This is a genomic window from Actinomadura oligospora ATCC 43269 (genome assembly GCF_000518265.1).
Classification (GTDB): Bacteria; Actinomycetota; Actinomycetes; order Streptosporangiales; family Streptosporangiaceae; genus Spirillospora; species Spirillospora oligospora.
In genome coordinates, this window is sequence record NZ_JADG01000003.1 from 914,946 (window position 1) to 971,789 (window position 56,844).

Sequence of the window (56,844 nt, forward strand, 5' to 3'; positions counted from 1 at the left end):
GGCGCAGGGCGACGACGACGGTGAACAGGTCGCGTCCGGCCGGGGTGAGCGTGTAGAGCTGCCGCTTGCCCGAGGGGGCGGCCTGCCGGTCGAGGACGCCGCGTTCGACCAGGCGGCGTAGCCGGTCGGTGAGGATGTTGCGCGCGATGCCGGTGCGCTGCTGGAAGTCGGTGAACGCGCGCGCACCGTCCATGGCGTCCCGGACGATGAGCAGGCTCCAGCGGTCGCCGACCAGATCGAGGGTCCGCGCCACCGGGCAGGACGGGTCGGTCCAGGGCACGTCCTCGGCGCCGATCGCCGCGCGGCTCTCGACGCCGGTCCCGGTCCGGGTCATCACGCCTCCCGAAGAGTTGCTGATTGAAACCATTCTGCCGTACGGTCGAAACGGTTGCAATTTGCTACTAATTTGAGGAGGGCGGATGGGGACCACCCCTGCCCGAAGGATGTTGTTCGCCGCCGTCTGCGCGGTAGCCGTCGCGAGCCTCTACGCCTCGCAGCCCGTCCTCGCCCAGATCCGCGAGGACCTGGGGGTGCCGGACGCCCGCCTGGGATGGATCGTCGCGGCGGCACAGCTCGGCTACCTGGCCGGCCTGGCCGTCCTCGTCCCCTTGGGCGACATGCTGGACCGCCGCAAGCTCATCGCGGGACACCTCCTGCTGACCGCGGTGGGGGCTGTGCTCGCGGCGGCGGCCTCCCGGACATGGGTGCTGCTCGTCGGGCTGGCCGTCGCGGGACTGTTCGCGGTCGTCGTGCAGACGACGGTCGCCTACGCGGCGGCCCTGTCCACCCCCGAGGAACGCGGCCGGACGCTCGGCGTGGTGACCTCCGGTGTCGTCATCGGCATCCTGGGAGCGCGCGTCGCGGCGGGCGGCCTGGCCGCGGTGTGGGGTTGGCGCAGCGTGTACGTCGCGCTCGCCGTGATCCTGGTGGCTCTGGCGGGCCTCGTCCTGCGAGTGCTGCCCGCCGACCGGCGCACCGAACACCCCACGTACCGGCAGGTGCTGACGTCGATGGGCGGACTGTTCCGCGAACGGCTGTTCGTCACGCGCGGGCTGATCGCGTTCTTCCTGTTCGCGTCCTTCGGCACTCTGTGGAGCGGCCTGGCGCTCCCCCTCGCGAACGCCCCGTGGCACCTGAGCACGGCGCAGATCGGCCTGTTCGGCCTCGCGGGCCTGGTCGGCGCGCTCGGCGCCGCGCGATCCGGACGGTGGGCCGACGCCGGGTTCGCGAGCACCGTCACCGGCGGAGCGCTCGTGCTCCTCACCGTCTCGTGGCTGGCCATCGCGCAGGCGTCCTGGTCGCTGTGGCTCATCGTCCTCGGTGTGGTGGTGCTCGACTTCGCCGTGCAGGCCGTGCACGTCAGCAACCAGCACCTGCTCACCACGGCCCACGCGGACCGCACCAGCAGCGTCGTCGGCGGCTACATGATCTTCTACTCGCTCGGCTCCGCCCTCGGCGCCACCGCCACGACCACCACGTTCGCCGCCTTCGGCTGGACGGGCTCCAGCGTCCTCGGCGCGGCCTTCGCCACCTGCGCCCTCGCCGTCTGGGCGTCCAGCCGCCACCTCACCCGTCCTCCGCGCCCCTTGACGGACGTCCCGCAAGACCAGCCGCCTCTCGAACGCCAGGGGCAGACCACGTAAGCCTCGAAAACACGACCAGCAACCGAACGGCCGGTTGACTGCCGGGCGTGGACGCGGTGGTGCTACGACGTGGTCGGCTCGAGGTCTCCCGTCCGGGCTCGCAGGTGCGGACGGTCACGTTCGGCCCAGCGGACGACCGGGGGCACGGCCAGGCCGGTCAACGCGAACAGGCCGCCGACCAGCCACCACCCCGGCACTCCCCAATCAATGCACAGGGTGATGAGCAGGGCGGGGCCAAGCGTGATCCCCAGGCCGAGGCCCATGCCGAACAGGCCCTGGTACTGGCCGACGGCGTGCCGCGGGGCCAGGGCGAAGGACAGTTCGAAGCCGGCCGCGGCCTGCCAGACCTCGCCGACCGTATGGATGATCACCGCGATCGGCAGCAGCGTCATGGCGATCCACAGAGGGGCACCCGCCATGAGCGAGAGCAGCGCGGCCGCCACCAGGAAGGCGAAGCCCGCGCGGCGCAACGCGCGAGCGCCGAGGGCGGGGGTGGTGATGCCGCGGCCCGCCCGGACCTGGAAGAGGACGACGATGACGGTGTTGATCAGCATCACCACCGTCACCGACCACTTCGGCACCAGGAGCCGGTTCACCAGCCACAGCGGCACGGTCGCGGTCAGCACCCGATACTGGATCGCCATCACGCCGTCCAGCACGGTCAGGACGAGATAGGGGCGGTCCCGCAGCGCCGCCCATCGCCGCCCGGCGCCCCGCGGCACCGGCGTCAGGTACGGCAGGAACAGCACGACCAGCGCCGACGCCGCGTACGACACGGCGCTGCCCGCGAGCAGCAGCACGTACGCGTGCCGGGTGTCGACGGCGACGCCCCAGCCCGCCAGCAGCGCCCCCACCGAGATCCCGACGTTGGTGACCGAGCGCAGGTACCCGCGGAACTCGGCGGGCCGCTCCCCGCCGTACTCCTGCACGAGCGGGCCCCGCGCGGCCTGGCCCGCCGACTGCGCGGCGGCGCCGAGGCTCGCGAACAGCAGGAACGTCCAGAAGTCGCGCGCCAGGCACAGGCCCGCCATCGACACCGTGCCCAGCCCCAGGGTCAGCGCGTACACCGAACGGGCGCCCTTCCGGTCGGCCAGGTGACCGAACGGAATCCCGGCCGCCAGCGACACCGCGCCCGCGAGCGTCAGCCCGATCCCCACCTGGGCCGCGGGCAGGTGCACCGCCCGGGTGAAGTACAGCACTCCGGCGGTGAGGTAGGCGCCGTAGCCCACCGTGCTCACCAGCGTGGCGAACGCGAGCAGCCGGGCGGGACGGCCGCCCTTCGGGAGTACTCCCGCGGCCCATCGGCGCGGGCTGACGTCGAGGATCATCAGGCCGCCGGCTCCCCGGGCCCGGCCCCGTCGGCCGCGGTGACGAACCGGACCGACAGCGCGAGTTCCTCGGCGATCTCGCGCGCCCGCGTCGAGGTCTCCGCACCGGTGACGATGACCGCGGCCCGGTCGCGCGAGCTGCGCACCGGGGGGATCTCCGCCCCGGGGCCGATCAGCAGTTCCGCGTGCAGCACCGCCGGGTGGGCGCGGACCTCGTCCCATCCCTCGACCGCCACGAGGGTGCCCGGCGGCGGGGTCAGGAAACGCATCGCCGCTCCGCGGCTGGGCCGGGCCGGGCCGGGTGCGCGCGGCAGGCCGAGCATGTCGTCGATGACCAGCCCGAAGACCTCCAGACCTGGGATGGCGTACTCGAGCATGAGGTAGAGCCAGTCGCCGCCGAGGCGGCCGTGCACCTCGCCGAGCACGACGCCGGCCGGCGTCAGCCAGAACTCGACGTGGAAGGCCCCGACGCGCAGACCCAGGGTGAGCAGCGCGGCGGACACCGTTTCCTCGATCTCCCCGCGCCGGAGCTCGGGCAGGTCCGCGGGCACGGCGTGCGCGGTCTCGACGAAGAGCGGCGGCGGGGTCTTCTCCTTCGTGGTGATGGCCAGGAAGTGCGGCCGGCCGTCCAGGAAGATCCCCTCGATGCTGAACTCCGTCCCGGGCACGAACTCCTCGATCAGGAACGTCCCCGCGTCCGGCAGCAGTGCCAGCGCCGCGGGCAGGTCGGCGGCTGAGGAGACCAGGCTCACCCCGATGCTGCCCATGGCGTCGCGCGGCTTGACGATGCACGGACCCGGGGCGTCCCGCACGAAGTCCTCCGCGTCGGCCGCGTTCGCGCACAGCCGCACGGCGGGCTGGGCGAACCCCGCCGCGGCCAGCGCCGTCCGGCAGGCGTCCTTGGTGCGGATCCGGCGGATCACCTCGGGCGGGTTGCCCGGCACGCCGATGGCCGCCGCCGTCTCGGCCGCCGCGACCTGGGCCATCTCCAGCAGTGCGAACACCGCCGCGATGCGCTCACCGGCCGCGACGCGCCGCCGCGCCCACTCCGCGTTCTCCCGCGGATCGGCGTAGCCCACGACCGACGCCTCGTCGGCCGCGGCGACGATCGAGGGCGTGGCGACCAGGACGGGCGCCGTGGTGGTGACGATCGTGCGGATCCCGCGCGCGGCGGTCTGCGTGAGCACCGCCTCGGCCATGCTCACGCTGAAGGGAAGGGCACGGGCGCCGGCGACGAACAACAGGGTCGGCTTCATCACGCCGCCCCCGCCCCGGACGGCTCGCGCCGCCCCAGGCTGTTGACCAGCCCGCAGAATCCCTCGATCTCCTCGGCCGTCATGTTCGAGCGCAGCATCACGCGCAGGCCCGCCCGGCCCCGGCCGATGACCGGGAAGAAGATCGGCGAAACGAAGTAGCCGGCGCGCAGCAGGTCCTGCGCCAGCTCGACGGTCCCCGCCTCGGAGCCGACCTCCACGAACCGGATCGGCAGCCCGTCGCCGCGCTCGGCGGTGTCGACCAGGCCGTCGAACAGGTCGATGTTGGCCTGCAGCCGGTCCTGCAGCCTGGTCAGCTCGGCGCTCCGGTGCAGCTCGGCAGAGGCGAGCACGGCGCCGAGCCCCGCGGTGTTGATCCGCTGCGACCACATCAGCGGGGCGGCGCTGCGCAGCGCGATGTCGACCCACTCCCGCGCGCCGCGGCGTCCGAGGAAGACCGCGCCGCCGGACGCGCCGAACCCCTTGTTCAGCGAGGTGATGATCAGGGTGCGGTCGTTGAACCCGCCCATCGTCTCCAGCACCACGCCGCGCCCGTTCCGCCCGACGGTGGAGGTGCTGTGCGCCTCGTCGAAGAACAGGAACAGGCCGTACCGCTCCTGCAGGCGCAGCAGCTCGGCGATCGGGGCCACGCCGCCGGTGCTGTACACGCCGTCGGCCACGTACGCGACCTGCCGGTGCCGCCGGCACAGGTCCTCCAGGGCCTCGACGTCGTTGTGCCGGATCGTGACGATCTCCGCCTCGTCCGCCACGCTCGGCTTCATCGCGTTCATGCAGAAGTGGGCGTTCTTGTCGAACACCATCAGCGGCGGGACCCCCTCGGTGAGCAGACCCGAGGCCACCAGCGGCAGGCTCGTCCAGGCCGCGAGGGCACAGGAGTTGACCGTGACCGCCTCGACGTCGAACAGCTCCGACAGCGCGGCCTCGGCGTCCTGCAGCACGCCGAAGTGGAGCCTCAGGCGTGAGGCCGAGGAGTTGAGGGCCCCCTGGGCGAGCACGGCGTCGGCCGCGGCCCGGACGAGCCCGGGGTGGGTGTCGAGGCCGAGATAGGAGTAGGACGACATGTTGACGAACTCGTGGCCGTCGGCCCGCACGCGGTGCCTGCCGTCGCCGATCCCGTCCACCGTGACGCCGAACAGTCCCGCCTTCTGCGTGATGTCCCAGAACTCGGTACTGATGCGCACGGACTTCTTGAGGTTGAGGAACTGGTGCATGGTGGTCCCGGTCTCCTTCGGTGGTGCGGAAGCGGGCGCGCCGGGCGGGCGGGGCGCCCGGCGCGCCCGCGGGTCGGGCGCGGTCATGCCGACCTGGCCAGGGGCTGCAGCGGGAGCTCGGTCATCGTCGTCGGCGGCGTCGTGTGGCGCTTGCCGGAACTGCGGTAGAGGGAGTCGTGGATCCCGTCGGCGAACTGCAACGCGCCCAGGTCGCGGCGGGCCTTGGCGACCGGCGAGTCGGCCCGGTATCCCGAGGCCCCGAGCAGCTGCGCGAGCTCGGTGGCGGCCTGGCTGGCGGTGTCGACGCCGTGCGCCTTCATCTCCCAGCCACACTGCTCGGCCCAGTCGGCGTTGGTATGTGCCAGCCGAGCGGCGACGGCGGTGCCCAGCAGCGCGGTCGTCAGCTGGGCGTGCGTCCGGCCGAGGGTCACCAGCGCGGAGTCGCGCAGCCGGGGCAGATCCCCGCTGGTCTTCCGGTACGTGAGATGGGTGCTGGCGGTGTCGAACACGGCCGCGGCCGCGCCGAGCGCCGTGGCGGTCACCAGCGGCCGGTAGGCGGTGAAATGCCTGCGCAGCAGGGACATCCCGTGACCGTGCAGGACGTCGCGGTCGGGGTGGACGGGCACGGCGTCCAGGTCCAGAACCCCCCACGTCCACCCGGCCAGGCCCGCCGGCGACATGGGCTCGCGGTACAGGCCCGGCTCGGCGGCGTCGATCGCCGCGGCGGCCAGGCCGCCCTCCGGGGCCTGGAAGAACACCACGAACACCGACGCCTCGTCGAGTCGGCTGATCCACGTCTTGCGACCGCTGACCAGCCACATCCCGTCCGGTCCTGCCGTGGCGCAGGTCCGCGCGGCGGCCGGCCGGGAACCGCCGTGCGGCTCGGTGATGGCGACGCCCACGAGTTCGCCGGCCGCCAGGCGCGATCCCCACCGCTCGCGGAGCGCGGGGCGTCCGTGCTGGGTGATCAGCCTGCCGTACCCGAGCGTCATCGTGTCCCGCAGGTCGATGTCCCGGTAGCCGCAGACGAACTGCGCGAGGACCCCGAACAGCGGCGAGGTCATGGAGTCCAGGAAACCGCGTTCCACCATCGCCAGCCGAACGGCCATGAGCCGACGCGAGCGCTCGGGTCCGTCCGGCAGGTCGACGGGGTGCAGGGCGAGCACCTCGTCCAGTTCGGTCTCCAGGGCCGCCAGCCGCCCCCAGTCGACCCGGTCCGCGGGGTCCAGGACCGGGCGCACCGGCTGGAGCCAGGCGTCGATCGCCTCACCCATCGTGGCCGACCCCTCTGTCCGCGCCCATCTCCTCCGAGTCCTGCGGCGCGATCACGTCGCTCTCGTCGAGCTGGACGCGGACGAAGTACAGGGTGCCCTGCCCGTCCTTCAGGACCAGACCGCCTTTCGACCCGGCCCCCACCGCCTTGCCGGTCGCCGTCCCCGTTGTCTGGGTCAACACCCTTACCCCCGTGCTCGTTCGAGCCTGTCTGGAACCGCGTCCCCCGTGGACACGGGGCCGACCTCGCCGCCACCGGTCGGGGACCGGCAGGCGGCCCCTAGCCGCTGCGAGATCGGCTGTGAATTCACAATGGGCGGAGGAGATACAGACCCGGCATAGGGAGTGCATACAGACAGAACCCGCGCTGGCCACGCCCCGGCCATAGAGGGCGTCCGGTCGAACGCGTCGTGGGATGAGATCGTGTTCGGAGGATCGGGTGCGTTGACGTAGCGGGCATAGCCCGCCGAGCTCTGCCGCACCGTGGTGACGACGCTGCACGACACCATCGATGGGACAACTGGATCCCCGGTCGCGCTCGTGCGTCCAGGGCGCCCTGACCGCCGGGGACTCCTCGGGTGGCGTCCGCGACCTGCTCGTCGCCTGGCGCAACAACCGCTGGCCCGCTACATCACCACCCTGGCCTTCGGCATCGCACGGCAGGCCGCGAGCGGGGTTGGCCGCGAGGAGCTCCAGGCGATGGCAGACGCCGCGCTGCGCACCTGGCCGATTTCCTGAACGCCACCCCGGCCGCCCGCCGGGCCGAAGATGGGGCTACGAGGTCAGCACGATCCTGCCGAAGACCTCACCCGCTGCCATCTTCTGGTGTGCCAGGACGGCCTTGTCCAGTGGCAGCACCTGGTGCACCACGGTTTCGAGCTCGCCGCGACCGGCTGCGGCGAACTGCTCGCTGCGCACGGCGTGCCGGTCGGCCGGGGGGACGGTGGCTGCGCTGAAAGCGGCGAAGGACATCGACTTCTGGAACGCCGTCATGATCTTCGTGCCGAAGTCGGCGGGCGGCCGGCCTGCGACGGCGCCCACGGCCACCATGCGGCCGTTCGGGTTGAGCCGGTCGAAGAACGACGGCATGTCCGCACCGGCCACCACGTCGATGATGACGTCGTGACCCGCGGGAGCCGGTGTTCCGGCGGCGCCGGAGCGGTCCAGCACGTGGGTCGCGCCGAGACGGCGCAGCCGCTCGCCACGCTCGGCCGACGCTGTCGTGACCGCCACCGCGGCAGCACCACCACGAGCCGCGAGCTGCACGGCCATGATCCCGATACTGCCGGCCGCGCCACGCACCAGGACCGTCTCCCCGGGAGCGAAACGGGCATGGCGAAGCCCGAAGTGGGCCACCACACCGGCACTGCCGAGCGTCACCGCGGCGACGGCGGACAGGCCACGGGGCAGTGTGAGGATCTCCTCGACCGGTGCGACGGCCTGCTCGGCGTAGCCTCCGCCGGTGCCGGTGAAGCCCCACACCCGCCGGCCGATCCAGGAGGTGTCGACGCCGTCGCCGACCGCGGTCACGATCCCCGCCACCTCGCCGCCCGGGATGTGGCCCTTCTTGAAGCCGTAGGCGGCCAGCGCCCCGCTCCGGATCAGGGTGTCGACACCACCGACGCCCACCGCCTCGGTGGCGATCAGCACCTGCCCGGCTGCAGGTGCGGGTGCCGGAAGGTCGACGACGGCCAGACCCTCAGGACCGCCGAACGTCCGGATCGCGATTGCCTTCACTGCGTTCTCCAGGTTCTCGGCCCGCTCAAGCGCGGGAGCCTCTCCGTCCCGGACGGTAACGGACGCCCCCGTCCGTTTAGCTAAAGTGAGAGCGGTGACCGACCATCTGCCTCACAAGCGGCGTTCCGACGCGATGGACAACCGCGACCGCATCCTCGACGCGGCCCGCGTGCTGTTCTCGGCCGAGGGCCTGGATGTGCCGATGCGAGAGGTCGCACGGCGCGCTGAAGTGGGGCCTGCCACCCTGTACCGTCACTTCCCGACCAAGCAGACGCTGGTCGCCGAGGCCTTCGCCGACCAGCTGAGCGCATGCCGGACCATCGTCGACCAGGGGTGCGCGGATCCCGATCCGTGGCGTGGCCTCTGCCTGGTGATCGAGAGGATCTGCGAGCTGCACGCACGCGATCGGGGCTTGACCGAAGCCTTCCTGTCGACCCTCCCGGGGGCACCCGATGTCGCGGGACGCCAGTACACGGTGAAAGCCGTCGCCGCACTGGCCCGGCGAGCCAAGGACGCAGGTCACCTGAGACCCGACTTCGTCCTGGACGACCTCATCCTCATACTCATGGCCAACAAGGGCATCCGCGCCACCTCCACCACCGCCCAGGTCAAGGCCTCCCGACGCTTTGCCGCGCTGGCGATCCAGGCGCTCGAAGCCCGCCCTCACCACGCACCGCTACCACCAGCGCCACGACTGGCACCCGCACCACCCCACGGGCTGCCGCGGTAAACAGAGGACTCACCGCGGCAGTGCCGGAAGGGTCGGGTCGACCTCGCCGAACGCACCCCGCAGGATGCCGAGAAGCCGAGCTGTCGGTCTACGGCACGGCCAACGCAGCCATGGCCTCATCATCCCGAACCGCATCGGAGCGAAAAGCACGCCACCGTCGGACCAAGCCACCGCTTGAGGGCTGTAGGGCGCGGTTGGGGTTTTTGGCGCGAGCGGCCGGCGGTCGTTCGGGAGGTGACTGGCGGGCGTGTTGACGTGTTTCGTGCCACATGATTACGGTGTCACGCATGAAATGTAACATTGCACACAGGAGATCGTGATGGGGCTACGCGACGCGGTGGAGGTCGTGGAGTCGCTTGACGACCGGGTCGTCCGGCTGATCGCGGAGGCGGGGCTGACCCGGCCGGGCAACCGGTTCCTCGCGCGGGCGCGGGCGATCGACGGCGTGGCGCCGGATGCGGCGCTGGCGGTGGCCCGGCAGTGGCGGGAGATGACCAGGGCGTTCATGTTCACCACGATCGCAGGACTGGGCTTGATGGCCCGGGACTTCGAGGCGGCGGACGACCCCGGCCGGGAGGTGCTGGGAGCGTTCCGGACCGCGTTCACGGTCATCGGGGACGACCTGGCGAACCTCGCGCCCGAGTTCGCCGGAACCGCGCCCGCGGGGGTGTCCGGGATCCACTACCTGTGGTGGGCCGACTCGATCGTGACGCCCCTGGAGGAGGTCGCCGGCGACGTCCCGCCGAGGATGCCCGCCGCAGTGGCAGAGCTGGTGGCGGAGATGCGGCGGATGGCGGGCGAGCGGCTGGGTGCGGCCGTCCAGCTCCGGGTGGTCGAGGCGATCGCGCTCGACATCGCAGTCGCGTTCCGGCGGATGTACGCGAAGGTCCTGGTGGACGGGCGGCAGGTGTTCCCCACACCGGCGTCGCTGGCCTGGATCGACGCGCACATCAGGGCCGAGACCGGGCACGCCGCGTCGGTCAGCGACGGCGAGACCGGCATGACCGCCGTCGCCGCGACCGAGGCCGAGCGGGCGGAGTTCCTCCGGCTCGCCACGGGCTATGCCGAGGCGTGGGCGCGGGCACTGGACGAGTTCGCCGACCAGCTCACGGAGCGGTGAGCGTATGGGCGTCGAACGAGCTGTCCCAGTCGAGCGAGCCGTTCGGGAGGTCGACGCACTGCGCGGTACCCTGCCCGCGCGCCAGGAGTTCCGTGACGAGCGGTTCCTGAAGAACCTGGCCGGTACGCTGCTGTCGTCTGCGGAACTGCGTGGCAGGCCCGCCGTCCAGGCGTTCGCCGACGACGCCATGGCGTTCGCCGGGGACCCGCGCCTTGTCCAGACCAAGCTGCACGTCAACCGCCGGGTGGACAACGAGATCTTCTCGCTGTTCGACGCGTCCTACTTTCCCACGCTGTCGCTCGACCTCCTCACCTACCGGACGCTGCCCACCGACGACCGGCTCGCCGAGCGGTACGCCAGCCCGACGATGCCGGTGGCGATCGAACACCGTTCTGCCGGGTTCGCCGCGCGTCCGGTGGTGGCGCTGTTCCCGGAGAACCACATCGACGGGCGGCAGGAGAGCGACGACCTGATCTTCTACTTCATCGACAAGTTCGTGGAACGGCACCTGCGGCTGACCCGTCCGCTGATGGACGCGGTGCTTGCCAGGGACGCCCTCGCCCAGGTGCGCGCGGCTGGGCCGGACGACGTCGAACGCGCCTCCGCCTGGTGGGTGCGGCTGCACGAGTACCACCACCGGCAGGGCGACATGCCGATCCCGCAGTACCTGCCGGTGAAGAAGTACAAGCCGCTCGCCGGGCTGGAGGAGCTACGGGCGGACGTGTCGTCGATGCTGGTCTGCCTGCACGACGACGGGCTGCCCGAACAGGACGCGCTGCTCGCCTACGAGTACGTCCTCGCCGAACGCCTGCTGCGGTACGCCGTGGAAGGGGTGCCGCGCCCCAACTACGACGCGATCTCGTCGCAGCTGCTGTTCGGCTACCTGGTCGAAGCCGGGGGGATCCGGCTGCGGGACGGGACCATCCACCTGGCGCCCGAGCTGCCCGCCGTGCTGGCCGCGTTCCTGGCCGAGGTCCAGGCGATCGAGCGCCACATCCACACCGAGCCCGCCGACCAGGTCAAGCAGCGGTTGCTGGAGTTCACCAACCGGTACACCGACTTCGACCCCCGCACGCGGGAGTACCGGCACATCCCCTACTTCGCCGAGATCAAGCAGAGGCTGGGAGTCTAGGTGGTCGAAATTCCGCTCTACCAGGTGGACGCGTTCACCGACCGCGTCATGCGCGGGAACCCGGCGGCGGTGTGCCCGCTCCCGAGCTGGCTGCCAGACGGCCTGATGCAGGCCATCGCGTGGGAGAACAATCTTCCCGAGACCGCGTTCATCGTCGGCGGCGACGGCCGCTACGACCTGCGCTGGTTCACCCCGGCCACCGAGGTGGACCTGTGCGGGCACGCCACGCTGGCCGCCGCGTACGTGGTCCTCACCCATCTCGAAGAGGGCCGGAACGAGGTCGTGTTCCGCTCCGCCGGCGGGCCGCTGGCGGTGACGCGGTCCGGGGACCTGCTGAGCCTGACCTTCCCCGCGCTGCCGTACGACAAGGCCGTCCCGCCGGAGAACCTGCTCCGCGGCCTGGGCCCGGTGCCGCCGGCCGAGGTGTACCGGTCCATGGACTACATCGCGGTCTACGAGACCGAGCAGCAACTGCGCGCGATCGTTCCCGACCAGCGTCTGCTCGGCACGCTCGACCTGCGCGGCGTGGTCGTCACCGCGCCCGCGGACGACACCACGCCCTGGGACCTCACCGCGGCCGGGGCCGACTCGGCGTCCGGGGACGTCACCATGCCGGGAGCCGGCACTGGGCCCGCGGCCGGGATCGACTTCTGCTCGCGGTTCTTCGGCCCGAAGCTGGCCATCCCGGAGGACCCGATCACCGGGTCGGCGCACTGCGCGCTCGTGCCCTACTGGGCCGGACGGCTGGACCGGACCCGGCTGCGGGCCCGCCAGCTCTCGCCGCGCCTCGGCGAGACCCAGGCCATTGACCTCGACTGCGCGCTGGTCGGCGACCGCGTCCGGATGTCCGGCGGCGCGCGGCAGTACCTGGCCGGAACGATCCGGCTGACCCCCGACGACCTTCGCCACCACGACCGGAGCAACTGATGCGCACCAGCCGCGTTTTCCACGCCGTCGACTCCCACACCGAGGGCATGCCCACCCGCGTGATCACCGGGGGAATCGGAGTGATCCCCGGCGCGACGATGGCCGAGCGCCGCGTCCACTTCCGCGACAACCTGGACCACCTGCGCACGCTGCTGGTCACCGAGCCGCGCGGGCACGCGTCGATGAGCGGGGCGATCCTGCAACCGCCGACGCGTCCCGACGCGGACTGGGCGGTGCTGTTCATCGAGGTCTCCGGCTACCTGCCGATGTGCGGGCACGGCACGATCGGGGTGGCGACCGTGCTGGTCGAGACCGGCATGGTGGAGGTCCGGGAGCCCGTCACCACGATCCGACTCGAGACCCCGGCGGGCCTCGTGACGGTGGATGTGCAGGTGCGGGACGGGGTGGCAAAGGGCGTCACGCTCCGCAACGTCCCGGCGTTCTCCGACCGGCTGGACGCCGTCGTCGAGGTTCCGGGCTTCGGCGAGATCCGCTACGACCTGGCCTATGGCGGCAACTTCTACGCCATCGCCTGGCTGGACGACTACAAGCTGCCGTTCGACCGGTCCGCCAAGAACGAGATCATCGCCGCGGGCCTGGCGACGATGGGCGCGATCAACGAGGCCGACGAGCCCGTCCACCCCGAGGACGAACGGATCCGCGGCGTCAAGCACGTGTACCTGGCCGCGCCCGGGTCGGACGCCCGGCACTCCCGGCACGCGATGGCCATCCACCCCGGCTGGTTCGATCGCTCGCCGTGCGGCACCGGGACCAGCGCGCGGATGGCCCAACTGCACGCACGGGGCGAGCTGGAGATCGGCGCGGACTTCGTCAACGAGTCCTTCATCGGCTCGACCTTCACCGGACGCCTGGTCGAACGGACGACCGTGGCCGGTCGCGAGGCCGTCGTCCCGACCGTCACCGGACGGGCCTGGATCACCGGCACCGCGCAGTACTTCCTGGCCCCGGACGACCCGTTCCCCGCGGGCTTCGAACTCTGAACCGCCCGTCCCCCGAACCGGCTGGAACCCCGAACGACCGGACCTGCGCCCGAGCACAGCCGCCCCGACCCGAGAAGGGCTGACGCCGACCCATGACCTCCCGCATCCTCGGCCGCGTCGCGCTGGACGACGAACGCCTGAGCAAGGACCTGGACCGCCTGGAACTGATGCCGATCCCGCGCGAGCCGTACCAGGTCTTCACCACGGGCAAGTGGCTGAACCTGAACCTGTGGAACGCCACCGGCGACCACACCGACGGCTTCTGGTACGGGCACGAGCAGCGCGCGGGACGGCCGACCGCGCTGCTCGACGAGCTCCCCTACCTGAAGCGGCTGGTGACCTCAACCTTCAACACCGACCTGCTGACCATGGTCCGCGGCCGGAACGTCAGCGAGTTCTCGATCATCCCGCACCGGGACTTCATCGAGGCGGGCCCGGCCGACCGGTTCTTCCGCGTCCTGCTGTTCCTGGAGGACAACGAGCACGCCGTCAACTCCGACGAACACCGGGTGTTCCGCATGCGCAAGGGCGAGGTGTGGTTCCTGGACGCGGCCCTGGTGCACGCGGGAATGAACATGTCGCCCCGCAGCCGCTGGTCGCTCTGCCTGGACTTCAAGGCGGGGCCCGGATTCGCCGCGGGCGACGTCTTCGCCTCGCCGGACGACCACCGGCCGGATCTCGCGCCGCTGCTCGTCGAGCGCGCCCCGGCCGCGCTGGGACTGCCCGAACGGCTGCTGGCGCTGAGCGAGATCGTCTCCCGGCACAACATCAAGGACATAGCGTTCATGCTCGGCCGCGTGCACTTCCAGCAGGAGTGGCCGGTCGCGGCGTCCTGGGACTGGCTGATCGACATCACCCGCGCCTCCGGCGACCCGAGCCTTCTCGGCGTCGCCGAGCGGGCCAGGCGGTACTTCGTGGAGTCCCGCGAGGTCGGCGAGGAGTTCTCGTTCTTTCCGGAGGCCGCGGGTGTCTGAGCCGCGGATACCCGAGCCGGGGATGCCTGAGCCGCCGCTCCACGAGCGGGTGGCGGAGGTCTGGCGGGAGGCGCTGCGGCTCGACCGGCTCGCCGAGGACGACGACTTCTTCGAGGCGGGCGGGCACTCGCTGCTGGCCATGCGGGTGGCCTCCCGGCTGCGTGACGAGCTGGACTGCGACCTGCCCCGCCGGGCGATCTTCGAGCACCGGACCGTCGCCGCACTGGCCGCCGAGATCGAGCGTCGCGGAGCCGGCGCATGACTGGGGCCGTCTTCCAGTCGATCGCCGGCCCGGCGGACTTCGGTGTCGCGGTCGAGCGGTTCCGCGCCGGGAGCGACAGCGCGATCCCGGTGTGGGTGGGCGAGCGTGCCGACCTGGCCGAGTCCGTGCGGCGGTCCGCGGGCCTGTACGACCGGCTGCGGCGGCCACCGGTCTGCGAGGTCGCGACGGTGCTCGGGGCGGACGCGATCCCGGTGGAGATCCTCGCCCTGGGGCGTCCGCTCGCCCATGACTGGACCGACACCCTGCCATCCTCCGGTGAGGGGCCGCTGCTCGTCGTGGCCCTCGACCGCGACCTGCGCATGGACCGGTTCGGCCGGACGCTGGTGGACGCGTATCTGGCCGGACGGGACGTCTTCCTGCTCACCGGCCGGGACGCGTACTCGCTGAGCTGGATGATCGCCAAGCAGTACGCGGCGGCCGCCCCGGTCGTCGCCGCCACCACGGCGCTGTTCACCGACCTGGACCAGGAACCGCTCCCCACCGGCGCGCGCTACGTGGACGCCCGCGCGATGGACGGCACCGACGTCCGCAACCTCACCCTGGACGAGACGTGGGGCCGGGTCCTGTTCAACGGGCACGGCACCGAGGACAGCATCAACCTCGGCCCGTTCACCGTGTGCGGACGCCACCCCGGCGTCCGGGACGAGCGTCCCGGTCCGCAGTGCGCCCACGGGTGCGGGTGTTTCCGGCCCGAGGAGAAACTGATCCCCGCGCATCTGGTCCGCGCCGCCGAGGTCGTGCTGAGCGGCTGCGACAGCGGGGCGCTGTCCGACCTGGCCACCTACGGGCCGGGCTATCGGCTGATGCTGAACGCCATCGACGGCGTGGCCCAGACCGTCGTCGCGGGCGTCGGGATGCACCAGTCGGCTCGCGTGGAGAACCGGGCCTGGCTCGCCGGGCGGGGCGGCAGTACCGCGCGCCTGCTGAACACCAGCCTGCGCGACCTGCACCCGTACCCGTCGTTCGTCCAGGTAGGACTCCCCGCGTCCACCTACCCCCCGCCCCCGCCCCCGGACTGCGGCGTGGACCGAGCCCCGGACGCGGGCCGGGATGTGGACGCGGGCCGGGATGTGGACGCGGGCCGGGACGCGCATCCGGTCGCGTCCACTGCCGACACGGTGTTTCGGGAACTCCTGCGCGAGGTGAGCTCCCGGAGCCGCGGCCTTCTCGCACCAGGATTCCTCACCGGGCGGCATCCTCTGCGGGAGCCGCTGACACGTCTGGAGACCATGGTGGACGACAAGGCCGTCCGGACTGTCCTAGGAACGGCCGAATCGCAGCGGCGGTTCCGGCAACAGCTCCAGAGCGGGCTGCACGATCTAGACCGGGCCATCGCGTCGCGCATAGCGGGCGACCCCGAGGACGATCTCGCCGGCTTCCCCCGGTTCTTCGGCGACCGCAGCGACGTAGCGGACGCCGACGTCACGCGCACCGCCTGCCCGTGCGGACGCCTCGCCTGGCACTACCTGCGCCGTGGTCTCACCTCCCGCGTTCCTGACACCCTGGCGCGGGTCTGCCTGAGCTGCGGACCGATCGGCTACGCCTTCGCCGGAGCCGCGCGGTTCACCGGGACGGTCACCGAGCCCGCGACGGTCCCGGCAGGCGGGACCTTCCGGGTCGAGGCGGAGTTCATGGCCGACGCGGCGGGACCGATCCACGTCGGGCTGTTCGTCCCCGCGCCGCTGCGCGCCCGGATCGCCCCGGCCGTCCGGCGGGTGCGGCCTCGAAACGACGGGCACGGGACCGCGGTGTTCGAGATCGTCGTGCATCCCGCCGCGCCCCCGCAGGAGCACCACTACACCGTGTTCGCGGTCCAGAACCTGGGGATCTCGCTGCTGCGCTGGCCGTTCGCCGTGCAACCGCGGCCCGGTGAGGAGACGCCGAAATGACCGATCTCATCCACCAGGCGGTCGCCGCGCGCGCCGCCGCCGACCCCGGCCGTACCGCGCTCGTCCACGCGGACGAGACCGTCGACTACGCGACGCTGGACGCCGCCGCCGACCGTTTCGCGGCCGCCTTCGCCGCCGCCGGGATCGGCTCCGGCAGCCTGGTCCCGGTCGTCCTGCCCAGGACGCCGCGGCTGGTGGCTGTCCAGCTGGCGCTGCTGAAATGCGGCGCGGCCTATTCGGTCCTCGATCCGCTCTGGCCCCGTGACCGGCTGGCCGGGCTGGTCGCCCGGCTGTCCGCGCCGTTCGCGGTCGCCGACTCAACGAGGTATCCCTTCGCGGTCCGCCTCGTCGCGGAGACGACCCTGAAGGAGGCCGCCCGGGACGCTCCGGCCTTCCGCGCTCCCGAGGTCACCGGTGCGTCCCCGGCGATGGTGTTCTTCACCTCCGGGACAACGGGCCGTCCCAAGGGCGTGGTGTCTCCGCACCGGGCGACGATGCGGCTGTTCCAGGGGCCGGCGCGGCCGGACCTGGTGATGCCGCAGGTCGCGCCCGCGTCGTGGGACATGTACGCGCTGGAGGTCTGGGGGACGCTGACGGCGGGCGGGATGTGCGTGATTCCTGATGACCGCCACTTCCCGCCCGAGACGCTGCGCGAGTTCGTCGCCCGGCACGGGGTGAACGCGGCGCATCTGGCCTGCTCGCTGTTCAACCTGTTCGTGGACGTTGATCTCGATGCGTTCACCGGCCTGCGCGAGGTGATGATCAGCGGCGAGCGCGTCTCGGCCGCCCACGCCCGCCGGTTCGTCACCCGCTATCCCGACGTTCCGCTGGTCAACTGCTATGGACCGGTGGAGAGCTGCATGTTCGTGACGTCCCACCGCATCGCTGCGGCCGACACCGACCGTCCGGACGGCGTCCCGCTCGGCACTGCGGTGCCGCGGACCGGCGTGCTCGTGCTGTCCGGAGAGCGCGAGTGCGCGCCCGGCGAGGAGGGGGAGATCTGCCTCGCGGGGGACGGCCTGGCCGTCGAGTACCTCGGCGACCCCGAACTGACGGCCGACCGCTTCCGCACCGTGCGGGTCGGGGGCGAGCCGGTCCGCGTCTACCGGACGGGCGATCTGGGCTATCTCGACCGCGATGGGCTGCTGCGTTTCCGGGGCCGCCGGGACACACAGGTCAAGATCCGCGGATACCGCGTCGAACTGGGCGAGGTGGAGGGCGCGGCGCGGGCACTGCCCGGCGTCCTCGACTGCGCGGCCGTCCCGGTTCGCGAACCCGGCGGCGGCTACGAGAGCCTCGTCCTCCTCTACACCGCGCAGGGCGGACGCTCCGGCGGTGATCCGCTGGAGGTGCGCGCCGCCCTGGCCCGGCGGCTGCCGGACTACCTCGTCCCCGCCCGCGCGCGCCTCGTCGGCGGCCTGCCGCTCACCGAGAACGGCAAGCTGGACCGCCTCGCGCTTGCGGATGCCCACGCCCTCCGGTGACCGGGTTGCGCGTGACGGTCGTCAGCGACGACCTGCTGTTGGGCCGGGGCATGACGGCCGTGCTGGACGGGTTGCCCATCGTGGCGGCGGTCCGGCTCGTCGGCACGGCGGAGGCCGCAGAGGCACGCGGGGACGACGCGGTCGTGGTCATCCCCGCCGCCGGCTCGGGGCGGGCCGCCGTCCCGCACGCGGCGCGGATGCTCATCCTGCTGGACGACCCGTCCGCCGCCACCGCCGAACCAGCACGCCCCTCCGCCCCCGACGAAACCCCACGGCCCTCCGCCGCCGACGGGCCACCACCGCGGCCCGACACCGCCGACGGGAGGCACGATATCGACGACGGGGCACCGCGGCCCGACGCCGTCCTGCCGGTGCGCGGCCTGCGAGCGGACGTGCTGGAGGCCACGCTGCGCAGACTGTGCCCGCGGCCGGCCCCGTCCGAAACGCTCCTGTCGGAGCGTGAGCGGGAGACCCTCGGCCACCTCGCGGACGGCCTGACCAACCGGCAGATCGCCCGTCGCATGGGCATCTCCGAGCATGGCGTCAAGCGGCACATCGCCATGATCATGGCCCGGCTCGGCTGCGCGAACCGGACCTCGGCGGTCACCACCGCCATCCGCTACGGGATCATTGACGCGCGGCGCACGCCGGGCCGCCGGGCCGCCAGCAGCGCGCCGCCGTGCGCGGCGACCAGCACGGCCGTCCCGTAGAGCAGCCATCCCCACACGCCCAGCGCGACCACCCCGGCCATCGCCGGAGGACCGGCGATGGCCGCTCCCGCCCGGTTCAGCTCGAACGCCGACAGGTACTCGTTCGTGCGGTCGCGCGGCGCGAGCTCGTAGGAGAGCGTCCAGAACGACGGCGACTCCAGCAGTTCGCCGACCGTCAGCACCACCGCCGCCAGCGCCAGGACCGCCACCACGACGAGCCGTGGCGCGCCCGTCGCGGTGCAGGCGATCAGCGCCGCCGCTCCCGTGAGGGCCAGGGCGCTCTGCCGCAGGCCGGCGATCGCCCGGGCCGAGGTTTGCACCCGCCGGGAGAACCCGTACTGGAAGAGGATCACCAGGACAGTGTTGACCGTCAACGCCAGCGGGGCCGTCCAGCCGGGCAGGTCCGGATGCGCCAGCACCCACAGCGGCAGCCCCACCGTGAGGACCAGCGTCGCGCTGCTGACCGTCGCCGCGCTACAGATCAACCCGAGGTACCGCAGGTCGGCCAGCACCGACCAATCGGTCCGGGCGGCGCGCGCCCCCGCCCGGGGGAGGCGCGCCGTCCAGACTGCTCCGACCAGGAAGGAGGCGGCGTTGGCCAGCAGGCCGACGCGAAGCGCGACGCCCGAGTCCGCGGCGACGGCCAACGCGCTCACCGCGCCGCCGAGCAGGTAGCCGATGTTGCGGAGCGCCCGGATCGCGCCGAGCGCCCCCGCCCGCTCGTCCTCGCCCAGGGTGGCGACCGTGAGCGACTGGTTGAGCCCGCCCGCCCCCGCCCGCGCCAGTCCCGCGAGCGCGCCGCCCGCCAGCAGCGCCGGGAATCCGGTAGCGAACGCGAGCGCGGCGAAGGCCGCCGTCTGGACCAGATGGGTGGCCACCACGAACCGGCGGACGCCGAACCGGCTCGCGAGCACGCCGTTGGGCACCGCCGCAACCAGTTCGCACACCCCCGCCACCGACAGCGCGAACGCCAGCCGTCCCGCCGACAGCCCCAACGTCTTGACCGCCAGGAACGGCAGCGTGATCCACGCCATCCCGGTTCCCCACGCGTCCACCAGGGACGTGGCCGCCAGGATCCGCACCGGCCCCTTGCCGGTCAGCGCATGCCACCATCCGACCGACGCGATCAGCGATCTCATGTCCTCGTACGGTACGAACCGTCCCCGGCTTTCGGAAGCGCGCTGCGCGCGACTTTCGGGGCGCCCGAACGGCTACTTGCCGGTCGTCCGGGAATCCCGGTTGGCTGGACGGTCGAAGTGCTGATCGAGACGAACGGGCGGCCCGCGCATGCCGAATATCGTGTCCGTCGAATGGATGATGGTCGGGATCTCCCAGATGGCCCGCGCCGCCGCAGAACGGGGCGCGCTCCTGCACCTGCTGGCCAAGAACCCCGCCCGCTACGCCCACGACATCGCCCACGGCGGGGCGGGCCCCGCCCTGGTCGTCCACGAGGTGGACACCGACGACCCGCAGGCGATCGACCGCGCGCTGAAAGCCGTCGGCCGGATCGACGGGCTCGTGACCGTGGACCTGTACGACATGCGCGTCCTCGACCACTTGGCGTCCCTTGGCCTCCCCGGCCAGGACCCCGAATCCGTCCGGCTGGTGCGCGACAAGGCCCGCCTGCGCGACCACCTACACCGGGCGGGCCTGTCGACCACCACCGGCATCCCGCTCACAGCAAGCTCCGGCTGGCGGGACGTCGCAGAACGACTCGGCGCGCCATTCCTGGTCAAACCCAACTCAGGGGCGGGGAGCGCGCACGTCCGCCTCATCCGCGACGCCAAGGACTTCGCCGCATTCCGGCGCGAGGCGCCACCGGCGGAGGAGTTCGTCGCCGAGATCTACCTCGTCGGGCCGCTGTTCAGCGTCGAGACCTTCACCTGGGATGGCCAGACCAGAACCCTCGGCATCGGCAGCCGGATCCTGTCGCCCGAACCCGCCTTCCGCGAAGAGGTGTACGCCTTCCCCACGGCACTCCCCGAACAAGACCGCGCCGAGATCGACACCTGGATCGGACAAATACTCGCTTCGGTCGGCTACACACGGGGATTCGCGCACACCGAGTTCATCGCGACCGGGCACGGCCCCGAGCTCGTGGAGATCAACCCACGCCTGCCCGGCGTGTCGATCGGCCGCGCGATCTCCGAAACCCTCGGCATCGACGTCTACGCCGCCACCGTGGACATGGCGCTCGACCACCGTCCCGCGATCATGGACGCCGAGCTCCGCCCGCGCGGCGGCGCCTCCGTCGTCTTCCTCTACCCGCCGACCCCCGGCGTCCTGCGGGACGTCACCGGCCTGGACGCCCTCGCCCGCCATCCCGGCTCCCCGTCCTACCACCCCCAGCTCGCGCCCGGCGACGTGATCCGGAGCATCGACGACCAGTACGGCATGGCCGGCTTCCTCACCACCTACGGCGCGACCGCCGAACTCGCCCTCCTCAACGGCATCTCGGCCGCAGGCCGACTCCAAGTCCTAGTGGAGCCCCTGCTGACGTTCGGGTTGGATGTCGCCGAGCGATAAGCGAGCAACCACGCCGGCTGCGACGTCACTGGACGACGAACCAGACGACCACTACGAGCCCGCATTCAGCGCCCGACCACGCGTGGCTCCAGGATCACTCGCCGATCAGCTGGACTGAACGGCCTCGCACTGCGGACAGTTGAACCGCTCCATCAGACCCGGAGCGGTTCAAAATGAGGGGATTTTCGAGAAAGGGAGCGACACGCCGGCCAATCAGCCCGTGGTGGCCACCACCGGGCTACTCGTGGCCGAATGATTGATGAGGGTGTAGTCCGAGGCCATGACGGTGACCTTGGCGCCCGGGTTGAAGCCGGTCGGGTCGACGGGATCGGAGTCACTGACCGGCAGGGTAACGGACGTGACGTCCCGCACCCCGTTGATCTTGTACGGCTTGCCATCGACGAAGAACCAGTACCAGAGCTCACCGGACACCTCGTCGGTGTGTGACGCCGTCCAGGTCAAAGTGACCTGGTCACCCCTGATGACCGCACTGACCATTTGGGGCGTCGGCGTCAGCGTCTTCGGAGGCGACGCCGTCATGCTGTTACTCAGCGGCGACAGGTTGCCCGTGCCGTCCTCGGCGGCGATGGCGTACGTCTCGGTGTCGGTCAGCCCATCGGCGGCGACGTTGAAGACCCATCGGTCCTCGGGATCCGTCTCCTCGGTGGTGACCCGTTTGGCGAGCCGCTTGTCGGCGAAGAGGACATAGTCCTTGACGCCGTCCGACGGCGAGGCCTTCCAGATCACGGACAAGTTGTCACCTTCTCTGGTGACGCTGGTCAGCGTGGGCGCGGCCAGCGTGGAGGCCGCAGTCTTCGGCGCGGTGCCGACCACCGTGGCCGTCTGACCCGGTTTGGACGCCGTCTGGGCTGATGCGTCGGCGCCCACACCCGGTGCCATGGCGACGAGGGCAGCTGCGGCAAGCGCGGTGCCCAGCCAGGCCGTACGACGCGCTCTCTGATGATGTGTCACGATTCCTCCGGAGTTGAACTTCTACGGAGTTACACTTCTGACAGCAGGGGTCGTAAATCGAATTCGCCGTCACCCTTGCCCCTGCACTGGCAGACCAAGGGGCTAGGCGTTAATGCGACTTCACCCTGGCATTCCGAATACTTGTCAATGAACGGCTAATAGTCAACTTTTCAAGGAAAAGTGGCCAGATGTTGTCTTCATTGAACCGTGCGGCCGAATTTTTCGTGATTCAGAATGCCCTCAGCGATCGCCCGGGGCCTGGGCGACGAGTATCGCCTGCTCGTCCATCCGTTCGTCGCCGGTGGGCCCGCGATGCTGGTGAGCTCGCATGTTCGGCTGTCGCGTATTCGCGAGGTCAACTCGGCATTGGTTACTGAGGGTTGTCGGTCGCGGTCGTCCAGCGAGGGTCGATGAGGCCCAGCCATGCGTCTTGATCGTCTGCCAGCGGCTGTTTGAGAGGTAGTGGCAGGAAGCGGCAGGCGAACGTCAGGCCGGCGTCGTCTCCATCCCCGCGGACGGTGTGGTGCCATGCGTTCGGCGTGGTCGCGGGCGCGTGAAGTTGGAAGTAGGTGGTTCGGCGCGGCTGGTGGGTGTCTGGATGGGGCTTGTCCTCCGAGGCGATGTGTCGGACCACCGAGGCGGTGAGCAGGCCGGTCTCTTCGGCGACCTCTCGCAAGACCGCTTGTTCCAGCTGCTCACCTGGCTGGATGCCGCCGGCGGGGATCTGGGTTCCGGCCTGGGGCATGCCGACGTGGTCGAAGACCAGGAGTTCGGGGACCGCGCGATGCCTGATCACGTAGGCGGCGACGCGGACTCTTGGTCGGGTCACCCCGGCATTGTCCATGTTGCTGTTGCGGAAGGCGCTGGAGGTCACGTGGTGTGGTCGCCGGGGGCGTAGCGGTTCCAGGTTCCTCCAGCTTCGGCGGCGATGCGGGTGGTGCACAACATGACCGGCGATCTCTCCCGGCAGAGCGCCGGCTGCGGCGGCGACGCAACGATTTTCGTCTCTGCCGACCTCGAATCCGTCGCCACCAGCTGAGACTGGCTTCGAAGAAATCCTGGCCGTCCTCCGAAGGAGAAGCCCGGCCATGACAGGAGATGGGAGAACTGCACGTGACCGCAAAACGACGACTGGCAACGCTCACCATGACCATCGGAGCCGCCGCCGCTGCGCTGGCGCTCCTCAGCGGCCCCCAGGCAACGGCCGCCTCCCCCGGCACCGCGGCCCCCGCCCCAGCCCATGCGGCCCACCCGAGCGGCATCGGCTGCTGCTAGTGCGGTCGGCGGTGGTCAGCGCTGTTCAATACCGTTCAGTAGGAGCCGGCCCGCGGTTCCAGGTGGACGGCGGTCGTGCAGGTTGGCGACCGGCACGGTGAACCGCAGCCCGTCGGCCGAGGCGATCTTCCCGCCGCGCCAGGTGTTGACGATGTCGATGTCGGCCTGTTCGGCGATCAGGCGCGTGTTGGCCGCCGAGATCGTCTCGGCGCGCAGGTGCCCCTGGTCGACCTGCTGGAGGCGGGCGCGGGTGAGGGCGGGGACGTTCGGCTTCTCGATCGGGACCAGGCCGACGTTGCACGCCTCGGCCACCAGCAGCCCGCACAGGCTGACCGCGAAATCCTCCATGCCTGTGTCGGCGCCGGAGATGTGGGTGAACTCGGCCGCCGGCTTGGTCGGGTCGAACACCTCCAGCAGCAGCTCGGGGAAGTCCACCCGCGGCAGCATCCCGTCGATCAGCGCGCGGAACTCGCCCATCAGCGGCGGCTCGGCCAGCGGCCCGAGCTTGTCCACCCGGAGCCGTCCGCCGACGAACTGCACTGCGGTGTTGGACCCGAGCCCGTCCAGGACTCGGGTGTAGGCGCCCTCCAGCGCGCTGGCGAGCTCAGCCAAGTGCCCGGCCGGTTCGACCTCCAACTCCAGCGCCTCCAGCAGCCGGGCGCGTGGGTTGCTCCACCGGTCGGCGCCGGCGGCGAACTCCACCGCGCCGGGCGGCACCGCCGGGGGGGTCCTCGGTCAGGAACACCCTCAACACGTCGCGGCCTGGGAGTCGGCCCGCTCAGGGCGTCGGCTGCCCGGAGACGAGGGCTGCGGGGCCTCGCGGCCCCTTTCTGCCATATGTCTGGGTAAGCCGCACAGGGCCACTTCGCTGCTCATCGTTCGGTCCCGAGTCTCGGGATCCCGTAGAGCACATCTCACGATGCGCGCTGTTCAGCGGCAGGCGACATGAGCCTCGCCTGGTGCGACCTCCTGAGGCGCCGCCGGGGCGGAGGCCGTGGGGCGGTTCCGCAGGCTGACCGTGACCAGGAGACCGGCGAGCATTCCGGCGGCGGTCAGCAGCACGACGAGGAACTCGCCGTCGGCGGTGGCGGCGCGCAGGGCGTCGCCGGTCCTGCCCTCGGTGCCGAGGTCGGCGATCACCGTGAAGACCGCCAGGCCGATCGCGTTGCCGATGTTGAGGGTCGTGGACGCGATGCCGTTGGCGACGCCCTGCTCATGCGCGGGAGTGCCGGTGGCGGACGTGATCCACATCGCCGTCCAGACGATGCCCTGCCCGACTCCGGAGACGATGAGGCCCGGCACGAGCAGCCCGTACCCGGCGTCCGCGTCGAAGCCGAACGCCAGCCCTGCCGTGCCGACCACGCCGATGACGAAGCCGATCAGGAGCGTCCCGCGGTTGCCGATGCGAGTGGCGAGTCGCTCTCCCGCCTGCGTGCCGGTGGCGATGGCGACGGACGGGATCAGGAACGCGAGCCCGGTCTGGAGCGCGCCGTAGCCGTGCACGGTCTGCATCAGCACGGTGAGGAAGTACGGCAGGACCCCGAACGTCGCCATGTAGACGAAGGTGACGCTCACGCCCACGGTGAGGCTGCGGTTGCGGAACAGCCGGAACGGCATCAGCGGGTCGGCACTTCGAGCCTCCACCACGGCGAACACCGTGAGCAGCACGACGGCCAACGCGAAGCCTCCGACCACGATCGGGTCGCCCCATCCGAGCTCCGGCCCTTCGACCAGGGCGAACACGAGCAGTGTGGAACCTCCGGTGACCGTGAGCGCGCCGGGCACGTCGAACCTGCGGCGCTCGCCCCGGGCGGCGTCACGCGGGATGACGAGGAGCGCGGCGACGGCCACAAGCCCGGCCAGCGGGACGTTGACGTAGAAGACGGCGGGCCAGCCGAAGTTCTCGGTCAGCACCCCGCCGAGCAGCGCGCCGATGGTGAGACCGCTGGCCCCGGCGCCGCCCCAGACGGCGAGCGCCCGGTTCCGCCTTGGCCCCTCCTCGAACAGGGTGTTGATCAGCGACAGGGTGGCGGGCAGGAGCAGCGCGCCACCGATGCCCTGCACGGCCCGCGCGGTGATGATCATCTCCGCGCTCGTGGCGAGCCCGCCCGCCAGCGAGGACGCGGCGTAGAGGGTCAGCGCCAGCACGAACATCCGACGCCGTCCGAGCAGGTCGGCAGCACGGCCTCCGAACAGCAGGAACCCTCCCGCGAAGACGACGTACGCGCTGACCACCAGCTGCTGGGTCTGGCCGGGGAAGCCGAGGTCGGAGCCGATCTCGGGGAGCGCCACGAACACGATGTTGAGGTCGAGCGCGTAGACCAGCTGGGCCAGTGCCAACAAGGCCAGGGGCAGTCCCAGCCTGAGCGCCGGGGAGCCCGGGGACGAGTGCGACATGTGAGAGCCCTTCATGGGTCCGGTGATAGTACGTATGTTTACGTACAGTCGGACTGTCGGGCAAGAGCAATCCCTCAGATTGTTCGAATGTCGCAGTACGATCGGACAATGACCTACCGCCACCCCGAACGCGCGCAGATCCGGGTCGTCGACGTCCTGTCGGCCCTGGGCAACCCTGTCCGGCTCGCCGCCGTCCGAGTGCTCGACGCGGGCGGCGAGCACAATTGCAGCAGCGTGCTGGAGGTCATCGGCGTGACGGCGAAGTCGACCATGACCCACCACTGGCGGGTGCTGCGGGAGAGCGGCGTCATCTGGCAGCAGCCGTCCGGCCGGGAGAACCTGGTCACCCTGCGCCGCGACGACCTCGACGCCCGCTACCCCGGACTACTCGACGCCGTCCTGACCGGCGCCCGCGAAGACGAGGCCCTCGAAACCGCGCCCACCCACCCCTGACCCGAGGCCCGCCCGCACAGCGCGAGGACACCAAGCTTCACAACCACCGGTTCACCACGGCAGCCACCCAACCCGGGACGCCCTCACCACCGGTGCACCCTTAGCGGCAGCCTGCGAAGCTCCCCCAGACTGGAGGGTCATGAAGGACGCCACGTGGCCCTGCGACGGCGCTCCCCGCCACCTGCGCGTCACCAACGCCGGGCACACGAAGTACGGCGCGACCTTCACCCTCTCGCACCGGCAGACCGTCGAGTACTGGGCGCAGTCCTACGGCTGAGCCGGCCACTGATCCGCCACGCGTCCGGCATCAGCGCCCGGCCGCGTGGCGGGTGCCCCCATATGCCCCGCATGCATGCTCCGGCAAGCGGTTCCGCATACGCCATGGCAGGACGAACCAGGATTGATCGGGCACGCTGCGGCCGAATAGTCCCAGCGCTCACGGTCCGTCTAGGGGGCCGGTAAGAACCGTGTCATGAGCCCCCAACAGCGTTGTTGGCGGATGGCGGGAGGTCCCGTCCGGCCGCGATAGTGCCGTTGGTCCTCGCGGCTGCCTGAGCAGGTGCTGTTGGTCGTCCCTCCTCGCGTCGGATCGTGGTCTACGACGCGAGGAGGAGCCAGCCCGATCAATTCGGGGACAACCCAGGGATACCCCTGATGTCGATCGCGGGGCGCCCTGCGACGCTCTGGGGACATGAGACTCAAAAGCATCGGACTCGCCGCCGCCGTCATCGCGTTCACCGCCATCACCACCACCGCCACGGCGGACGCCGCGGCCCGTGACGACGCCCTGCAGACGGCGCTCGACAACCTGGTCGCGACCGGCCAAGCCGGCGCGATCGCCGAGGTCAGACGGGACGGCACGACCTGGCGCGGCACCAGTGGCCGCGCCCGGCTGGATCGCCCGGCCCCGCCCCCGCTGAACGGCCGGTTCCGCGCGGGCAGCGTGACCAAACCGTTCACCGCGACCGTAGTGCTCCAACTCGTCGCCGAGGGCCGGGTCGGCCTGGACGACTCCGTCGAACACTGGCTGCCCGGCCTGATCGAGGGCGGCGCCGGCGACATCACCGTCCGGGAACTGCTGAACCACACCAGCGGCCTGCCCGACCCCGTCGGGGCACTGGTCGACGACGACGGACTGCCGCGCGACCGCTGGCGAACGTGGACGCTCACGGAACTGGCGCGGCTGTCGAACGCGCTGCCACGTGACCCGAACCCACCGGGCACGCACTACAGCTACTCCAACAACGACTACATCCTGCTCGGCATGATCATCGAGAAGGCCACCGGCCGGTCCTTCCGGACCGAGATCACCCGCCGCATCGTCGTCCCGCTCGGGCTGCGCGGCACCTTCCTGCCGGGCGCGAATCCGTGGCTGCCCGCCCCGCACGCCGACGGTTACGTGACAGTCCCGCGCGACGGCCGCGACGTCACGTACGACATGACCGTCCTCAACCCCACCATGGCAGGTTCCGCCGGGGAGATCGTCTCGACCACCGACGACCTGAACCGCTTCTTCGCCGCACTCCTCGGCGGCCGCCTGGTGCATCCGGACCTGCTCCACCAGATGACGGCCGGCGACAACGGCTTCGGCATCGAATCGACCACGCTGAGCTGCGGTGTCCGGATCCACGGCCACGGAGGCGGCATCCCCGGCTATCTCACGATCGCCTTCACTTCCACCGACGCCCGCCATCAGGTCGCGCTCTCGATCAACCGTTATCGCGCAACCGATCCGTCCCCCGCCGCCATGGCGTTTCTCAACGCGGCCTTTTGCCCCGGTGTTCACCGCCACTCAAGATGACGACGTAGCTGAGGTCGCCGGGCAATGAGGATGAGGACGGACGGGTAGGCCACCGAAGAGCGGTGTCCGCTTTCGTGTGCGACGACATCGTGCTTGACCGAGGTTTCGCCGTGCATCTGGGGCTTTCGGCGTATTCCCCGCCGCGACCTCAACTCATTCCCCTACACGTCGCGGCCGGACCAGCGGCCCGGCTACGGCCAGCACTCCATAGTGATGGGAGGCTTGTCGGGGCTGCGTATGACAAGGGTGCACCCCGAATCGGCGTCCTTCTGATTGAAGAGATCGCTGAGGCTGGGCGGGTTCGGATCGGCCTGGGCTGGGGCAGCAGCGAACAGGCCGGCGGCGATCAGTGCCGCCACGCCAGCGGCGAGCGAGGTCGCCTTGCGCATGATGATCCGAACCGGCGGCCTCGCCTCGCGTGAGAGGGCCGTGATCCCCGGCCATCTGAGAACCGGGAGGCCACTCCCGGTCACGATCCACGAGATCGAAAACTCCTGGCCTAGGCTCCAGCCTCGTGGAGCCCTCAGCGCCCTACCCGCCCGTACCGCCGCCCTTTCCCCCGTCGAAGGCGTCCAACGGACCGGCCACAGCCGCCCTGGTGCTCGGCATCCTGACCCTGGTGACCTGCGGCGCGACCGCGATCCCCGCACTGGTCTGTGGCCATCTCGGCACCGCTCGGGCCGCCCGGTCCGGGGTGGGGCGCGGACCCGCGCTGACCGGCATCGTCCTCGGCTGGCTGTGCACCGCACTCTGGCTGATCTTCTGGGGCTGGGCCCTGCTTCTCGGAGGCGGTGACACCCTAGCCAGCTTCATCAATGAGGGGTTCGGTCTCGGCGGCTGACCGACCGTGTCCTGGGCGGCAGGTGGCCTCTATCGCTCTGGCGTCCCTGCTGGTCACCTGCTCGCACCCAACCGAGCAAGAGGCGGGACACGGGGCGCCCTGTAGTCCCGCGATCACTGATCGCACGCTCGATCGACTGACCCGCCGCGAGGTCAACTAGTCGCGCTGTCAGTAGAGGTTGCGCTCCCAGGGCTCAAGGTCTGCTTCGCCGGGCGGAAGGTTTCCTGTGCAGTAGCGGTAGAGGTATGTGGCCGCACGTCGCTCTGCGTACTTTTCGTTGATTGGTTCACCGTGCTCGTCGAGTTCGAGGACGTTGGCGAAGATGGCGAAGCAGATCTCCATCTGGGACGGCGAGTCCCTCAACTCGTCCCAGTAGTTGATTCCGTCCAGCATGGGATGCCCGACCGAGCCGCGAGCGACCCATCCGGCGAAGCGGCGCAAGGCCCCTGATGCGCCATGACTGAGGCGAGACGACATGGATGAGAACGTATCGCTTGTGGGCTGTGGGTCCCGGCCTGCCCTGCAGGGGCCGCCGCGAGCGGGCGTCGCGGCGGGACCGGATCGAAGAGGCCGCATGCCCGGCGTGAAGAGCCGGGCGCGGCGGCCCCGACGGCCCGCTTGCGGGGCACCCTTGACCCTGTAATGAAACTGGCGGGCGGCGGACGGCGTGTGATCGCGTACGTCATCGACGTCCTCGTACTCTCGCTGCTCAACGGGGTCGTGGTGAGCGTCTTCTTCACCGAGCGGGCAGAAGGCGGTTACGACAGGACCGACATGGGCGTCTTGGCGGTCGTCCTCTACGTGGGTTACTGCTCGCTGTTCCTCGGGCTGTGGGGCCAGACACTCGGGAAGATGGCCATGGGCATCACCGTGATCGGCACGGACTTCGAGGACATCGGGATGGGGAGGGCCGCTTGGCGGGCCTTCTCCGGAATGATCCTGTCGATCGTCACCTTCGGAGTCGGCGGGCTGATCGATGCGACCTGGCTCCTGTGGGACCGCGACTACCAGACCCTTCACGACAAGCTGGCCGACAGGTGGGTCGTCCGCGTCAGCTACGGAGCACAGCGTCAGGACGAATCGGTCGACCCGTACGGTTCCGCCAATCCGAATGTGGAGGCCTGTAACCAGGTGCATCGGTGTTGGTGGGGACGGTGGCGAGCCCAGGACGATGATCACGTGAGCGTCCCGGTCGGAGGCTTCGTGGTTGGGGTGGGTTCGTGGGGCGTTACTGTCGCCAGGCATGACCGACATGCCGTCCTTCGCGTTGCTTGAGGATCTGCTCGGCTGCCGTACCGATGACCCTCGGCTGGCCGAGCTGCATCGGACGTACGGTCTCGGCACGCCCCCGACGTTCTCCGACAGGGACGGCATCGACGCCGAGGGCGTGGACGAATACGGGTGGTCGCTCGTCTACAAGGCGTCCGCGCGGATTCCCGGCAGTTACCCCTCGTTTCGGGTACGCGGCCGGGGCGACGTGCTCGGCTACCTCACACAGATCGACATCGTGGACGGCTACACGCTGCCACTGCGCGAAGGGGTCACCACCGCGCTGCCTGAGGCTGAGGCTCGCGCGCGTGCGTTGGAGAGCAGGGTTGCTGAGTACGGCAACGTCGTCCACGTCTTGGAACGCGACGAGCGGACCACGCTCGAAGCGCGCTACTACGCCGACGGGCGCTTCATCTGGTTCAGCCTCATGCTCAACGAGCTGGACGAGGACGATCCCGAACTGCTGCGTTCGGCGGAACGGGTTCGCGCCGCGCTCCCCGTCCGGACCATTCCGGACTGGCCGGAGCCGGATCCGGACGAGCCGCTCCCCCAGGCTCTGCAGGAGCTGTACGCCTACCAGGACGCGCCCGAATTCCCCGACATCGACATCGAGATGCTCGAACGCTTCGACTCGGGGTCGGCGACGGCGTGGACGAAGAATGCCGACGCCGAGCGCGAGTTCCGTGTGTTCGCCATCAACGGCAGCGGCTCACTGATCGCCTCCTGGCTCGTCCATGCGGATCGTCCGGTCGAGCAGCAGCCAGTCGTCCTGCTGGGCGACGAAGGCGACGTCGGCGCGGTGGCCACGGACCTCTGTGACCTGCTCTATCTGCTCGCCGCCGGGATCGGTCCCTTCGAAGCCGTCATGTTCGGCCTGGACGAGGACGCCGAGCCCCAGCTGGGCATCGCCCGCATGGCCGAGGCCCATTTCGGCCGCCGCGAAGGACGCACCGCTGAGGCCGTCCTCACCGATGCGGCGGCGGAGTACTCCGACGTCCAGGATCGTCTCGACACGCTCTGGAGCTCCCGCCCCAGCCTCAGGGTCGGAGGGAGTTGAGGAACCAGGCGTCGACGACACCGTCCTCGAGCCCGGACGCGACGAACACGCGACCGTCCGGCGTGAAGGAGCCCGCGACCAGACCGGCCTTCGAGGTCCAGCGGACCCGACCGTTCGCGCACTCCAACAGGACGGCGACCTCGTCGTCCGCGGCGAACACATGCGCGCCATGGAACGTCCAGCTCGCGCGGGCCGCGTAGGTGGCGACGGGAGTCGTCGCGTCCAGCCTGAGATCGGGATTGGTCGAACGGACGTGCGCGGCGCCCATCAACCTGTCGTGTTCCATTTCCATCAGGCAGGCCGTCGGGTGGTCATCCCCGACGGCGAGCAGGCCGGAGGTGTCGGGAGCGAACGCCAGCGCGTTGAGCGTGGTGAGCCTCGTTTCGAGGGTCGACAGCAGCTCGCCGGACACGGCCTCTCGCAGCGCGATCAGTCCGGAGCCGCAGCCGTGGGCGAGCAGTCGGCCGGTGCGGTCCAGCGCGACCGGCCCGAAGGCGTCATCGACATGCGACAGCACCGTGCCGGTGGCCGCGTCAGCGACGATCGCCGCTCCCGTCTCCGTGTTGCTGGCGGCGATGAGCTTGCCGTCACCGCTCTGAGCGACCCGTCCGGCGGCGAAGTCACCGCCGGAGGACTCACCTGTGACGAGCATGTGCCGACGTCGGCCGTCCACGCCGTAGACGGCCGGCCCCACCCCGATTCCCAGGTCCGCGAAACCCACCGTGACCCGCGAACCGTCAGGGCTGAACACGGCCTCGACGGCCGTGTCGTCCTCTTCGAGGGTCGCGATCAGCAGTTCGTCTTCGTGGGCACCGCCCGGGTCGGGCCTGAACAGCTGAACACGGCCGAGGTCGTTGTTGCCCGTGGCGCCCGAGGCGATCAGCAGGACGCTGAGGTCGTTGGGGCAGGCCACCGCGCTGATGACGAAGTCGCGGGCCCGGCTCAGCGGACGGTGGGTCGCGAGCACATGCCACGGCCGATGGTCACCGCGTTGCCGTTCGGCCCACCATCGGTCGGGCATAGGACGCATCCGCGCAGGCCACGCCCGCAACTTCGCCGCGACCGCGGCGACGGCGGGCTTGGCCAGCCCTTCGACGTGACGGCACACCTCGCTCCACGCCTCGTCGCTCGGCCAGGCTTCGAGGGCGGCGTCCAGGGAATTCATGGACGATCATGCTGCCACCCGAGCGTGACCCGGTCCGGGCCTTCGCGAAGATCCCGTGGGCGACTCGTCCCTGTCAGCGGCCAGGCGACCTGCACGCCAACCCGTGACCACCGGATCCTCTGGACGACGCTCGCACGCTGAACATGGCCGTGCCCCGGCCGAAGCCACCAGCCGCACCTGTCCACCGCGCTCGCGCCGGGACGGTCTTCATCCCCTGGGCGCTCCACGGGGTTTTTTGTTAACCAAAAGGTGTACTGTAAGCCTTATGGTGAACGATCCGTTCCGGGCCGTGGCCCATCCGATCCGCCGCGCCATGATCGAACGTCTTGGCGACGGTCCCGCGTCGGTCGGCGAGGTGACCTCGGACCTGGGCGTCTCCAAACCGGCGATCACCAAGCATCTGAAGATCCTCGAGGACGCCGGCGTCGTCGAGCGGCGGGTCGTCGGCCGCACACACCGGCTGGCGCTGAACCCGGCCGCGCTCATCGACGCGATCACCTGGGTCGACCGACAGCGCGCCCTCTGGGAGCGCATGTTCGACACCGTCGAGGAATACCTGGCCGACAAGGAGCAGACCACTGTGACCGATACCGTCGCACCGTCCGTCGTCCGCATCGAACGCACCTACCGGGCTTCCGCGGACGTCGTGTTCGACGCCTGGACCAACCCCGAAGTGATCAGGAAGTGGTGGCATCCCGGCCCCGACTGGGAGACCTCCGAAGCGCAGGTCGACCTGCGGGTCGGCGGACGGCTGCGGGTCGTCATGCTCGACACCGACGGCGTCGAGCACGCCGGCAGCGCCACCTACACCGCCGTCGAACGTCCGTCGCACCTGGCCTGGACGTGGCACGGCGAGGAGGACCAGGCTGGCACCGGATCCCGGTGCGACCTGGTCATCACCGAGCACGACGGCGTCACCCACGCCGTCCTCACCCACAGCGGCCTGCCCGACGAGCACGCGGCGGCCAGCCTCCGCCAGGGCTGGATCCTGTGCCTGGACAACCTCGACAAGGTGATCGCCCGATGACCGACCTGCTGACCCTGCCCCAAGGCGACGTCCGCCTGCTCCAGACCGACGTGGCCCAACGGTTGCTCCACTCCACCGAACTGGCCCGAGTCGCCTACGTCGCCAAGGACGGGACCCCTCGCAACTTCCCGATGCTGTTCCACTGGAACGGCACCGAGATCGTGTTCTCCACCTTCGGCGGCCTCAAGGTCAACGCCCTCAAGGAACGCCCCGACGTCGCCATCTCCATCGACGCCGCCTCCACTCCGCCTTCGGTCCTCCTCGTCCGGGGCAAGGCCGAGGTCACCCACGTCGACGGAATCGCCGAAGAGTACAAGGCCGCCCAGCGACGCTACGCGGGAGAAGAGCAGGGCGCCGCCAACGTCGCCGCGGTTGACCACCCCGGCGTCACGATGGTCCGCATCGCCGTCCGTCCGACCTGGGTGGGCGTCCTCGACTTCACCACCCGCTTCCCCGGCGGAACGACCCCCGACGAGTTCGCCCGCCGAGGCCAATGACCGACCCCTCGGAGCCCTCGGCCGGAACCCATCCGGCCGAGGGCTCCGGCCCGGGCACTCCCGCGACCGACCTGCTGGCCTGGACGACCCCGGCGCCCGGTGCCCGGACGCCTCTGGCCGCAGTTGCAGAAGCGTCCAGCAGCGGGCGGCTACGCGCTCAATCTCGCCCTTCCAAGTCCGCGCGGACGGCCACTTCGAACCAGACTCGCCACCTGCGCAGTTCGCCCTCGCGCACCAGCACTGAGCCGGAGCGGTCGGTCATCATGGCCACCAGGCCCAGCCCGCGCCCGGACTCGGCGCACAGGTCGGCGTCCTCGAACGCGTCCTCCTTGCAGGGCAGCATCGGGAAGCCCACGGCCCCGCCATCGTCGGTGATCTCCACGCGGACGGCGAGCGCCGCCGTGAACTCCGCCTCGTGGACCGTGTGCACCGCGACGTCCACCCCGCCGCCCTCCCTTCCGGACGCGGTATGCCGTGCGGCGTTCGTCACGAGTTCCGCCACCGCCAGATCCACCACGTCCAGATCCACCAGCAGAGCGCGAGCCGCCACCCACTCCTGCACTCGCGCCCGTACGGCCCGGACGTCCAGCCGCCCGTCATACTGCGGAGCCAAACGCCGCGACACCACCAGCCCCCAGGCCATCACCGCACAATCCCGGCGATCCGCGCCGCAGCCACCGCCGACTCGTCCGCCGCCGTCCAGCGCCCGAGCCAGGCGAACACCCACCTGTCCTGCGCGTCCCGCGTCACGGTCACCGGAAACCAGCGCCCCGACATCGGCGCTTCCACCATCAGCACCGGCTCCCCCGACGACGGCGACACCAGACGCGCCGACACCTTGAAATGCCGCAGGTCAGCCAGCAAACCCGCCAGCAACCCAATCCGCTCCAGCGTCATCGCGGGAACCGTCGTGGCTCCCCGAAACGTCTCCGCCGATGCCCGGGGCACCACGTCCGATAGGTTGTGCATTGGTCCGACTCCTTCCAGTCGGTCAAGGCCCCGGCACTGGTGTAGCCGCACCGTTGTGCCGGGGCCGTCTGCGTTCGCGCCGCTCCCGACGCGATGCCGCCGCGTTCTCAGACCGCAGGTCAGCGGCAGCGCACTCTCGCGTGCTTTCACCAGATCGGCTCAACACACGCCAGCTGTTTGCCTGTGTACATGACTGCGCTCTGTGAGGAGTGCCATCCTCTGTGTTGTCAACACTGCAACAGGGGATACCTATTCAGCAAGTCCCAACCGGCAATTTCCCAAAACGGGAGGCTCTTGTGTCGATTCGTCCCACTCCGACGGTGCGCGCCCGACGCCTGCGCTATGAGTTGAGGCGTCTCCGGGAAGCGCGGGCGCTCACCATCGAGCAGGTCGCGCAGAGAGCCGAAGGCGACTTCAGCACGTCAACGATCAGCCGATGGGAGACCGGGGACAGACGGATCAAACCGACCGACCTTCGCCGGTTGCTGGAGATCTACGAGGCAGAAGAGCAGAAGCGAGACGTCCTGGTGGCGCTCGCGCGGGAGGCTCGACAACGTGGCTGGTGGCAGAAGTACGGCACCGCCGTGCCGTCCTGGTTCCAGTTCTTCGTCGGCCTGGAGAGTGAATGCTCCCTGGTCAAGACTTATGAGTCGGAGTTGATCCCCGGCCTGCTCCAGACACAGGACTACCACCGTGCATTCCTGCGGACGGCTCCGGTCGCTGACGACGACGCCGAGATCGAACGCAAGATCAAGGTCCGGATGGAGCGACAAGAGCGGCTCACGGCGGACACCCCGCTCCACCTTTGGGCCGTGATCAACGAAGCGGTGATCCGTCGGGTCGTCGGAGGCCCCGAAGTGACGCGCGAACAGCTCCGGCACGTTGCCGCTATGGCCGAACTGCCGCACATCAACGTCCAAGTGCTGGCGTTCAGGAGCGGAGCACACCCGGCCATGGACGGAGGGTTCACGATGCTGTGCTTTCCGGAAGCATCGGATCCCGACGTCGCGTACGTCGAGAACCAGGCAGGTGGCCTCTATCTTGAAGAAGAGGCAGAGGTGGGGCGTTATAGCCTCATGCATGGGCATCTCGTTGCGAAAGCTCTCGACCCCGACGAGTCTCGCGTGATGATCGCCCGTGCGGCCGAAGAGATCTGATGGTCCCCGATCGAGAAGGGGGTGCGGGTCTATGGACATGCGCCAGCCTGGAACGTCCCGCATCGTGTGGCGGAAGAGTAAGAGGAGCAACAACGGCGGCAACTGCGTCGAGGTAGCCGACTTCCAGTCCGACATCGGCATCCGGGACAGCAAGGCACCGGGGGCTGGACGGCTGACTCTTAGCCGCGACGGGTGGGCGGCGCTCACCGTGCGCGCGAAGAGCGGAGACCTTGACCTCTGAAGTATGTGTGTGAGTCCCCGGATTATTCGGGGACTCACACACAGGTGCCCGTGTTGAGTTGGGCGCTCGTCAGCGGCCGAGGTCGCGGTGGGCGAGGCGCCAGGTTCCGAGGACGAGCAGGGCGGTCGTCGCTTGGACGGGCCGGACCACCGGATGCGGTGCGACGTATCCCCGGCCTACCAGTGCCCCGAGGGCACGCCCCACGACGGCGGTTAGGTGACCCCGACGGTGTCTTCCGACGTGTTCTGGTCGTCCCTGAGGTGCGCTTGTGTCAGGGGGATCGCCAGCCGTGGAGGCTGATGCTGCCGGGGCTGGTCAAGCTGGCGTGGATGCCTTGGCGGATGTAGCCGACGGTGTTGCCGGGCAGGTCGTCGGGTTTCACCCATTGGAGGTCGCTGCAGCGGTCGGGCTCGGCGTTGACGATGTCGCCGTTCCAGCGGCTGGCGGTGAAGAAGACGCCGATGCGATGTTGGCCGTCGGGGTCGGCGTGGTGGCAGATGTGGCTGAAGGCCAGGTCGTCGGGGTCGATGTGGATGCCGACCTCTTCGAGTGCTTCGCGGGCGGCCGCTTGCGGGAGGGGTTCACCGTTGTCGAGTCGGCCGCCGGGGACGGACCAGTCTCCGTCGGCGAAGCCGGTGTTGGCCCGCTGCAGGAGCAGGACCTGGTCGTCGGGGTCGGTGAGGACGAGGTGGACACCGACTCCTGGCCGGTAGTCCTCGGTGTGAGCCATTGTCGCTCCCGGCGGTCGGTGGTGGCCTCGATGGCCACGTTACCCAGACCGCCGGGTCTGCCTGTGGTTCCGCGGGAAGGACGCGATGCGTTCGGGGGTGCTGGTCAGGTGTTTGTGGTGATGACGGAGACCAGGGCGGTGATGTGGTCGGCGAGTTCGGCCGGGGTGCGGTGGCCGGTATCAAGGTGGTAGGCGGTGGGGTCGGTGGCGGCGATCTGGGCGTAGTGGTCCTGGAGTCGTTCCAGCAAGTGGCGGTCGGCGAGCAGGTCGGTGTCGCTGCGGGTCAGGTCGGGCTTGGAGGCCATCCGGGCGGTGAGGATGTCCAGGTCGGTGTGCAGGTAGATGGTCAGGTCGGGTGCGGCCAGGTAGGGGGTGAACGGGGCGATGGTTGCGGTCACCGTGGTGTTGTCGAGGCCGTGGACCGCGGCGTGGTTGGCGATGACGGAGTTGATGTAGCGGTCGGCGACCGCGTGCCCGGTCGTGAGCGCGGAGCGGGCGAGGTCGGAGGCGTGCAGCGCTCCGGCGAGATAGAAGGAGAGCTGGGGGAACGCTTCGGCTTGAGAGTTGATGTAGGGCTGCAGGTCGCTGACCGGGGCGGGGACGGTGTGGAAGTAGGTGCAGCCGAGCTGCTGCGCCAGCAGGAGGGAGACGGTCGACTTGCCCGATCCCGAGATGCCTTCCAGCACGATGAACAGGCCTGCCCGGTCGGCTTGGAGTGGCTGGTAGCGGGTCGGCCAGGCCGCGAGATCTGCGGTGCTCATGCCAGCGTCCCGTCGGTGAAGGCGTCCAGGTGAGCGTTGACCTCTCGCAGCAGGGCGGCCGGAGCACGGGTGTGGCCGGTGACGTCCAGGCGCAGGTCGGGGCGGAGCAGGCAGGGCGCCAGCGTCCCGGCGGTGTCCAGCCGCACAGCCCAGAACCCTTCGACGCAGTTCGGACGGGAGGGGCAGGTGGCGCACTGGCCGACGTGGTGGCGGCCGAGGGAGGCGTCGATGACCTCGATGGTCATCGTGCCCTTGACCCCGGAGACGGTGAAGACCCGCCGTCCTTGGCCGGTGCCGGAGGTGACGACTTCCTCCGAGGTCGCGATCGCCCGCAGCTTCGCACTGATGCCGGATGACGGGATCTTGCCTCCGCCCAGGCCGGCGTTGTGGTCGGTGTCGACGAGTTCGATGATCTGCAACCCGGTGCCGAGGCTGCGGGCGTAGTCGATGATGGCGTCGACCTCGTGGGCATTCTGCTGCTGGAGCAGCAGGTTCAATTCAACGACCGGGATGTGCTCGGTGGCGGCTTCGATGCCGGCCTTGATCTTGGCGATGTCGCCGGGCTTGCCCTCAGCGATCGCCGCGATGCTGGCGTCGGAGAAGTAGTGCAGCGAGACTTTGATCCGGTCCAGGGCGGTGCCCGCGAGCCAGTCCAGATCCTTGGCGAGGCTCAACCCGTTGGTGATGAGCGTGGTCGTGTACTCGCTCGTCCTGTGCGCCGGCATGCCCTCCAGGACCGGGCGGGCCAGCGGTGAGAGCAGCGGTTCTCCGCCGGTGAAGAACACCCGCTGGATCCCGGCTGCGGTCATCGCGTTGATCGCGGTCAGCAGATCGGTCGCGGACAGGACGCGGCGGCGGGGCTGGATGGCGCGGTCGTGGTGGGTGATGCGGGGCGGGATCTCCCCCTCGTTGTGGCAGAACCAGCACCCGAGTTGGCACCTTGGCCCGAAGGAGACACGCAGTTGCCCGCCGCGGCGGGCGAAGGCGGCAGCGCCGCCGGTGAAGTCTGGCAGCGGCAGGTCGGTGATCGTCACACTGTCACCTCGCAGGTGGGTTCGGACTCCTCCCGAGAGTCGGTCCGCGCGACTGAGCGCCTCAATGCCGCCGTCCGGGCGGGTCATCGCCGCTGTCATTGCCGATCGCGGCAATGTTCCGTCCGCGACCGGAGGATTACCGTGGTGTCGAGCCCGCCGTGAGGTGGTGGAGCGATGCCCAGGAATCCGGTCAGGATCAGCCGGGCCCGACGTGCGGAGCTGCAGCGCACGGCGCAGGACATCCGCCGGTCAGGTCAGCGTGCCCGCTGGGACGTGGAACGTATCGCCGCCGCCATCCTCACCGAGCTGCCCGACCTGCTGCCGTTGGAGGCGTGGCGGCTGGCGTTCGGCTGGTCCCGCCGCCAGGTCGTCGAAGCCGTCCAAGACCTCTATCGCGCTGACGGGCTCGCTCCGCCGCCGGTCAACACCTCCATGCTGTGCCGGTGGGAGCACGGCGAGGTCGCCCAGCCGTCCCTGGACTACTGCCGAAACCTCGCGCGCCTGTACCGCACCGACCTGGTCAGCCTGGGCCTGCTGCCCTCCTCGGTGTTGCTTCCCCCGGCGGCCCGAGGCCCGCGCTACCGTCACTGGCAAGCGACGGCGACCTGGGACGGGCAGGCAATGACAAGCTCCGACGACACCACCCCGCTGGCGGCGCTGCGCGAATCCATCCAGCTCGCCCTCGAAGCCGAAGGAGCCGCCGGCGGACCCCTGGTCCGCGACCAACTGCAGTCCGCCGTCACCTACTACTCGCTCAACTTCTCCTCCTATGCCCCCCAGCCAGCTCGCCCTCGAAGTGCACCAGACCCGGGCGCTGACCGCCGCGATGCTGCACCAGCGCCAGACCGAGGCCGACCGGGCCGAGCTGCGGCGCCTGGCGGGCTGGCTGTCGGCGCTGGTCGGCAACCTGGCGTATGTGCTCGCCGACAATCCCGCCGCGCAGATCCATCTGGCCACCGCCGCCCGCCTGGGCACCGCAGTCGGCGAGAACCACCTGATCTGCTGGTCCCTGGGAGCACAAGCGATGGTCGCCAACACCCAGCAGCACTTCGCCGAGGGCCTAGAACTGTCGCTTCAAGCCCTCGAATACGCCGACACGCCCCTGCGACGCGCCCAGATCCTCGCCTGGTGCCAGTTGCGGTCCCTGGCCGGCCTCGGTGACCAGCACGCCTCCGAAGCCGCCCAGATCATGGCCCGTGCCCAAGACGAGATGGCCGTCGACCCGGACGGGGACCAGCCAGGACGGTTCGGGTTCGACCAGCCCGAACTCAGGCTCCACCTCGCCGAAGTCAGCCTCCAACTCGGCGACCACGCCAGCGCCCGCACCCACGCGCAGACGTCCCAGAGCATGAAGACCGTCGGCGGACCAGGGTGGGCAGCGGCGACCTTGACGCTCGCCCGCGGCGAGGCCGCCCGGCACCGGTTCGGCGACGCCGCCGCGCTCGCCGACGAAGTCCTGGACGCCTGCCCACCAAGCTCGATCCGAGAGACCAGCCGCGCCCGGCTCCGCGACCTCGACCACGACCTGTTCACCACCCCCACCCCCGCCCGCGAAGCCCGCGAGCTCCGCGAGCGGATCCGAGCACTGCCAGCCCTAGTGGCGGTCGGGCAGCTCAGCGACGAACCCAACGGCATGTAACCCGGCCCCGGCCGAGGAGACCCAGATATCCGGGCGGCCAGCAAGGTGGTCGCCCGGTGGGTTCAGTCTCGCCGGACGGCGCGCGGCGGATTGGTGGTCAGCGGGGTGGGAGGGAGCGTGGGAGGCCGAACGCTGGGAGGGTGGTGTTCTCGAAGCGGGTGAAGGCGCGGATGCGGTCGCCCGCGAGGCCGAGGACGAAGGTGCCCGTTCCGTGCCGGACGCCGGATGCGGTGCGCAGGTAGGCGCCGAAGGCGGGCTGGCCGTTCGCGCGGGCCGGGACGAGGTCGAACCGGCGTCCCGAGCTGAAGATGTTCGCGCAGAAGCGGGCCACGACGTCCACGCCCTCGTACTCCAGGGGCAGCGGCGGCATGGAGATGAAGACGTCGTCGGTCAGGATGCCGACCAGCGCGTCCACGTCGGCGGATTCGAAGGCGCTGACGAACTTCGCCACGACCGCGTCCTCGGCGGGCGAGCCGGGTGGCGGGGGCGGCTCGTGGTCGGCGGTGGACCGGTGCTCCCGCAGACCGGCGCGCGCCCGCTTCAGGGCGCTCTTGACCGAGTCGACACTGGTGTCGAGCATGCCCGCGACCTCGGCGGCCGGGAACCCCAGGACGTCCCGCAGGATGAGGACGGCGATCTGGCGGGGCGGCAGCAGCTGGAGGGCGGTCACGAAGGCCAGCGACACGGCCTCGGTCTGCTCGAACCGCGCCTCCGGGCCGGGCGGACGGTCGAAGGCCCCTTCGAGCAGCGTGTCCGGGTAGGGCTGGAGCCAGACGACCTCGCCGTGCCGCGTCGGCTCCGGCAGGTCGAACGTGGGGAGTTCCGTCTGCCCGGCGGGACGGCGGCTGGCCGAGCGCAGCGCGCTGAGGCAGGTGTTGGTGGCGATCCGGTAGAGCCAGGTGCGGAGCGAGGCGCGTCCGTCGAATCCCGCGAGGCCGCGCCAGGCGGACAGCAGGGTGTCCTGGAGCGCGTCCTCGGCGTCCTGGAGTGAACCGAGCATCCGGTAGCAGTGCACCAGCAGTTCCCGGTGGTGCGGCTCCGTCAGCGTCCGGAACGCATCGCCGTCCCCGCCCCGCGCCCTGCCGATCAGCTCGGCTCCCGTCACGTCCACGTACGCCGCCCTTCCCATGCCTGCTCTGTCGTCCACCTTGTATGGACGCCGCGTGCCCGTGAAAGGGGGCGCCGACAGACCGACCCCTTTCACGGGCACGTGGCGTCTGCACCGGTGACAGTCACGACATCGGTGAGGAGAACGCCATGGGGAAGATCGTCGTCAGTACGAACGTCTCGCTCGACGGGGTCGTCGAGGACCCGGTCGGCGAGGACGGCCTGAAGGGGCGCGCCTGGTTCCGGCCGGACGAGTCCGCGGACGGCCCGGCGTGGTTCCAGGACGGGCTCGAGGAGTCCAGGACCATCGGGGCGCTGCTGTTGGGCCGCCTGACCTACCAGTGGTTCGCCGAGCGCTGGCCGTCCCAGACGGGCGAGTGGGCCGACCGGCTCAACGCCGCGCCCAAGTACGTGGTGTCCTCGACCATCACCGACCTCCCCTGGGCCAACTCGACGGTCCTGAAGGGCGATCTCGCCGACGGGGTCGCGACGCTGCGGCGCGAGGTGGACGGGGACGTCGTCGTCCACGGCAGCGGGCTGCTCGTCCGCTCGCTGGTGGAACAGGACCTGGTGGACGAGCTGCGGCTGAAGATCCACCCGGTCGTCGTCGGCACGGGCGAGCGGTTGTTCGGCGCGTCCGGGACCAACAGGAGCCTGCGTCGCGCGGGCACGCGGACGATCGGCGAGGGCATCGTCCTGCTCACCTACCGGACCGCTCGCGACGCCTGAACTCCGTGTCGAAGTGCGCCTCCGCTCTGCTCGCGCAGGGCGGAGGCCTTCGCCGGTCGACCGTTACGGAGAGGGCTTCACCTATGAACACGAACATGTCGGCGAGGGAGCGGTGGCTGCTCGCGCTGACCGCGCTGGCCTCGCTGATGATCGCGCTGGACGCGCTGGTCGTCACCACCGCCCTCCACTCGATCGCCCTGGACCTGCACGCCTCCATCGCCGATCTCGAATGGACGGTCAACGCCTACACGCTCCCGTTCGCGGTGCTGCTCATGGCCGGTGCGGCGCTGGGGGAACGCCATGGACGCCGCCGGGTCCTGGTCGGAGGGCTCGTCCTGTTCGGGGCCGCGTCGGCGGGGTGCGCGCTGGCGCCGAGCCTGGGCTGGCTGATCGCGACCCGCGCGGTCCAGGGCGCCGCTGCCGCCGCGGTCACGCCGACGGCCCTGTCGGTGCTGTCGGCGGCCGTCGGGCCTGAGCGGCGTCCGCGCATGCTGGGCCTGTTCGCCTCGATCACCGGACTGGCCACGGCTGGAGGACCGCTCGTCGGGGGCGCGGTCGTCCAGGACCTGGCCTGGCAGTGGATCTTCTGGATCAACGTCCCCATCGCCGCGGTGCTGGTGCCGGCCGTCCTGGCGCGCATCGACCGGGACGCCGGATCCCCGCGCGCCCTGGACTACCCCGGGATCGGGCTGATCAGCGCCGCCGCGTTCGGCCTCGTCTGGGCCTTGGTCAGGGCGAACGACGCCGGATGGGGCAGTGTCGAGATCGTCGCGTCGATGATCGGCGGTGTTGTCGCGCTCGTGGCGTTCGTCGCCTGGGAGCTGCGCGGCGCGGGCGTCCCGCTCATCCCCATGCGCTTCTTCGCGGCGCGCGGGTTCTCGGCCGGGAACGCGGCCGGATTCCTGCTGTTCGCGGGCACGTTCAGCGGCGCGTTCTTCTTCGCCCAGTTCCTGCAGATCGTCCTGGGGCACGGCCCGCTGGCCGCCGGACTGCTGCTGCTCCCCTGGACGGTGACGCTCTTCGTGGTCGCGCCGATCGCGGGCGCGCAGATCAACCGGATCGGCGCCCGGACGCTGGTGTCGGCGGGCATGCTCCTGCAAGCGGCCGGGTTCGGATGCATAGCGCTCATCGCCGGGCCCGGGATGTCGTATGCGCTGCTCGTCCTGCCCTTCGCGGTCTCCGGAGCGGGGTTGTCGATGGCGATTCCGGCGGCGCAGAGCGCGGTCATCGGGGCCGTCCCACAGGCGGCGATCGGCGCGGCCTCGGGAACGTTCAATACCGCTCGCCAACTCGGCGGGGCCTTCGGAATCGCGATCACCACGGCGGTCTTCACGGGGTGGGGCGGGATCGGCTCCGTCTCGTCCTTCGAGGACGGCTTCGGCCCCGCCGTCGCCGTGGCGGCGGCCCTGGCCCTCGCGGGAGCCGCGATCGGCCTTCTCCTCCCACGCCGGACGGCCCCGGTCGGCGTCCGTCCTCCCGGGCCGGTGAAAGCGACGACGGGCGGCCCGCAGATGTGATCACGATGGGCCCCCCGACCGCTGGAGATGCCTCGATGATCGCCGACGACTTCGGAATCCGCGTGCTCGACCTCGACCGCGCCGAGCGCGGCGTCCGGGGCACCTCCGTCCAGAGGACGTCCCGCACCTGCCGGACCTCCGCTCCCCCGGCCTGGGTGCCGGAGCCCTCGCGTGGTCACCCGACGGCCGCTGGCTGGCAGCGAACGTGGACGGCGAGTTCCACCCCATGGATCCGACCGAGGTCTACGTCTTCCGCGTCCCCGAATGACCGCGCCCACGAGGACGGCCCGGCGAATCACGGGGTCTTCGTGAGGGCGTCGAGTTGACTCAGGATCGACGGGTCCTTGATTTCGTCGTCCCCGGCGAGAAGGAGCACCTTGCTCAGGATGACGCTCGTCATTCGGTCGTCGTCGGCGAAAGGGAGGAAGAGGCGGCGGTGCGCGGTCTTGCCGAACGAGGCGGGCACGACGCACAGGTAGCCGCCCGGCTCGACGTGGATGCTGCCGCTGTTCAGGTGCACGCGGTAGGTCGCCCGGGTGCCCTTCACGACGGCTGAGTGCCCGTCGACGGTGACCTGGGACAGGCCCAGGTCGGTGATGAGCGCTCCGAGAACCTGCGCGCGACTGGCCGCCTGCGCCGGGGAGAGGTACGCCTCCGGCTCGGTTCCGGCGACCGACACCATCAGGTCCAGGTCCCGCATGACCTCGGAGAACACCACCGGCGGCACGTCGGCGAGCGGCACGGGCGCGCCGCCGACGCTGCCCGACCCGGTCGGGTCTCCGTAGCGGGCCGGGGCGCGGCGTCCGCCGGTCAGGAAGCGGATCTCGCCGACGTGGACGTCGCCCATTCCGAAGTAGCCGTGGAAGTCGCAGCGCACGGCGGCGATGAGGCCGTCCCCGGCGGCGCGGGTCGCCTGGTGGGCGTCGAACTCGCCGTGCGTGAACCAGCCGCGGCCGGACAGCAACTGGCCCGCCACCTGGCCGTTGACGGTCTGACCGGCGAACCGCCGTGACACGTCGCCCGCTTCACGCTCCGCCGGAGTGAGGACGTACAGCTCGCGGAACACCTGCTTGACGGGCTGCGTGAGACGACGCCGCACGATCTCCGCCTGCCACTCGCCGAGCAGCCGCCGTTCGTGCAGGTCGACGGGGTGGACGGCGGTGACCGGGCCGGTCGTGTCGACCCGGTCGAGCAGGTCGATCGTGCCCGCTTCGTCCCGCCAGAGCAGGGTGGGCAGCATCGCCGCACCCGCGGGCAGCGACATGAGGCGGGACAGCTCGTCCGGTGTGAGGGTGGTGGAGGTGGAGACGAGCCGTTCCACCAGGCCGGTCCGCATGCGGCGCGCCTGGTCCCGCAGAAGCTCCTGGTGTTCGCGTAGTTCCTGGTAGGCGGGGTCGGAGCGGACGGCGGACGGCACCGACTTCAGCGTCTTGCCCGCCCGGCTGACCGCCAGCTTCGGGTCGGCGCCCTCGAACCGCAACGCGATCCGGTAGTCGCCGACCTGCGCCTCGGTGGGGGTTTCGGTGGCGATGCGGGCCTCGCAGTCCCATTCGAGGCGGCTCGCGTCGGGGAACCCGGTCACCTGCGCCAGGTGGTCGAGCGCGACCGAGATCGCGGCGGCGTGGCTGTGCCGCCGGTTGGGACCGAGCTTGGGGCCCTTCTTCGCGATCTCGCGCAGCGCCAGATAGCGATCCAGGACGGTCTCGTCCGGGGCCAGGGGCAGCATCCCGAACGCGGCGATGCCCTGGAGCGCGTTGCGCTTGACGCGTTTCTGGACCTGGGCGCGGTTCCAGCCCATGACCGCCGACGTCAGCTCGCTCGGGACGAGCTTCAGCAGGCGCTGGGCGGCTTCCTCGCCCGCTTCCCCGATCGCGGCCAGGAGGGCGGCACGGTCCTGGCGGGTGACCTCGTCGGCGGGCATCGCCCGGATCAGGCGCATCAGCGACGCGGCGCGCCCCAGGCCGAACAGTGGCAGCAACGCGTCGGCGTCACCTGCGCGCAGCCGCCAGTCGAACGCCCGGCGCTGCTCCTCCACGGGCCGATCCCGCAGGAGGTCGAGCAGGGCGTCGCGTTCGGTGCCGGTCAGTTCCGCGATACCGAGGTGGTCGGCCACGTGCTGGTCGCCGGGCCAGGTCAGCGCCTCTTGGACGAACCGCACGCCGCGCGGGACCGGCGCTTTGGGAAAGTCGTCCCACTCGGCCGGGGGCGAGGACGAGACCAGGCGCCAGGTCAGCTCGTCCACATGGTCTCTGACGGCGTTTGCGCAGGCCAGATGCATGATGTCTCTGCCGAGGTAGCGGTCGTCCGCGTAGGCCCGTTCGACCACGGTGGCGTCCAGGGCCCCGGCGCCGTGCAGCGCGTCGAGGATCCGTGTCACGGTCTCGCGGCGCAGGACGCCCAGCGGGGTGAAGATCAGCAGCCGCAGCAGGTGGGTGTCGGCGGCGTTGACGGCGCGGTCGGCCACCTCGTCCAGTTGCAGCCGGTGACGGACGTCGACCTCGAGGTACGCGGCGAGCAGGGCCTTCCGGCGAGCGGACGGCCAGGGCGTGGTGAGCAGGTCGGCGATGTCGTCCGGCCGGACGACCGGGAAGGCGGCGTCGTAGAGTTCGTCGATCTCGGCGAGGATGTCGTCGATGTGCGGCGCGAAGTTGCCGTACACCAGGTCGTCGGCCCGCTCGATCCGGTGCCGGATCTCCTCCGCGACGTCCCGCATGGCCGTCAGGGCGGCGGCCTTCGACGCCTCCTGCGCCCTTTCCACCAGCCGCCACAGCGCCTGGCGTTGTTCGGCGACGACGTCGATGTACTTCTCCGGGACGGATCGCTCCATGGTGATCAGCCTCCCGCCAGCGCGACCAGCCGCAGGAACACGACCGGTTCGCCGAGCCGCAGCGTGACCTGCTCGTCCAGCTCGGTGACCTGCCGTCCGCCGACGAAGACGGCGAACGTGCCCCGGGAGAAGGCCCGGTGCGCCCGGGTCACTTCCGTGGTGACGTCCGGGGCCGTCGGCTCCCCCGGTGGCAACTTGATCGCACCGGCGGCGGCCTGCGCCCGGATCTCGTCGTCGGACAGGTACTGCCGGTCGAGGGTCCGGCGACAGCGCGCCGCGTCCACGCCCAGCTCCCGGACCTGCTCCTCGACCGTGCGCCGGATCAGCTCCCGGACCGTCGTGCGCTCCCCGGCCAGCCGCACCAGCACCGCCGGGACGTCCTCGCCGGACGCGCCGGGCCTCCGGCTGCGCACCTCGATGTCGACCATGGCGGCCACCCTAGAGGCGCGCACGGACAATCAGCGCGAACCACAGCGACGCCGGGCCGCCGCCCGCCCCTCCCGCCACCGCTGGAGCGATGACCTAATGTGAGTAGTAACAAATGACCGGGGCAAGGTCACCCGGAGTGCCAACTACTCGGCATCCGCTCAATATCTGGGCGGTTCCGTCGCCACCTATCTCATATTCGGGACAGTCCGTACACGCCAATCGCGTCACGTCTCCGCCGGAGCCCTTGCCCTCCCCGAGTCGCCCCCCGTGAACGCATATCGATGTGAGGCCGTGAGTGACCTGCCTGGCCCGGGCCACTGTCCGCTGCTTCACAGCGGCATTCAACAACGCAGCGAACGCACTGCCTTCTGACGTTTCTGGCGTCTTGAAGGTCAGCGTCACCAGCGGATGCGTATGGTCGCCGCATTGCACTACTTCCACCATCTCGACGCTCTCGATCACGTCGAGCGGCAGAGTTGTCCAGTTGGCACAACGACTTCCGATGGCGAACATGAGATGTGTGGAGGAATCTTCGGGAAGTTTAGCCAATCCCGTCAGTCTCACTGAAGTGTCAACTTCACCATGGCGCAGTTTTTCGCTGAATTCCTGCGCCGTGAACAGGCTCGTCTTCTGCGCCATCATGCCCTCCTGGTCGAGTCCGCGACGGCGCGGGCCACCCGGGCCGCCATCGCTCTGTGCGCTGACGTCCAGCTACCCCCTTCCCCAGAGGAAACAACAGCTGATGACGCATTCTTGATAGGCCCCGAGGGCAACTTGACCCAAGCTCAGACTGCAAAGGAGGGTCACGCGCGACAGGCCGGATAACCCTTTGCGCGCCGAATCGGCGCCTGCCTAGGCTCGCCCGGGTGCGGCGGACCATCATCATCGGCGACATTCACGGCTGCTTCGACGAGCTTCTCGAACTCCTGGAGAAGGTCGACCTGCGGCCGGACGACCTGCTGGTCAGCGTCGGCGACCTCGTCGACCGAGGCCCCGCGCCCGGCGAGGTCGTCCGGTTTTTCCGCGAGCGTCCGAACTCGGTCGTGGTCATGGGCAACCACGAGCGCAAACACGTGCGCGGGATCTTCTCCTACGCGCAGGAGATCACCCGCATGCAGCTCGGCGACGACTACGCCGAGGCGGTCGACTGGATGCGGACGCTTCCGTACCACTTCGAGAACGACGACGTCCGCGTGGTCCATGCCGCGCTGCTGCCCGGGATTCCTCTGGCCGAGCAGAAGGAGGAGATCCTCTGCGGCTCGACCAGCGGCGAACGTGAGCTCACCGCGCTGTTCCCGGACGGCCACTGGCATGACCATTACAGCGACGCCAAGCCGGTCGTGTTCGGCCATCACGTCACCGGACGTGAACCGCTGCTCCGCGACGGCCGGATCTTCGGCCTGGACACCGGCGCCTGCCACGGCTGGAACCTCACCGCGCTCTGCGTCCCGGGATTCACGGTGCACTCGGTGGCGGCGCACGCCGACCACTGGACGATCACCAAGCGCGAATGGCAGCTGCCCGTCCTCAAGGCCCGGCAGTGGCTCGACCTCACCTGGCAGGAGCTGGCCGAGGCCGTCACACGCTTCTCCTCGACGTCCGCCCCAGCCGCACGCGCATGGCTGGAGTCGGTCGAAATCTGGGCGGCGGAGCTGCGGTCCTGCTTTCCCGCCCTGGTGACCGCGGCTCACCGCGCCGCCGACGGGCTCACCACGGACGAGCTGCGGCAGCATGCCGCCGCGCGATTCCTGTTCCAGGCCCGGGCCGGACGGCTCGACGACCCGAGCCTGGCCAGGCAGTGCTCGACGCCTCGCAAGGCGATCGACCTGGCGACCGCGCTCGGGTCGCCTCCGCGCGACTTCCCGGGCTGAACGACAGGAACTCTTTCGCGAAGTGGCGGAGGAGCGTCGGTGGCGTCCCCTAGCATCGCCGCCCATGAAGATCACCGACACGACGAGGCGTGCCGTCCTGGACGCGCTGACGACACAGGACTGGGCCGCGTTCGAGCCGGAACGCGACCTGCTCCCCCTCCGGACGGCGCTGAGGGAACTGGAACGCGCCGAGGGTGTCGGCGAGGCGCACCGGCTCGCGACCGAGCGGATCCGCGAACGCGGGGCCCTGCTCCGGCATCCGGACGCGCATCGCGTCGAGATCAGCACGGCGGCGCTCAGCCCGTCCGGACGGTACCTCGCGGTGGGCGACTTCGGCGGCGACGTCTACGAGGACGGGGCCACCCTGGCGATCTGGGAGGTCGCCACCGGCCGCTGCGTGAACGTCATCGACGGGTTCGTCGGCGGGATCGGCTGGCCCGGATACGGCCGGACGCTCCAGTGGTCGGCCAACGAGACCCGGCTGGCCGTGATGTACCGGTCGAACAACATCGGCATCGTGGACCCCTTCGGCGATGAAAGCGGTGAGCCGGACGTGACCGCCCGGCTCACCTACAACGGCCGACCCGACCCGTTCGCGTTCGCGCCCGACGGGCAGCGCGCCTACGCCCTGGACGAGGGCTCCGACACCGGCGGCTCGATCGTGACGTTCCCCGGCCTCGAGACCACGACGGTGCCGGTGCTCGACCACGAGGAAGAGGCGGAAGAAGAGGAGGACGAGGACGACACGGGCTTCATGCTGCAGTGGCCGGCCTGGTCCCAGGACGGGAAGCGGCTGTACGGGGGCCTGTGGGACGGGAGGCTCTGCTCGATCGACGTCGCCTCGGGAGAGGTCATCTGGATCGTCCAGGGCGAGGAGGACCACTGGCACCCGTCCGCCGCGTGGAACCGGGACGAGACGCTCTTCGCCTACCGCCGCGACGGCGAACTCGTGATCGCGGACGCGGCGACCGGCCGGGACGTCGCCCTCGTCCCCGGTTTCTCCGATGTGCCGCTCGCGACCGTCCACCTGTCCTGGGGGAACCGGCTGGCCGTCGTCGTCCCCGCCGGGCACCGCGGCGACCGCGCGTACGTCGCGATCGTCGACCCGGCCGGCCGGCGCTGCTACGACCTCGACGTGGACGCCCGGGACGGACACGACATGATCACCCCGTGGGCCTGGGCGCCGGACGGTGACCGCGCGGCCTTCCTCACCGCCGACGGCCGGATCGAGGTCTGGTCTATGGGCGACGAGCGTGCCGAGCGAGTGGGCGCCTTCGTCGCTCCGAAGCAGGCCACCGGGCTGGTCTGGGGCGCGGACGAGGTGCTGGTGGCGCTGGGCGAGACCGTCCTGCACTTCGTGCGAGCCGACACCGGAGAGGTCGTCGGCGACACCACGCTGCTGCGGCAGCCCGCCGCTGAGCGTCCGCTGCTCCTTGACGATGACGACATGGGCGAGGAGGTGTGGCCAGGTCCCAATCCCACGTTCGCGCTCGACGAGCGGACCTGGGCGGTCGCCTTCCGGGAGGGCATCGTGATCGCCCCTCCCGGAAGGGAGCAGGACCTGGCCGAGACACTCGCCTGGGTGGTGGACCGCCGCTGCGCGTGGCCGGTTCACTGGGGGCGGCTGGACGTCTTCCCCGACGCGCGCGCCGCCGCCGCTGAGTGCGAGGTGGGCGAGCCGCTGGATGAGTTGCTGGAGCCGTTCCTCGACGCCACCGAGCCGGTCCCGGTCCCGGCCCCCGGAGCGTGGCCGCCTCCCGGCCCGGACACGGTGGACGACCTGTTCGCCGGCTTCCTCGAAGCCGTCGTGGCGTACGGCGTGGACGAGCTTCCGTGGACTGGCGAGGCTCTCCACGAAGCGGCTCTCATCCGCGCCCGGCGCGGCGAGCCGGACGGCGTGCGCGCGCTGGTCGAGGCGTCCCCGGAACGCCGGCGCCCGTTCGTGGCGGCCGAGGCGGCGATGTTCCTGGTTTCAGCAGGCAGGCAGGACGATGCCCGCTCGCTCCTCGCCGAATACGAAGCGGCCTGCGAGAGTCAGTGGGCCGATCCGGACTGGTACCCGATGCATCAGGGCAGCCAGGCCCGCGCCGCGGCGGCCGTCGGCGGAGCGTACGCGGCGCTGGGCGACACCGAGCGCGCGGACCGGTGGTTCCGGACGGCCCGAGAAGCGCTGCGCGGGCTGCACGACAGCTGGGACCACCGCCTCCCGGTCGTCTGGGCCCTTCTGGAATGCGGACGGGAGGTCGAAGCGCAAGCCCTCCTCGAGGAAGCCACCGGCGATCCCGGCGACACCGCCGGTGTTCCGTTCATCGCCTACGCGCTGCGCAAGGGCCAGGTCGACCTCGTCGAACGCATCCTGCGCGACGCAGAGAACTGGTTCCACGACTGGACGGTGGTGGCCCTTCTCCGGCAGCACGGCCAGGACGGCCTGCTGCGCGAATGGGCCGAGCGCAACAACCTCGCGGCCGACGAACCGGCCGACCAAGCCGACGAGGACCTCGCCCGCAGGTACGCCGAGATCACCCAGATCCCGCCCGCGAAGCGGCAGGTCCCGACCGCCGACCTGCTCATCCGGGCGGCCCGGCAGCACCGGCTCGACGCGGTGCTCGCCCTCCTCCCGAAGCTGCCGATGCCGACCCACGGCGGCATGTCCTCACACGACCGTCCGTTCGCGGCGTTCAACGCGCTGCGCATCGTCACCACCGGAATCGACCACGAGACCTGGTGACGCGCGCCGGTCGCGTCATTCCTCCCGGCTCAGGACGGCGATGTCGCCGCCGAAGCAGACGACGAGCCGTCCTCGGGAGGTCGCGGCGAGCGCGGTGACCGGGTGCGGGAAGACCAGTTCGTCCGCGGCCGAGCGGCCCTCGGCGAGGTCCCAGACGCGCACGGTGCGGTCCGCGCTCCCGGAGAACGCGACGGGACGTCCGTCGAGGACGGTCGTCGCCAGGGCGGTGATGGTGCCGGTGTGGCCCGCCAACGCGGGCCACACCGGCGAGCCGTCGGACACATCCCAGGCTCGGACGACCTGGTCCCTACCTGCGGTGACGGCGATCGCGCGGCCGTCGATCCTGGTCACCGCGACCGCGCACAGGTCGTCGGTGTCGCCAAGCCGCGGCTTGTGGACCTCCCGGCCGTTCCGCACCTGCCACACCACGGTCTCGGCGGACGCGTCGCCGCCCGCGGTGACGGCCACGGCGCGGCCCTCGGCGTCAGCGGTGACGGTGGCGGCGCGCACCGGGTCGTAGTGCAGGGACCGCAAGCGCCGTCCGACGCGCTTGCCCGTCCGCAGTTCGTGGACGGAGACGGCGTTGTCGTAGGTCCCGGTCACGACGACCTCCCGGTCGCCCTCCTTGCCGAGAGCGACGGCGATGACCTCGACGCGGTGGTCGGTGGCGAAGCGCACCTGCTCGCTGCCGTCGGTCAGGTCCCACAGCACGATCTCCTCGTTCGGAGCCGCGACCGCGACCGGACGACCGTCCAGCTCGGTCACCGCGAACGCCGAGACGGGGCCGGTGCGGATCGGCTCGGCGACCGGCGTGCCGCCCGCCAAGTCCCAGGTCCGCAGGTGGCCGCCACCAGCCGAGACCACCACCTCGCGGCCGTCGACCTCCGCGACGGCCACCTCGACGGCCCCGGCGCCGGGGCGGGGGCGAAGGGTGTCCGGATCGTCCTCGGCCGGTGGACGCAGCTCCCAGACGAAGATCGAGTCGTCGTCGCCGGACACCAGCGTGGGACGGCCGTGCAGTTCGGCGAACGCGAACGCGGCGGGGCCGGTGGTGTGGCCCTTCCACGGTTCGCCCACGGCTTCGCCGGTGGCCAGGTCCCACATCTGCGTCTCGGTGTGCGTCCGCCTCGTCCCGCCGATGACCGCGACGGGCCGTCCGCCGACCTCACCGATCGCCAGCGGGTGGGACCCGCGTCCGGCGATGGGCAGCTGCCGCGCCTCGGTCCGCGTGGCCAGGTCCCAGACCCTCGCGGTGTAGTCACGAGCGGTGGTGACGACCACCTGACGGCCGTCGACCGTGGCGGCGGCCACCTGCACGATCTCCCGCCTGTGCCCGACCAGCGGATCGCCGAGGCGCCGACGCGTGGTCAGGTCCCAGACGTCCACCGTGCAGTCGTTCGGGTACATCCCGCTCGCCACGAGGGCGACCGGACGGCCGTCCAGCTCGGTGACCGTGATGGCGTGCACCTCGGCCGCGGGGCCGACAAGGGGCTCCCCCGACGCGTGGCCCTCGGCCAGGTCCCAGACGCGGACCTCGTTCTCCGCGCCGCCGCCGCGTCCGCCGGACAGGGCCACGAGACGGCCGTCGACCTTCGCGACGGCGAGGGCCCGAACCTGAGTGTCAGGTGTGGTCAGGGGTGCTCCGATCTCCTTGCCGAGCGCCAGATCCCAGATCCTGACGGTGCCGTCGTCGCCGCCGCTCACCGCGACGTCACGGCCGTCGAGGGTGGTGAGCGCGACGACGTTCACCGCTCCCCGGTGGCCCTTCAGGTCGCTGCCGATCTGGTCGCCGGTGGTCGGGTCGAGGACGCGTAGCTTCTGGGTCCACCCTGCGGAGACGACGACGGCGCGCCCCTCAACCGTTCCCGTCGCGAGCGTCCGGCAAGTGCTCCCGGGAAGCGACAGCGCGGCGCGGTCGGTCAGGTCGGTTCCTGTCGCCCAGTCCACGCGCCATGTGGAGCGGGCGCGGCTCCTGCCCGCTGGACGGTCCGGGCCTGCGAGCGAGATGTCCCACAGCAGCATCGCGCTGTCCCGTCCGGCGGTCACGGCGACCGGGCGTCCCTCCAGCTCGCCGACCGTGAGGGCGGTCGACGACTGGGCGTGGGCCTCCATCGGATCCCCGATCGGACGGTCCTCGGCGAGGTCCCACATGCGGAGAGTGCGGTCGAGACACTCGACGATCACGACCGGCCGTCCGTCCACCATCGTGGTGGCGATCTTGCCGGGGGCGCTCAGGTCGTGGTCCCGGAACGGTTCGCCGACCACCGTGCGGGTGGCCAGGTCCCGGGCCTGCAGGGGCTTGTCCGGCCCGCCGCTGGTCACGGCCACGGGACGTCCGTTCAGGATCGTGATGGCCAGGCTGCTGCCGTAACACTCCAGCGGCTCGCCCAAGCCGTGCCCGTCGGACGGATCCCAGAACCGCAGCGTGTGATCCAGGCCCAAGGTCACCAGCACCGTCCGGCCGTCGACCTCCACGACGTCCGCGTCGCACACGAGCCCGTCGTGGCCCTCGAACCGTCCGCTGATCCGCGTGCCTCGCTGGAGGTCCCAGATCTGGACCGGGTCGGGGTCGTAGCCGCAGCAGATCGCGACGGGCCGTCCGTCCAGGACGGCCGTCGTGATCCTGAGGACGGTGTTCCTGCCGGAGCGCAGCATGCCCCCGATCTTCGTTCCGGTCGTCAGGTCCCAGCGCTGCATGCCCATGTCGTAACCGGCGACGAGGATCGGACGACCGCGGACGGTCGTGGTGGCCACCGCCGTGGCCCGCTGGTCGAGAACGCCCGTCTCGTCACCGGTCGCCATGTCCCACAGGCGCACGGTGTCGTTGATGTACTTCGCGCCGACCGCGACGGCCCTGCCGTCGACCGTCGCGGTCGCCAGCGCCTCGATGCGCTCGGTCCGTCCGGCGAAGCGGCGGACCAGCCGGTTGTTCGGCATGCGTCCGGTGTTCCAGACCGTGGCGGCGGCGGGATCGTCGCCGGACGGCGTCGCGACGTCCGCGATCCGGCGGGCGAGGTCGTCGGCTCCCCAGCGGGACGCGTCCAGGCTCAGCGCCTGCCGACGCCGGACGGCGTCCACGTGCCGATGCCGTTCGAACGACGTCCGGTAGACCGTCGCCGCCAGCCGTGCCTCGGCGCTGGTGGCGCGCTGAAGCAGGGCCAGCACCTCGCCCGGATCCGCATGGACCAGGTGCTTCGGATCGCACAGCAGGTCATCGGCGGACGGCGGCTCGGCGGGAGCGGAGTTGATCATGCCCGGACCCTACTGAGCACACCGACGCGAAACCCGCCAAATGCCTGAAACCGCAGGCCGACCGCCGTCCTTGAACAGGAAGGCTAGTGCGATGTGGCGGTTGCGAGGGCGGCGGTGTGGAGGAGTTCGGACACGCTGCCGGTGAAGGACGGGAGCATGCGCAGAGCGAGGACCCACGAGTCGCGGGACGGGTCGAGATGTTCGCGGACCAGCGGGGTGAGAGCAGCCAGGGCGTCCGGGCCGGTCATGGCCGCCAGTGCCTGTTCGGCCGGATGCGCGAGTGCTGCGGCCTGCTCCCAGGTCACCGCGCCCTCGCTGACGGCGCGATGCAGCCAGGGACCGGCGGTGTTGTCCCGGAGGATCTCCTCCGGGGTCTCGCCGACGATGACGTCGTTGGTCTCCTTGAACCAGCGCCATTGCTGCCGTTCGGCCTCGTCGCGGAGTTCCCGGGGGCATTCGGGGAGCTCGGCCAGGCCCAGCAGGACGATCGTGCCGAGCGGTTCGCGGCGGTGCTCGTCGATGAGTTCGTCCCACCGCCACAGGTGCGCCTCGCGGAACACCTCCGAGGCCGACGGGTGGGTGCCCCGCTCACGCAGCACGGCGGCCTGGGCCTGCGCGGTCTCACCGGCGGTGACGGTGGCGCGCATCCTCTCCAGCGCCGCGCCCGCGTCCGGCTCGGCCACCAGCAGCCTCGCGAACCGGCGCACCTCGGGACGAATGACCTTGCGGGAGAACTTCCGTGCCTCCGGCTCGTTCTCCAGGAGGTCGCGGACCGCGTCCGGGCCGCCGCGTTCCCACAGGTTGAGCATCAGGCGCTGCTGCGGGACGATCCCGCGCACCCGGACCAGGGCCAGGATGTGCCGTTGCAGGCGCACGTTGGAGCAGCTGACCGCGTCGCGGGCGCGGAAGCCGCCGTCGCGTTCCATCAGGCGCTCGACCAGGTCCTTGCTCAATCGTCCCGACAGCAGACGTTCCCGTTGGGGCCCGGTCGCGCCGGTCCGCAGGAACAGCCGGGCGTTGAGCGCCGGGTCGTTCCGGCTCATCAGGACCTCGATCGCCTCGGGGGCGAGCGACGGCCGCTGCGCCAGCGCGAGCCGGTACCGCTTCTGCTTGGCGTTCATGGCGAACTCGAGCCAGGCGTCCTGCCAGGCGCCCTGACCGAACAGATCGGCGACCGTGCGGTCGTCCAGATGCCTGAGCAGCTTCAGCTGCGTCTCGACCGACGCCGCGTCCAGGAGGGCCAGGAACTTCGCGCGGGCTCCCGAGACGGAGACGGCGCCGTCCCAGGCGGGCAGGTCTCCCCCGCCCGGCCAGCCGGTCGCCTTGGCGCGTCCCTTGGACGGCGCGGCCTCCCCGACCTCCGTCAGCAGGTCGGCGAGGTCCCCACGGAACCGGGACAACCGGGCGCGGACGGCCCGCCACGCCTCCACGTCGTCACCGAGGTGCTTGGCGACGAAGACGGCCAGGTCGGGGCCGTCCTCGTCCTGCGCAAGCGGCACGGGCACAGGCGCGGGAGGTGCGGACGGACGCAGCTCCGCAGGACAGTCGGGACGCGTCGCGAACGCCTCCAGCGCGTGATCGCCGAACGGGCGGCCGGCATGCGCGCGACGGAGGGCCTCCCAGTCGACGCGAACACGCAATCCCAGCATGTCCAGGGCGAACTCGGGCGTGCCGTTCCGCGCTCCCTCTCCGTAGAGCTCCTCGATCAGGCCTTCGGTGCCCTCGGCGACGGCCACCGCCTCACGCAACGCGCCGACGTCACCGGCGGCCAGGACGGTCCGCAGGACTTCGGCGACCTCCGGACGGAACCTGTCCTGGTTGAAATGGGCCAGCTGTCCCAGGCCGCCGTCGTGGTCGT

The 56,844-nt window shown here is 70.8% G+C and carries 53 protein-coding genes (2 of these 53 running past the window's edge); 27 read left to right on the plus strand and 26 right to left on the minus strand.

The window, feature by feature from the left end; genetic code table 11:
• Positions 1-334, minus strand: partial view of a winged helix-turn-helix transcriptional regulator gene (locus P696_RS0103610; protein WP_051466722.1) — the 5' portion only. The gene continues 149 nt to the left of window position 1, outside the view; 334 of the gene's 483 nt are visible here — the first part of the coding sequence; it begins with the start codon at positions 332-334; its stop codon lies off the left edge, out of view.
• A gap of 85 nt (positions 335-419) precedes the next feature.
• On the opposite strand from P696_RS0103610, the gene P696_RS43040 reads away from it, so the two are divergent.
• On the plus strand, positions 420-1,643 hold the full coding sequence (locus P696_RS43040) for an MFS transporter (protein ID WP_051466723.1): 1,224 nt from the start codon (positions 420-422) through the stop codon (positions 1,641-1,643).
• Between the two features lie 62 nt (positions 1,644-1,705).
• Here P696_RS43040 and P696_RS43045 read toward each other — a convergent pair whose 3' ends face one another.
• The 6 genes from P696_RS43045 to P696_RS0103645 form a co-directional block, all read right to left on the minus strand.
• Positions 1,706-2,971, minus strand: a complete 1,266-nt coding sequence (locus P696_RS43045; protein ID WP_051466725.1) for an MFS transporter — start codon at positions 2,969-2,971, stop codon at positions 1,706-1,708.
• Positions 2,971-4,227, minus strand: a complete 1,257-nt coding sequence (locus P696_RS0103625; protein WP_026411257.1) for an ATP-grasp domain-containing protein — start codon at positions 4,225-4,227, stop codon at positions 2,971-2,973. The genes P696_RS43045 and P696_RS0103625 overlap by 1 nt, the downstream gene beginning before the upstream one ends.
• Complete coding sequence (locus P696_RS43050; RefSeq protein WP_034482799.1) at positions 4,227-5,456, minus strand: 8-amino-7-oxononanoate synthase family protein; 1,230 nt, start codon at positions 5,454-5,456, stop codon at positions 4,227-4,229. Before P696_RS43050 ends, P696_RS0103625 begins: the two co-directional genes overlap by 1 nt.
• 83 nt (positions 5,457-5,539) lie before the next feature.
• On the minus strand, positions 5,540-6,730 hold the full coding sequence (locus P696_RS43055; RefSeq protein WP_051466727.1) for an acyl-CoA dehydrogenase family protein: 1,191 nt from the start codon (positions 6,728-6,730) through the stop codon (positions 5,540-5,542).
• A complete protein-coding gene (locus P696_RS0103640) occupies positions 6,723-6,908 on the minus strand; it encodes a hypothetical protein (protein WP_157429494.1) in 186 nt (61 codons plus the stop codon). Before P696_RS0103640 ends, P696_RS43055 begins: the two co-directional genes overlap by 8 nt.
• A gap of 594 nt (positions 6,909-7,502) precedes the next feature.
• Complete coding sequence (locus tag P696_RS0103645) at positions 7,503-8,378, minus strand: zinc-binding dehydrogenase (protein ID WP_245627483.1); 876 nt, start codon at positions 8,376-8,378, stop codon at positions 7,503-7,505.
• Between the two features lie 181 nt (positions 8,379-8,559).
• On the opposite strand from P696_RS0103645, the gene P696_RS0103650 reads away from it, so the two are divergent.
• The 10 genes from P696_RS0103650 (at position 8,560) to P696_RS58670 (ending at position 18,715) form a co-directional block, all read left to right on the plus strand.
• Positions 8,560-9,195, plus strand: a complete 636-nt coding sequence (locus P696_RS0103650; RefSeq protein WP_026411260.1) for a TetR/AcrR family transcriptional regulator — start codon at positions 8,560-8,562, stop codon at positions 9,193-9,195.
• Positions 9,196-9,514: 319 nt separating this feature from the next.
• Complete coding sequence (locus tag P696_RS0103655) at positions 9,515-10,315, plus strand: DUF6202 family protein (protein WP_026411261.1); 801 nt, start codon at positions 9,515-9,517, stop codon at positions 10,313-10,315.
• Between the two features lie 4 nt (positions 10,316-10,319).
• Positions 10,320-11,447, plus strand: coding sequence for a DUF6421 family protein (locus P696_RS52000; RefSeq protein ID WP_051466728.1), 1,128 nt, complete (start codon positions 10,320-10,322; stop codon positions 11,445-11,447).
• On the plus strand, positions 11,448-12,374 hold the full coding sequence (locus tag P696_RS0103665; protein WP_026411262.1) for a PhzF family phenazine biosynthesis protein: 927 nt from the start codon (positions 11,448-11,450) through the stop codon (positions 12,372-12,374). It begins immediately after the preceding gene.
• Positions 12,374-13,375, plus strand: coding sequence for a proline racemase family protein (locus tag P696_RS0103670; protein WP_026411263.1), 1,002 nt, complete (start codon positions 12,374-12,376; stop codon positions 13,373-13,375). The genes P696_RS0103665 and P696_RS0103670 overlap by 1 nt, the downstream gene beginning before the upstream one ends.
• Before the next feature lie 92 nt (positions 13,376-13,467).
• Positions 13,468-14,349, plus strand: a complete 882-nt coding sequence (locus tag P696_RS0103675) for an aspartyl/asparaginyl beta-hydroxylase domain-containing protein (RefSeq protein WP_026411264.1) — start codon at positions 13,468-13,470, stop codon at positions 14,347-14,349.
• A gap of 22 nt (positions 14,350-14,371) precedes the next feature.
• Positions 14,372-14,611, plus strand: a complete 240-nt coding sequence (locus P696_RS0103680; RefSeq protein ID WP_026411265.1) for a phosphopantetheine-binding protein — start codon at positions 14,372-14,374, stop codon at positions 14,609-14,611.
• On the plus strand, positions 14,608-16,521 hold the full coding sequence (locus P696_RS0103685; RefSeq protein WP_026411266.1) for a hypothetical protein: 1,914 nt from the start codon (positions 14,608-14,610) through the stop codon (positions 16,519-16,521). Before P696_RS0103680 ends, P696_RS0103685 begins: the two co-directional genes overlap by 4 nt.
• Positions 16,518-18,005 (plus strand): AMP-binding protein, encoded by a 1,488-nt coding sequence (locus tag P696_RS43065; protein WP_051466730.1) that lies wholly within the window; start codon positions 16,518-16,520, stop codon positions 18,003-18,005. The genes P696_RS0103685 and P696_RS43065 overlap by 4 nt, the downstream gene beginning before the upstream one ends.
• Positions 18,002-18,715 (plus strand): helix-turn-helix transcriptional regulator, encoded by a 714-nt coding sequence (locus P696_RS58670; RefSeq protein ID WP_026411267.1) that lies wholly within the window; start codon positions 18,002-18,004, stop codon positions 18,713-18,715. Before P696_RS43065 ends, P696_RS58670 begins: the two co-directional genes overlap by 4 nt.
• On the opposite strand, the gene P696_RS0103700 is transcribed toward P696_RS58670, so the two are convergent.
• Positions 18,625-19,854: an MFS transporter gene (locus tag P696_RS0103700; protein ID WP_026411268.1), complete on the minus strand. Its 1,230-nt coding sequence runs from the start codon at positions 19,852-19,854 to the stop codon at positions 18,625-18,627. The two genes, P696_RS58670 and P696_RS0103700, sit on opposite strands and share 91 nt — an antisense overlap.
• A 160-nt stretch (positions 19,855-20,014) precedes the next feature.
• On the opposite strand from P696_RS0103700, the gene P696_RS43075 reads away from it, so the two are divergent.
• Positions 20,015-21,241 carry an ATP-grasp domain-containing protein gene (locus P696_RS43075; protein ID WP_157429495.1) on the plus strand — a complete coding sequence of 409 codons (1,227 nt, stop codon included), beginning with the start codon at positions 20,015-20,017 and terminating at the stop codon, positions 21,239-21,241.
• A gap of 213 nt (positions 21,242-21,454) precedes the next feature.
• Here P696_RS43075 and P696_RS0103710 read toward each other — a convergent pair whose 3' ends face one another.
• The 4 genes from P696_RS0103710 to P696_RS43080 form a co-directional block, all read right to left on the minus strand.
• On the minus strand, positions 21,455-22,141 hold the full coding sequence (locus P696_RS0103710) for a hypothetical protein (protein WP_157429496.1): 687 nt from the start codon (positions 22,139-22,141) through the stop codon (positions 21,455-21,457).
• Between the two features lie 442 nt (positions 22,142-22,583).
• Positions 22,584-23,087, minus strand: coding sequence for an NUDIX hydrolase (locus P696_RS0103720; RefSeq protein ID WP_211245595.1), 504 nt, complete (start codon positions 23,085-23,087; stop codon positions 22,584-22,586).
• 416 nt (positions 23,088-23,503) lie between these two features.
• Positions 23,504-24,205 carry a Tn3 family transposase gene (locus tag P696_RS0103725; RefSeq protein WP_026411271.1) on the minus strand — a complete coding sequence of 234 codons (702 nt, stop codon included), beginning with the start codon at positions 24,203-24,205 and terminating at the stop codon, positions 23,504-23,506.
• 213 nt (positions 24,206-24,418) lie between these two features.
• Positions 24,419-25,900 (minus strand): MFS transporter, encoded by a 1,482-nt coding sequence (locus tag P696_RS43080; RefSeq protein WP_245627484.1) that lies wholly within the window; start codon positions 25,898-25,900, stop codon positions 24,419-24,421.
• 93 nt (positions 25,901-25,993) lie between these two features.
• On the opposite strand from P696_RS43080, the gene P696_RS0103735 reads away from it, so the two are divergent.
• From P696_RS0103735 to P696_RS0103745, 3 genes are all read left to right on the plus strand, one after another.
• Complete coding sequence (locus tag P696_RS0103735) at positions 25,994-26,338, plus strand: ArsR/SmtB family transcription factor (protein WP_026411272.1); 345 nt, start codon at positions 25,994-25,996, stop codon at positions 26,336-26,338.
• Between the two features lie 139 nt (positions 26,339-26,477).
• Positions 26,478-26,615, plus strand: a complete 138-nt coding sequence (locus tag P696_RS55645) for a hypothetical protein (protein ID WP_157429497.1) — start codon at positions 26,478-26,480, stop codon at positions 26,613-26,615.
• A 414-nt stretch (positions 26,616-27,029) separates the two neighbouring features.
• Positions 27,030-28,139 carry a serine hydrolase domain-containing protein gene (locus P696_RS0103745; protein ID WP_051466735.1) on the plus strand — a complete coding sequence of 370 codons (1,110 nt, stop codon included), beginning with the start codon at positions 27,030-27,032 and terminating at the stop codon, positions 28,137-28,139.
• Between the two features lie 191 nt (positions 28,140-28,330).
• Here the strand turns inward: P696_RS0103745 and P696_RS0103750 are convergent, their stop codons facing one another.
• Positions 28,331-28,528 carry a hypothetical protein gene (locus P696_RS0103750; RefSeq protein ID WP_157429498.1) on the minus strand — a complete coding sequence of 66 codons (198 nt, stop codon included), beginning with the start codon at positions 28,526-28,528 and terminating at the stop codon, positions 28,331-28,333.
• 125 nt (positions 28,529-28,653) lie between these two features.
• Here P696_RS0103750 and P696_RS52010 point away from each other — a divergent pair, with 125 nt between their 5' ends.
• Entirely contained in the window at positions 28,654-28,980 is a 327-nt protein-coding gene (locus P696_RS52010; RefSeq protein ID WP_084336721.1) for a DUF4190 domain-containing protein, read from the plus strand.
• 168 nt (positions 28,981-29,148) lie between these two features.
• Here the strand turns inward: P696_RS52010 and P696_RS59175 are convergent, their stop codons facing one another.
• Entirely contained in the window at positions 29,149-29,556 is a 408-nt protein-coding gene (locus P696_RS59175) for a DUF7677 family protein (RefSeq protein WP_425394120.1), read from the minus strand.
• Positions 29,557-29,622: 66 nt separating this feature from the next.
• On the opposite strand from P696_RS59175, the gene P696_RS0103765 reads away from it, so the two are divergent.
• Positions 29,623-30,255 carry an RDD family protein gene (locus tag P696_RS0103765; RefSeq protein ID WP_084336725.1) on the plus strand — a complete coding sequence of 211 codons (633 nt, stop codon included), beginning with the start codon at positions 29,623-29,625 and terminating at the stop codon, positions 30,253-30,255.
• Positions 30,224-31,306 (plus strand): hypothetical protein, encoded by a 1,083-nt coding sequence (locus P696_RS52015; protein WP_051466738.1) that lies wholly within the window; start codon positions 30,224-30,226, stop codon positions 31,304-31,306. The genes P696_RS0103765 and P696_RS52015 overlap by 32 nt, the downstream gene beginning before the upstream one ends.
• Here the strand turns inward: P696_RS52015 and P696_RS0103775 are convergent.
• Positions 31,287-32,471 (minus strand): WD40 repeat domain-containing protein, encoded by a 1,185-nt coding sequence (locus tag P696_RS0103775; RefSeq protein ID WP_026411277.1) that lies wholly within the window; start codon positions 32,469-32,471, stop codon positions 31,287-31,289. The genes P696_RS52015 and P696_RS0103775 overlap by 20 nt on opposite strands.
• Positions 32,472-32,736: 265 nt before the next feature.
• Here P696_RS0103775 and P696_RS52020 point away from each other — a divergent pair, with 265 nt between their 5' ends.
• The gene (locus tag P696_RS52020) at positions 32,737-33,498 is read left to right on the plus strand and encodes a metalloregulator ArsR/SmtB family transcription factor (RefSeq protein WP_051466740.1); all 762 of its coding nucleotides are present in this window, start codon (positions 32,737-32,739) and stop codon (positions 33,496-33,498) included.
• Positions 33,495-33,995, plus strand: coding sequence for a pyridoxamine 5'-phosphate oxidase family protein (locus P696_RS0103785; RefSeq protein ID WP_026411278.1), 501 nt, complete (start codon positions 33,495-33,497; stop codon positions 33,993-33,995). The genes P696_RS52020 and P696_RS0103785 overlap by 4 nt, the downstream gene beginning before the upstream one ends.
• A gap of 157 nt (positions 33,996-34,152) precedes the next feature.
• Here the strand turns inward: P696_RS0103785 and P696_RS43100 are convergent, their stop codons facing one another.
• Both P696_RS43100 and P696_RS0103795 read right to left on the minus strand, forming a co-directional pair.
• Entirely contained in the window at positions 34,153-34,638 is a 486-nt protein-coding gene (locus tag P696_RS43100; protein ID WP_034482805.1) for an ATP-binding protein, read from the minus strand.
• Positions 34,638-34,892, minus strand: coding sequence for a hypothetical protein (locus P696_RS0103795; protein ID WP_157429499.1), 255 nt, complete (start codon positions 34,890-34,892; stop codon positions 34,638-34,640). The genes P696_RS43100 and P696_RS0103795 overlap by 1 nt, the downstream gene beginning before the upstream one ends.
• Positions 34,893-35,260: 368 nt before the next feature.
• Here P696_RS0103795 and P696_RS0103800 point away from each other — a divergent pair, with 368 nt between their 5' ends.
• Entirely contained in the window at positions 35,261-36,121 is an 861-nt protein-coding gene (locus tag P696_RS0103800) for a helix-turn-helix domain-containing protein (RefSeq protein WP_026411280.1), read from the plus strand.
• Between the two features lie 64 nt (positions 36,122-36,185).
• The gene (locus tag P696_RS0103805) at positions 36,186-36,362 is read left to right on the plus strand and encodes a DUF397 domain-containing protein (RefSeq protein ID WP_245627485.1); all 177 of its coding nucleotides are present in this window, start codon (positions 36,186-36,188) and stop codon (positions 36,360-36,362) included.
• A 271-nt stretch (positions 36,363-36,633) separates the two neighbouring features.
• Here the strand turns inward: P696_RS0103805 and P696_RS0103810 are convergent, their stop codons facing one another.
• From P696_RS0103810 to P696_RS0103820, 3 genes are all read right to left on the minus strand, one after another.
• Entirely contained in the window at positions 36,634-37,092 is a 459-nt protein-coding gene (locus P696_RS0103810; protein WP_026411282.1) for an NUDIX hydrolase, read from the minus strand.
• A gap of 104 nt (positions 37,093-37,196) precedes the next feature.
• Positions 37,197-37,853, minus strand: a complete 657-nt coding sequence (locus tag P696_RS43105) for a dTMP kinase (RefSeq protein WP_034482807.1) — start codon at positions 37,851-37,853, stop codon at positions 37,197-37,199.
• Positions 37,850-38,887 (minus strand): radical SAM protein, encoded by a 1,038-nt coding sequence (locus tag P696_RS0103820; protein WP_064743856.1) that lies wholly within the window; start codon positions 38,885-38,887, stop codon positions 37,850-37,852. Before P696_RS0103820 ends, P696_RS43105 begins: the two co-directional genes overlap by 4 nt.
• 769 nt (positions 38,888-39,656) lie before the next feature.
• Between P696_RS0103820 and P696_RS52025 the strand changes: the two genes are divergently transcribed.
• On the plus strand, positions 39,657-40,526 hold the full coding sequence (locus P696_RS52025) for an NsdA family TPR-like regulatory protein (protein WP_211245596.1): 870 nt from the start codon (positions 39,657-39,659) through the stop codon (positions 40,524-40,526).
• Positions 40,527-40,623: 97 nt separating this feature from the next.
• Here P696_RS52025 and P696_RS0103830 read toward each other — a convergent pair whose 3' ends face one another.
• Positions 40,624-41,655 carry a sigma-70 family RNA polymerase sigma factor gene (locus tag P696_RS0103830; protein WP_211245597.1) on the minus strand — a complete coding sequence of 344 codons (1,032 nt, stop codon included), beginning with the start codon at positions 41,653-41,655 and terminating at the stop codon, positions 40,624-40,626.
• A 128-nt stretch (positions 41,656-41,783) separates the two neighbouring features.
• Here P696_RS0103830 and P696_RS0103835 point away from each other — a divergent pair, with 128 nt between their 5' ends.
• Together P696_RS0103835 and P696_RS43115 are read left to right on the plus strand one after the other, a co-directional pair.
• The gene (locus P696_RS0103835; RefSeq protein WP_026411285.1) at positions 41,784-42,362 is read left to right on the plus strand and encodes a dihydrofolate reductase family protein; all 579 of its coding nucleotides are present in this window, start codon (positions 41,784-41,786) and stop codon (positions 42,360-42,362) included.
• 95 nt (positions 42,363-42,457) lie between these two features.
• Positions 42,458-43,879 (plus strand): MFS transporter, encoded by a 1,422-nt coding sequence (locus P696_RS43115; protein ID WP_034483196.1) that lies wholly within the window; start codon positions 42,458-42,460, stop codon positions 43,877-43,879.
• A 295-nt stretch (positions 43,880-44,174) separates the two neighbouring features.
• On the opposite strand, the gene P696_RS0103845 is transcribed toward P696_RS43115, so the two are convergent.
• From P696_RS0103845 to P696_RS55650, 3 genes are all read right to left on the minus strand, one after another.
• The gene (locus tag P696_RS0103845) at positions 44,175-46,706 is read right to left on the minus strand and encodes a DUF4132 domain-containing protein (RefSeq protein ID WP_026411286.1); all 2,532 of its coding nucleotides are present in this window, start codon (positions 46,704-46,706) and stop codon (positions 44,175-44,177) included.
• A gap of 5 nt (positions 46,707-46,711) precedes the next feature.
• Positions 46,712-47,134 carry a hypothetical protein gene (locus P696_RS0103850; RefSeq protein ID WP_034482809.1) on the minus strand — a complete coding sequence of 141 codons (423 nt, stop codon included), beginning with the start codon at positions 47,132-47,134 and terminating at the stop codon, positions 46,712-46,714.
• 94 nt (positions 47,135-47,228) lie between these two features.
• Entirely contained in the window at positions 47,229-47,777 is a 549-nt protein-coding gene (locus P696_RS55650; RefSeq protein WP_157429500.1) for a hypothetical protein, read from the minus strand.
• 224 nt (positions 47,778-48,001) lie between these two features.
• On the opposite strand from P696_RS55650, the gene P696_RS0103855 reads away from it, so the two are divergent.
• Positions 48,002-49,006, plus strand: a complete 1,005-nt coding sequence (locus P696_RS0103855; protein WP_026411288.1) for a metallophosphoesterase family protein — start codon at positions 48,002-48,004, stop codon at positions 49,004-49,006.
• A gap of 64 nt (positions 49,007-49,070) precedes the next feature.
• Positions 49,071-51,734, plus strand: a complete 2,664-nt coding sequence (locus P696_RS0103860; RefSeq protein WP_026411289.1) for a WD40 repeat domain-containing protein — start codon at positions 49,071-49,073, stop codon at positions 51,732-51,734.
• Between the two features lie 15 nt (positions 51,735-51,749).
• Here P696_RS0103860 and P696_RS0103865 read toward each other — a convergent pair whose 3' ends face one another.
• Together P696_RS0103865 and P696_RS0103870 are read right to left on the minus strand one after the other, a co-directional pair.
• On the minus strand, positions 51,750-54,986 hold the full coding sequence (locus P696_RS0103865) for a WD40 repeat domain-containing protein (protein ID WP_026411290.1): 3,237 nt from the start codon (positions 54,984-54,986) through the stop codon (positions 51,750-51,752).
• An 83-nt stretch (positions 54,987-55,069) separates the two neighbouring features.
• Positions 55,070-56,844, minus strand: partial view of a hypothetical protein gene (locus P696_RS0103870; RefSeq protein ID WP_026411291.1) — the 3' portion only. The gene runs 490 nt beyond the window's last position; 1,775 of the gene's 2,265 nt are visible here — the last part of the coding sequence; the start codon falls outside the window, past its right edge — the gene reads right to left on this strand; its stop codon occupies positions 55,070-55,072.

Bases quoted from the DNA above. Each gene is read 5' to 3' on its own strand.
- P696_RS43040 (WP_051466723.1), top strand. From the start codon at position 420: ATGGGGACCACCCCTGCCCGAAGGATGTTGTTCGCCGCCGTCTGCGCG.
- P696_RS43045 (WP_051466725.1), bottom strand. From the start codon at position 2,971: ATGATCCTCGACGTCAGCCCGCGCCGATGGGCCGCGGGAGTACTCCCG.
- P696_RS0103625 (WP_026411257.1), bottom strand. From the start codon at position 4,227: ATGAAGCCGACCCTGTTGTTCGTCGCCGGCGCCCGTGCCCTTCCCTTC.
- P696_RS43050 (WP_034482799.1), bottom strand. From the start codon at position 5,456: ATGCACCAGTTCCTCAACCTCAAGAAGTCCGTGCGCATCAGTACCGAG.
- P696_RS43055 (WP_051466727.1), bottom strand. From the start codon at position 6,730: ATGGGTGAGGCGATCGACGCCTGGCTCCAGCCGGTGCGCCCGGTCCTG.
- P696_RS0103655 (WP_026411261.1), top strand. From the start codon at position 9,515: ATGGGGCTACGCGACGCGGTGGAGGTCGTGGAGTCGCTTGACGACCGG.
- P696_RS52000 (WP_051466728.1), top strand. From the start codon at position 10,320: ATGGGCGTCGAACGAGCTGTCCCAGTCGAGCGAGCCGTTCGGGAGGTC.
- P696_RS0103670 (WP_026411263.1), top strand. From the start codon at position 12,374: ATGCGCACCAGCCGCGTTTTCCACGCCGTCGACTCCCACACCGAGGGC.
- P696_RS0103675 (WP_026411264.1), top strand. From the start codon at position 13,468: ATGACCTCCCGCATCCTCGGCCGCGTCGCGCTGGACGACGAACGCCTG.
- P696_RS0103680 (WP_026411265.1), top strand. From the start codon at position 14,372: ATGCCTGAGCCGCCGCTCCACGAGCGGGTGGCGGAGGTCTGGCGGGAG.
- P696_RS0103685 (WP_026411266.1), top strand. From the start codon at position 14,608: ATGACTGGGGCCGTCTTCCAGTCGATCGCCGGCCCGGCGGACTTCGGT.
- P696_RS43065 (WP_051466730.1), top strand. From the start codon at position 16,518: ATGACCGATCTCATCCACCAGGCGGTCGCCGCGCGCGCCGCCGCCGAC.
- P696_RS0103700 (WP_026411268.1), bottom strand. From the start codon at position 19,854: ATGAGATCGCTGATCGCGTCGGTCGGATGGTGGCATGCGCTGACCGGC.
- P696_RS0103710 (WP_157429496.1), bottom strand. From the start codon at position 22,141: ATGGCACCGGGTGTGGGCGCCGACGCATCAGCCCAGACGGCGTCCAAA.
- P696_RS43080 (WP_245627484.1), bottom strand. From the start codon at position 25,900: ATGAAGGGCTCTCACATGTCGCACTCGTCCCCGGGCTCCCCGGCGCTC.
- P696_RS0103735 (WP_026411272.1), top strand. From the start codon at position 25,994: ATGACCTACCGCCACCCCGAACGCGCGCAGATCCGGGTCGTCGACGTC.
- P696_RS55645 (WP_157429497.1), top strand. From the start codon at position 26,478: ATGAAGGACGCCACGTGGCCCTGCGACGGCGCTCCCCGCCACCTGCGC.
- P696_RS0103745 (WP_051466735.1), top strand. From the start codon at position 27,030: ATGAGACTCAAAAGCATCGGACTCGCCGCCGCCGTCATCGCGTTCACC.
- P696_RS0103750 (WP_157429498.1), bottom strand. From the start codon at position 28,528: ATGCGCAAGGCGACCTCGCTCGCCGCTGGCGTGGCGGCACTGATCGCC.
- P696_RS59175 (WP_425394120.1), bottom strand. From the start codon at position 29,556: ATGCGGCCTCTTCGATCCGGTCCCGCCGCGACGCCCGCTCGCGGCGGC.
- P696_RS0103765 (WP_084336725.1), top strand. From the start codon at position 29,623: ATGAAACTGGCGGGCGGCGGACGGCGTGTGATCGCGTACGTCATCGAC.
- P696_RS52015 (WP_051466738.1), top strand. From the start codon at position 30,224: ATGACCGACATGCCGTCCTTCGCGTTGCTTGAGGATCTGCTCGGCTGC.
- P696_RS0103775 (WP_026411277.1), bottom strand. From the start codon at position 32,471: ATGAATTCCCTGGACGCCGCCCTCGAAGCCTGGCCGAGCGACGAGGCG.
- P696_RS52020 (WP_051466740.1), top strand. From the start codon at position 32,737: ATGGTGAACGATCCGTTCCGGGCCGTGGCCCATCCGATCCGCCGCGCC.
- P696_RS0103785 (WP_026411278.1), top strand. From the start codon at position 33,495: ATGACCGACCTGCTGACCCTGCCCCAAGGCGACGTCCGCCTGCTCCAG.
- P696_RS43100 (WP_034482805.1), bottom strand. From the start codon at position 34,638: ATGGCCTGGGGGCTGGTGGTGTCGCGGCGTTTGGCTCCGCAGTATGAC.
- P696_RS0103795 (WP_157429499.1), bottom strand. From the start codon at position 34,892: ATGACGCTGGAGCGGATTGGGTTGCTGGCGGGTTTGCTGGCTGACCTG.
- P696_RS0103810 (WP_026411282.1), bottom strand. From the start codon at position 37,092: ATGGCTCACACCGAGGACTACCGGCCAGGAGTCGGTGTCCACCTCGTC.
- P696_RS43105 (WP_034482807.1), bottom strand. From the start codon at position 37,853: ATGAGCACCGCAGATCTCGCGGCCTGGCCGACCCGCTACCAGCCACTC.
- P696_RS52025 (WP_211245596.1), top strand. From the start codon at position 39,657: ATGCCCCCCAGCCAGCTCGCCCTCGAAGTGCACCAGACCCGGGCGCTG.
- P696_RS0103830 (WP_211245597.1), bottom strand. From the start codon at position 41,655: ATGGGAAGGGCGGCGTACGTGGACGTGACGGGAGCCGAGCTGATCGGC.
- P696_RS0103835 (WP_026411285.1), top strand. From the start codon at position 41,784: ATGGGGAAGATCGTCGTCAGTACGAACGTCTCGCTCGACGGGGTCGTC.
- P696_RS43115 (WP_034483196.1), top strand. From the start codon at position 42,458: ATGTCGGCGAGGGAGCGGTGGCTGCTCGCGCTGACCGCGCTGGCCTCG.
- P696_RS0103845 (WP_026411286.1), bottom strand. From the start codon at position 46,706: ATGGAGCGATCCGTCCCGGAGAAGTACATCGACGTCGTCGCCGAACAA.
- P696_RS0103850 (WP_034482809.1), bottom strand. From the start codon at position 47,134: ATGGTCGACATCGAGGTGCGCAGCCGGAGGCCCGGCGCGTCCGGCGAG.
- P696_RS55650 (WP_157429500.1), bottom strand. From the start codon at position 47,777: ATGATGGCGCAGAAGACGAGCCTGTTCACGGCGCAGGAATTCAGCGAA.
- P696_RS0103860 (WP_026411289.1), top strand. From the start codon at position 49,071: ATGAAGATCACCGACACGACGAGGCGTGCCGTCCTGGACGCGCTGACG.
- P696_RS0103865 (WP_026411290.1), bottom strand. From the start codon at position 54,986: ATGATCAACTCCGCTCCCGCCGAGCCGCCGTCCGCCGATGACCTGCTG.